This window comes from Paenibacillus whitsoniae (genome assembly GCF_003955665.1).
Taxonomy (GTDB): Bacteria; Bacillota; Bacilli; order Paenibacillales; family NBRC-103111; genus Paenibacillus_E; species Paenibacillus_E whitsoniae.
In genome coordinates this window covers 1-55,300 of sequence record NZ_RXHU01000023.1, presented here as the reverse complement: position 1 = coordinate 55,300, position 55,300 = coordinate 1, and the positions used below count along the sequence as shown (strand labels likewise).

At 51.3% G+C, this 55,300-nt stretch carries 60 protein-coding genes, 1 tRNA gene and 1 riboswitch; of the genes, 29 read left to right on the top strand and 32 right to left on the bottom strand.

The genetic code is table 11. From position 1 onward, the window contains the following. Positions 1-55: 55 nt before the first annotated feature. From EJQ19_RS09325 to EJQ19_RS09315, 3 genes are all read right to left on the bottom strand, one after another. The gene (locus tag EJQ19_RS09325) at positions 56-970 is read right to left on the bottom strand and encodes an exopolyphosphatase (RefSeq protein WP_126140939.1); all 915 of its coding nucleotides are present in this window, start codon (positions 968-970) and stop codon (positions 56-58) included. A gap of 104 nt (positions 971-1,074) precedes the next feature. Beyond that, positions 1,075-1,380 (bottom strand): hypothetical protein, encoded by a 306-nt coding sequence (locus EJQ19_RS09320; protein WP_126140938.1) that lies wholly within the window; start codon positions 1,378-1,380, stop codon positions 1,075-1,077. Between the two features lie 100 nt (positions 1,381-1,480). Further along, positions 1,481-1,573, bottom strand: a riboswitch (cyclic di-GMP riboswitch). 122 nt (positions 1,574-1,695) lie between these two features. Then, positions 1,696-2,919, bottom strand: a complete 1,224-nt coding sequence (locus tag EJQ19_RS09315; RefSeq protein ID WP_126140937.1) for an MDR family MFS transporter — start codon at positions 2,917-2,919, stop codon at positions 1,696-1,698. 184 nt (positions 2,920-3,103) lie between these two features. On the opposite strand from EJQ19_RS09315, the gene EJQ19_RS09310 reads away from it, so the two are divergent. Further along, positions 3,104-3,994, top strand: a complete 891-nt coding sequence (locus tag EJQ19_RS09310; RefSeq protein ID WP_126140936.1) for a TIGR01777 family oxidoreductase — start codon at positions 3,104-3,106, stop codon at positions 3,992-3,994. 66 nt (positions 3,995-4,060) lie between these two features. Then, complete coding sequence (locus EJQ19_RS09305; protein ID WP_126140935.1) at positions 4,061-4,558, top strand: glutathione peroxidase; 498 nt, start codon at positions 4,061-4,063, stop codon at positions 4,556-4,558. 44 nt (positions 4,559-4,602) lie between these two features. Here EJQ19_RS09305 and EJQ19_RS09300 read toward each other — a convergent pair whose 3' ends face one another. Together EJQ19_RS09300 and EJQ19_RS09295 are read right to left on the bottom strand one after the other, a co-directional pair. Beyond that, positions 4,603-4,827, bottom strand: a complete 225-nt coding sequence (locus tag EJQ19_RS09300; RefSeq protein WP_126140934.1) for a YuzB family protein — start codon at positions 4,825-4,827, stop codon at positions 4,603-4,605. After that, a complete protein-coding gene (locus EJQ19_RS09295; RefSeq protein WP_126140933.1) occupies positions 4,827-5,129 on the bottom strand; it encodes an iron-sulfur cluster assembly accessory protein in 303 nt (100 codons plus the stop codon). The genes EJQ19_RS09300 and EJQ19_RS09295 overlap by 1 nt, the downstream gene beginning before the upstream one ends. Positions 5,130-5,345: 216 nt before the next feature. Between EJQ19_RS09295 and EJQ19_RS09290 the strand changes: the two genes are divergently transcribed. The 5 genes from EJQ19_RS09290 to EJQ19_RS09270 all read left to right on the top strand — a co-directional run bounded on the left by EJQ19_RS09290 (position 5,346) and on the right by EJQ19_RS09270 (position 11,489). Continuing rightward, positions 5,346-5,705 carry a winged helix-turn-helix transcriptional regulator gene (locus EJQ19_RS09290; RefSeq protein WP_241242808.1) on the top strand — a complete coding sequence of 120 codons (360 nt, stop codon included), beginning with the start codon at positions 5,346-5,348 and terminating at the stop codon, positions 5,703-5,705. Between the two features lie 38 nt (positions 5,706-5,743). Further along, positions 5,744-6,493 (top strand): type I methionyl aminopeptidase, encoded by a 750-nt coding sequence (map, locus tag EJQ19_RS09285; protein WP_126140932.1) that lies wholly within the window; start codon positions 5,744-5,746, stop codon positions 6,491-6,493. 14 nt (positions 6,494-6,507) lie between these two features. After that, positions 6,508-7,620: a sporulation integral membrane protein YtvI gene (ytvI, locus tag EJQ19_RS09280; protein ID WP_126140931.1), complete on the top strand. Its 1,113-nt coding sequence runs from the start codon at positions 6,508-6,510 to the stop codon at positions 7,618-7,620. Positions 7,621-7,810: 190 nt separating this feature from the next. Next, positions 7,811-10,057, top strand: coding sequence for an FAD-dependent oxidoreductase (locus EJQ19_RS09275; RefSeq protein ID WP_126140930.1), 2,247 nt, complete (start codon positions 7,811-7,813; stop codon positions 10,055-10,057). A 1,252-nt stretch (positions 10,058-11,309) separates the two neighbouring features. Beyond that, positions 11,310-11,489: a hypothetical protein gene (locus EJQ19_RS09270; protein ID WP_126140929.1), complete on the top strand. Its 180-nt coding sequence runs from the start codon at positions 11,310-11,312 to the stop codon at positions 11,487-11,489. A 154-nt stretch (positions 11,490-11,643) separates the two neighbouring features. On the opposite strand, the gene EJQ19_RS09265 is transcribed toward EJQ19_RS09270, so the two are convergent. The 7 genes from EJQ19_RS09265 to EJQ19_RS09235 all read right to left on the bottom strand — a co-directional run bounded on the left by EJQ19_RS09265 (position 11,644) and on the right by EJQ19_RS09235 (position 17,510). Further along, a complete protein-coding gene (locus EJQ19_RS09265) occupies positions 11,644-11,859 on the bottom strand; it encodes a hypothetical protein (protein ID WP_126140928.1) in 216 nt (71 codons plus the stop codon). Positions 11,860-11,971: 112 nt separating this feature from the next. Next, a complete protein-coding gene (locus EJQ19_RS09260; RefSeq protein WP_126140927.1) occupies positions 11,972-12,847 on the bottom strand; it encodes a M14 family metallopeptidase in 876 nt (291 codons plus the stop codon). After that, complete coding sequence (locus EJQ19_RS09255; protein WP_126140926.1) at positions 12,820-12,999, bottom strand: hypothetical protein; 180 nt, start codon at positions 12,997-12,999, stop codon at positions 12,820-12,822. Before EJQ19_RS09255 ends, EJQ19_RS09260 begins: the two co-directional genes overlap by 28 nt. A gap of 22 nt (positions 13,000-13,021) precedes the next feature. Further along, the gene (gene racE / locus EJQ19_RS09250) at positions 13,022-13,831 is read right to left on the bottom strand and encodes a glutamate racemase (protein WP_126140925.1); all 810 of its coding nucleotides are present in this window, start codon (positions 13,829-13,831) and stop codon (positions 13,022-13,024) included. 107 nt (positions 13,832-13,938) lie between these two features. Continuing rightward, positions 13,939-14,919 (bottom strand): polysaccharide deacetylase family protein, encoded by a 981-nt coding sequence (locus EJQ19_RS09245; protein ID WP_126140924.1) that lies wholly within the window; start codon positions 14,917-14,919, stop codon positions 13,939-13,941. Positions 14,920-15,007: 88 nt separating this feature from the next. Continuing rightward, a complete protein-coding gene (locus EJQ19_RS09240) occupies positions 15,008-15,427 on the bottom strand; it encodes a disulfide oxidoreductase (protein WP_126140923.1) in 420 nt (139 codons plus the stop codon). A gap of 52 nt (positions 15,428-15,479) precedes the next feature. Continuing rightward, positions 15,480-17,510 (bottom strand): glycoside hydrolase family 15 protein, encoded by a 2,031-nt coding sequence (locus tag EJQ19_RS09235; protein ID WP_126140922.1) that lies wholly within the window; start codon positions 17,508-17,510, stop codon positions 15,480-15,482. Between the two features lie 172 nt (positions 17,511-17,682). On the opposite strand from EJQ19_RS09235, the gene EJQ19_RS09230 reads away from it, so the two are divergent. Beyond that, positions 17,683-18,357, top strand: coding sequence for a helix-turn-helix domain-containing protein (locus tag EJQ19_RS09230; protein ID WP_164716417.1), 675 nt, complete (start codon positions 17,683-17,685; stop codon positions 18,355-18,357). 202 nt (positions 18,358-18,559) lie between these two features. Continuing rightward, positions 18,560-19,690: a phosphodiester glycosidase family protein gene (locus EJQ19_RS09225; protein WP_126140920.1), complete on the top strand. Its 1,131-nt coding sequence runs from the start codon at positions 18,560-18,562 to the stop codon at positions 19,688-19,690. Between the two features lie 78 nt (positions 19,691-19,768). Here EJQ19_RS09225 and EJQ19_RS09220 read toward each other — a convergent pair whose 3' ends face one another. Beyond that, positions 19,769-20,104, bottom strand: coding sequence for a YtxH domain-containing protein (locus tag EJQ19_RS09220; protein ID WP_126140919.1), 336 nt, complete (start codon positions 20,102-20,104; stop codon positions 19,769-19,771). Positions 20,105-20,111: 7 nt separating this feature from the next. Further along, positions 20,112-20,564, bottom strand: a complete 453-nt coding sequence (locus EJQ19_RS09215) for a DUF948 domain-containing protein (RefSeq protein ID WP_126140918.1) — start codon at positions 20,562-20,564, stop codon at positions 20,112-20,114. A gap of 329 nt (positions 20,565-20,893) precedes the next feature. Here EJQ19_RS09215 and EJQ19_RS09210 point away from each other — a divergent pair, with 329 nt between their 5' ends. Continuing rightward, the gene (locus EJQ19_RS09210) at positions 20,894-21,529 is read left to right on the top strand and encodes a bifunctional 4-hydroxy-2-oxoglutarate aldolase/2-dehydro-3-deoxy-phosphogluconate aldolase (protein ID WP_126140952.1); all 636 of its coding nucleotides are present in this window, start codon (positions 20,894-20,896) and stop codon (positions 21,527-21,529) included. 392 nt (positions 21,530-21,921) lie between these two features. On the opposite strand, the gene EJQ19_RS09205 is transcribed toward EJQ19_RS09210, so the two are convergent. Together EJQ19_RS09205 and EJQ19_RS09200 are read right to left on the bottom strand one after the other, a co-directional pair. Beyond that, the gene (locus tag EJQ19_RS09205; protein ID WP_126140917.1) at positions 21,922-22,554 is read right to left on the bottom strand and encodes a helix-turn-helix transcriptional regulator; all 633 of its coding nucleotides are present in this window, start codon (positions 22,552-22,554) and stop codon (positions 21,922-21,924) included. Positions 22,555-22,735: 181 nt separating this feature from the next. Further along, entirely contained in the window at positions 22,736-23,167 is a 432-nt protein-coding gene (locus EJQ19_RS09200; RefSeq protein ID WP_126140916.1) for a DUF86 domain-containing protein, read from the bottom strand. Between the two features lie 312 nt (positions 23,168-23,479). Here EJQ19_RS09200 and EJQ19_RS09195 point away from each other — a divergent pair, with 312 nt between their 5' ends. After that, on the top strand, positions 23,480-24,535 hold the full coding sequence (locus EJQ19_RS09195; RefSeq protein ID WP_126140915.1) for an acyltransferase: 1,056 nt from the start codon (positions 23,480-23,482) through the stop codon (positions 24,533-24,535). Between the two features lie 20 nt (positions 24,536-24,555). On the opposite strand, the gene EJQ19_RS09190 is transcribed toward EJQ19_RS09195, so the two are convergent. Both EJQ19_RS09190 and EJQ19_RS09185 read right to left on the bottom strand, forming a co-directional pair. Further along, on the bottom strand, positions 24,556-26,571 hold the full coding sequence (locus EJQ19_RS09190) for a DNA/RNA non-specific endonuclease (protein WP_126140914.1): 2,016 nt from the start codon (positions 26,569-26,571) through the stop codon (positions 24,556-24,558). A 159-nt stretch (positions 26,572-26,730) separates the two neighbouring features. Continuing rightward, positions 26,731-27,396, bottom strand: coding sequence for a tetratricopeptide repeat protein (locus EJQ19_RS09185; protein ID WP_126140913.1), 666 nt, complete (start codon positions 27,394-27,396; stop codon positions 26,731-26,733). A 106-nt stretch (positions 27,397-27,502) separates the two neighbouring features. Here EJQ19_RS09185 and EJQ19_RS09180 point away from each other — a divergent pair, with 106 nt between their 5' ends. Further along, positions 27,503-27,766: a hypothetical protein gene (locus tag EJQ19_RS09180; RefSeq protein ID WP_126140912.1), complete on the top strand. Its 264-nt coding sequence runs from the start codon at positions 27,503-27,505 to the stop codon at positions 27,764-27,766. A 19-nt stretch (positions 27,767-27,785) separates the two neighbouring features. Here EJQ19_RS09180 and EJQ19_RS09175 read toward each other — a convergent pair whose 3' ends face one another. The 3 genes from EJQ19_RS09175 to EJQ19_RS09165 form a co-directional block, all read right to left on the bottom strand. Then, complete coding sequence (locus EJQ19_RS09175; RefSeq protein ID WP_126140911.1) at positions 27,786-29,609, bottom strand: ABC transporter substrate-binding protein; 1,824 nt, start codon at positions 29,607-29,609, stop codon at positions 27,786-27,788. Between the two features lie 241 nt (positions 29,610-29,850). After that, positions 29,851-30,366 (bottom strand): VanZ family protein, encoded by a 516-nt coding sequence (locus EJQ19_RS09170; RefSeq protein WP_126140910.1) that lies wholly within the window; start codon positions 30,364-30,366, stop codon positions 29,851-29,853. Positions 30,367-30,380: 14 nt separating this feature from the next. Beyond that, positions 30,381-30,668 carry a hypothetical protein gene (locus EJQ19_RS09165; protein WP_126140909.1) on the bottom strand — a complete coding sequence of 96 codons (288 nt, stop codon included), beginning with the start codon at positions 30,666-30,668 and terminating at the stop codon, positions 30,381-30,383. Positions 30,669-30,813: 145 nt separating this feature from the next. Between EJQ19_RS09165 and EJQ19_RS09160 the strand changes: the two genes are divergently transcribed. Together EJQ19_RS09160 and EJQ19_RS09155 are read left to right on the top strand one after the other, a co-directional pair. Then, positions 30,814-30,886: transfer RNA gene (locus tag EJQ19_RS09160), tRNA-Ala, on the top strand. Positions 30,887-31,193: 307 nt separating this feature from the next. Next, positions 31,194-32,261 carry an alpha/beta fold hydrolase gene (locus EJQ19_RS09155; RefSeq protein ID WP_126140908.1) on the top strand — a complete coding sequence of 356 codons (1,068 nt, stop codon included), beginning with the start codon at positions 31,194-31,196 and terminating at the stop codon, positions 32,259-32,261. A gap of 64 nt (positions 32,262-32,325) precedes the next feature. Here EJQ19_RS09155 and EJQ19_RS09150 read toward each other — a convergent pair whose 3' ends face one another. Continuing rightward, a complete protein-coding gene (locus tag EJQ19_RS09150) occupies positions 32,326-32,727 on the bottom strand; it encodes a VOC family protein (RefSeq protein WP_126140907.1) in 402 nt (133 codons plus the stop codon). Between the two features lie 113 nt (positions 32,728-32,840). On the opposite strand from EJQ19_RS09150, the gene EJQ19_RS09145 reads away from it, so the two are divergent. Both EJQ19_RS09145 and EJQ19_RS09140 read left to right on the top strand, forming a co-directional pair. After that, entirely contained in the window at positions 32,841-33,668 is an 828-nt protein-coding gene (locus tag EJQ19_RS09145; RefSeq protein ID WP_126140906.1) for a glycoside hydrolase family 16 protein, read from the top strand. A gap of 26 nt (positions 33,669-33,694) precedes the next feature. Beyond that, positions 33,695-34,264, top strand: coding sequence for an SF0329 family protein (locus tag EJQ19_RS09140; RefSeq protein ID WP_126140905.1), 570 nt, complete (start codon positions 33,695-33,697; stop codon positions 34,262-34,264). Between the two features lie 80 nt (positions 34,265-34,344). On the opposite strand, the gene EJQ19_RS09135 is transcribed toward EJQ19_RS09140, so the two are convergent. Next, positions 34,345-35,328, bottom strand: coding sequence for a toxin Cry1Ac domain D-VI-related protein (locus EJQ19_RS09135; protein ID WP_126140904.1), 984 nt, complete (start codon positions 35,326-35,328; stop codon positions 34,345-34,347). 219 nt (positions 35,329-35,547) lie between these two features. Between EJQ19_RS09135 and cysC the strand changes: the two genes are divergently transcribed. Together cysC and EJQ19_RS09125 are read left to right on the top strand one after the other, a co-directional pair. Next, on the top strand, positions 35,548-36,144 hold the full coding sequence (gene cysC / locus EJQ19_RS09130) for an adenylyl-sulfate kinase (protein ID WP_126140903.1): 597 nt from the start codon (positions 35,548-35,550) through the stop codon (positions 36,142-36,144). Positions 36,145-36,212: 68 nt separating this feature from the next. Next, positions 36,213-37,523 (top strand): glycosyltransferase family 2 protein, encoded by a 1,311-nt coding sequence (locus EJQ19_RS09125; protein WP_126140902.1) that lies wholly within the window; start codon positions 36,213-36,215, stop codon positions 37,521-37,523. Between the two features lie 18 nt (positions 37,524-37,541). Here the strand turns inward: EJQ19_RS09125 and EJQ19_RS09120 are convergent, their stop codons facing one another. The 6 genes from EJQ19_RS09120 to EJQ19_RS09090 form a co-directional block, all read right to left on the bottom strand. After that, positions 37,542-37,745, bottom strand: coding sequence for a hypothetical protein (locus EJQ19_RS09120; RefSeq protein ID WP_126140901.1), 204 nt, complete (start codon positions 37,743-37,745; stop codon positions 37,542-37,544). 12 nt (positions 37,746-37,757) lie between these two features. After that, positions 37,758-38,153, bottom strand: coding sequence for a hypothetical protein (locus EJQ19_RS09115; RefSeq protein WP_126140900.1), 396 nt, complete (start codon positions 38,151-38,153; stop codon positions 37,758-37,760). Between the two features lie 55 nt (positions 38,154-38,208). Continuing rightward, complete coding sequence (locus EJQ19_RS09110; RefSeq protein ID WP_126140899.1) at positions 38,209-38,865, bottom strand: superantigen-like protein SSL4; 657 nt, start codon at positions 38,863-38,865, stop codon at positions 38,209-38,211. A gap of 118 nt (positions 38,866-38,983) precedes the next feature. Next, positions 38,984-40,738 carry a glycosyltransferase gene (locus EJQ19_RS32475; RefSeq protein ID WP_241242807.1) on the bottom strand — a complete coding sequence of 585 codons (1,755 nt, stop codon included), beginning with the start codon at positions 40,736-40,738 and terminating at the stop codon, positions 38,984-38,986. Between the two features lie 24 nt (positions 40,739-40,762). Further along, positions 40,763-41,794 carry a glycosyltransferase family 4 protein gene (locus tag EJQ19_RS09095; RefSeq protein WP_164716415.1) on the bottom strand — a complete coding sequence of 344 codons (1,032 nt, stop codon included), beginning with the start codon at positions 41,792-41,794 and terminating at the stop codon, positions 40,763-40,765. Between the two features lie 22 nt (positions 41,795-41,816). After that, positions 41,817-42,569 (bottom strand): sulfotransferase domain-containing protein, encoded by a 753-nt coding sequence (locus EJQ19_RS09090; protein WP_126140897.1) that lies wholly within the window; start codon positions 42,567-42,569, stop codon positions 41,817-41,819. A gap of 196 nt (positions 42,570-42,765) precedes the next feature. On the opposite strand from EJQ19_RS09090, the gene EJQ19_RS09085 reads away from it, so the two are divergent. The 7 genes from EJQ19_RS09085 (at position 42,766) to EJQ19_RS09055 (ending at position 48,953) form a co-directional block, all read left to right on the top strand. After that, positions 42,766-43,176 (top strand): hypothetical protein, encoded by a 411-nt coding sequence (locus EJQ19_RS09085; RefSeq protein ID WP_126140896.1) that lies wholly within the window; start codon positions 42,766-42,768, stop codon positions 43,174-43,176. Between the two features lie 182 nt (positions 43,177-43,358). Continuing rightward, the gene (locus EJQ19_RS09080; RefSeq protein WP_126140895.1) at positions 43,359-44,345 is read left to right on the top strand and encodes an SDR family NAD(P)-dependent oxidoreductase; all 987 of its coding nucleotides are present in this window, start codon (positions 43,359-43,361) and stop codon (positions 44,343-44,345) included. Positions 44,346-44,357: 12 nt separating this feature from the next. Further along, positions 44,358-45,071, top strand: coding sequence for a sugar phosphate nucleotidyltransferase (locus EJQ19_RS09075; protein WP_126140894.1), 714 nt, complete (start codon positions 44,358-44,360; stop codon positions 45,069-45,071). Next, complete coding sequence (locus tag EJQ19_RS09070; RefSeq protein WP_126140893.1) at positions 45,068-46,030, top strand: GDP-mannose 4,6-dehydratase; 963 nt, start codon at positions 45,068-45,070, stop codon at positions 46,028-46,030. The genes EJQ19_RS09075 and EJQ19_RS09070 overlap by 4 nt, the downstream gene beginning before the upstream one ends. A 16-nt stretch (positions 46,031-46,046) precedes the next feature. Continuing rightward, positions 46,047-47,141: a non-hydrolyzing UDP-N-acetylglucosamine 2-epimerase gene (gene wecB, locus EJQ19_RS09065; RefSeq protein ID WP_126140892.1), complete on the top strand. Its 1,095-nt coding sequence runs from the start codon at positions 46,047-46,049 to the stop codon at positions 47,139-47,141. Beyond that, positions 47,131-48,120 (top strand): polysaccharide biosynthesis protein, encoded by a 990-nt coding sequence (locus tag EJQ19_RS09060; protein WP_126140891.1) that lies wholly within the window; start codon positions 47,131-47,133, stop codon positions 48,118-48,120. The genes wecB and EJQ19_RS09060 overlap by 11 nt, the downstream gene beginning before the upstream one ends. Beyond that, positions 48,117-48,953 carry a dTDP-4-dehydrorhamnose reductase family protein gene (locus tag EJQ19_RS09055; protein WP_126140890.1) on the top strand — a complete coding sequence of 279 codons (837 nt, stop codon included), beginning with the start codon at positions 48,117-48,119 and terminating at the stop codon, positions 48,951-48,953. The genes EJQ19_RS09060 and EJQ19_RS09055 overlap by 4 nt, the downstream gene beginning before the upstream one ends. Positions 48,954-49,035: 82 nt before the next feature. On the opposite strand, the gene EJQ19_RS09050 is transcribed toward EJQ19_RS09055, so the two are convergent. Together EJQ19_RS09050 and gdhA are read right to left on the bottom strand one after the other, a co-directional pair. Then, positions 49,036-49,929 carry a VOC family protein gene (locus tag EJQ19_RS09050; RefSeq protein ID WP_126140950.1) on the bottom strand — a complete coding sequence of 298 codons (894 nt, stop codon included), beginning with the start codon at positions 49,927-49,929 and terminating at the stop codon, positions 49,036-49,038. A 184-nt stretch (positions 49,930-50,113) separates the two neighbouring features. Further along, the gene (gene gdhA / locus EJQ19_RS09045) at positions 50,114-51,496 is read right to left on the bottom strand and encodes an NADP-specific glutamate dehydrogenase (protein ID WP_126140889.1); all 1,383 of its coding nucleotides are present in this window, start codon (positions 51,494-51,496) and stop codon (positions 50,114-50,116) included. Positions 51,497-51,644: 148 nt separating this feature from the next. Between gdhA and gltC the strand changes: the two genes are divergently transcribed. Together gltC and EJQ19_RS09035 are read left to right on the top strand one after the other, a co-directional pair. After that, positions 51,645-52,544 (top strand): glutamate biosynthesis transcriptional regulator GltC, encoded by a 900-nt coding sequence (gene gltC / locus EJQ19_RS09040; RefSeq protein ID WP_126140888.1) that lies wholly within the window; start codon positions 51,645-51,647, stop codon positions 52,542-52,544. 21 nt (positions 52,545-52,565) lie between these two features. Further along, positions 52,566-52,928 carry a DUF1304 domain-containing protein gene (locus EJQ19_RS09035; RefSeq protein WP_126140887.1) on the top strand — a complete coding sequence of 121 codons (363 nt, stop codon included), beginning with the start codon at positions 52,566-52,568 and terminating at the stop codon, positions 52,926-52,928. 52 nt (positions 52,929-52,980) lie between these two features. On the opposite strand, the gene EJQ19_RS09030 is transcribed toward EJQ19_RS09035, so the two are convergent. Continuing rightward, complete coding sequence (locus EJQ19_RS09030; protein WP_126140886.1) at positions 52,981-53,892, bottom strand: SDR family oxidoreductase; 912 nt, start codon at positions 53,890-53,892, stop codon at positions 52,981-52,983. Positions 53,893-53,986: 94 nt separating this feature from the next. On the opposite strand from EJQ19_RS09030, the gene EJQ19_RS09025 reads away from it, so the two are divergent. Both EJQ19_RS09025 and EJQ19_RS09020 read left to right on the top strand, forming a co-directional pair. Beyond that, positions 53,987-54,949: a helix-turn-helix transcriptional regulator gene (locus tag EJQ19_RS09025; protein ID WP_126140885.1), complete on the top strand. Its 963-nt coding sequence runs from the start codon at positions 53,987-53,989 to the stop codon at positions 54,947-54,949. Positions 54,950-55,039: 90 nt separating this feature from the next. Then, the coding region (locus EJQ19_RS09020) for a VOC family protein (protein WP_338143325.1) at positions 55,040-55,300 on the top strand (261 nt) is incomplete at its 3' end.

The following is a 55,300-nucleotide window of genomic DNA, read 5'->3' as shown; positions in this document are numbered from 1 at the left end:
TCAATAGAAAAGCCGCAATCCGGCGCAATCCCGACTGCGGCTTCTTTGTTCTATTTTAGCCTGCTTGCTGCATCGTTTCAACGATATTCTTCAGAACCTCTTCCGCGCGCTCGTAGTCGACCTGGCACGTCCCCGCTGCCTCATGGCCACCGCCGCCGTGCTTCAGCATCAAATCGCCGATATTCGTCTTCGCCGTCCGATTGACGATGCTGTGTCCGCAGGCGAACACGCAGTTTTGTTTATTGCGTCCGTCGACGATCCAGATCGATGTGTTTTGCTCCGGATATAGGGCATACACCATGAAACGGTTGCCCGGATAAATCGTTTCCACGTCGCGCAGGTCCGTAATAATGACGTTGCCTTCCGTCCGCGTGTGCGTCTGCAGCATATCGCGATACAGGCTGTCCAGTTCAAAATACCGCTTTACCCGCTCCTGCACATCCGGCAGCTGCATGATCTCGTCCACCGACTTCGTCGCGCAGTGGGCCACAAGCTCCTCCATCAGCTGATAGTTGCTGATCCGGTAATCGCGATAACGCCCAAGGCCTGTACGGGCATCCATAATGAAGGAGAGCAAATCCCACCCGCTCGGGTTCAAAATATCGTCCCGAGAAAATTGCGCGGAATCCGCTTTGTCCACACCCGCCATAATGTCGACAATATCGCCAAACGTCTCGCGGCCGCCGTAGTAGTCGTACACGACCCGCGCAGCGCTCGGCGCGATCCGCGTCTCGCCTTTAAATACGACAGCCTCCCCCATCCGCTTAAGCTCACTGGAATGATGGTCGAACCAAAGTCCGCAACCTGGGACGTACGGCACGTTCGCCAAAATGTCGTTCTCATTCACTTCAATCAAGCCATCTTGCATATCCTTGGGATGTACAAACTTCATTTCGTCGACCATGTTCAGCTTCTTGAACAACATTGCGCAAACCAGCCCGTCAAAATCGGAACGTGTAATTAATCTCATGCCCCTGCATCCCCTCACGTAGTCCTTTCGAACTATATTTTCATGTGAACAATTATAACAGGTTATGTCGAATGGTGACAATGAGAAAAAAAGAACAGCCCGCCTTATACCGGCCGGACTGCTCTCATTTTAGGGGACATGCATTGGTACAGCTTCGTCAAGAATCCTTCGATCTGCGACATCGGAGGCATTTTCACCGACAGCTTGACTTCGCCTTTCCAGTAGAAAATCAGGATACTGTTCGTTCTCCCGTGGAACATTTCGATATCCCAACACGCTTCTTTGAGCGAGTATTCGTCCCGGTCGATCATAAGTTTCGGTCCGTCCGTCGACGGTACCAACCGGGCCACATGGTTCCCGCAGAGGGATGTCACTTTTTGTTCTTCTTGCAACGTGCCTTTCGCTTCCATGAAGCTAAACCTCCCATTCTTCATCTTATGTCCGCTTATAAACCGAAAAACCCCACCGTAATGAACCGATTGGAGGGTTCTGCATGTGGTTGTCCAATCGTTCGGCGGCTGGCTGGCTGTCCTCCCCAGGAAGGAGAATGAAGCCCCTGTAGCTTTGCGTCGCTGGCTTTCGCCAGTTTTGCCTTTGTCGCGACTTTCATGTGAATCAAGCAAAAAAAATAATAAAAAATTAATGCTGTTTTCATCTACATTTAAGGATAAGGGATGTGGATTTGAAATCGAATAGTTCAGTGGAACTATTTTTTACTTATTCTATCATAAAAACTCTAATTTCGACGCTATTTTTGTTTTTCTTTGTCGTTTGGTGCCTAGATAGTAGAAAAAACTGCCGCTTAATGTCAGGATCGTCATGATGAGGAACAAACTCTTTCCTCCGTACGCTACGAGCAGAAAGCCGCCTAGCCATGGACCCAAAAAATGGCCGAGGTTGTTCAGTGTTTGAGCCCCGTAATACGTGCCGCGCATATGTTCCGGCGCTAATTGGTCAATGAGCATATTGCCGGCCGGATAGTTCAGGATTTCTCCGAACGTAAACACGACCATGGAGAGACCGAGCCAAATCAAGCTGTGCGAGAAAGCAAAACCGACGTCTCCAAGTGCAAACATCATATTGCCGACCACGACCGCGGTAAGCGGCGAATATTTCTCCGCCCATCTACCCAGCGGAATTTGCAGCGCAATGACAGCGATCGCGTTGACGCTCATCAGTACAGCGAACGTTTGAACGCCATTAGCAAAGTCCCGTTCCAAGTACTGCGACAACGTCACCATGACCTGCGAATAGCCGATTGCCCCAATAATCCCTCCGATAATATAGTAGCGGAACGTCACATCTTTGCGAATGACCCCCCAAGCGGAGCGGAATGTCACCGTCGCTTTTTTCTCACCTTCGATTTGCTTGATGCCGAATTTGATCAACAGCATATACAGCGTAACCGCATAAACGAAATACGTGATACCGGTTAAGAGGAAAGGAAGCGCACCGTTCATCGTCGCAAAAAACGCACCTAACAGCGGTCCGACCGCAACGCCGACATTAATCGCCATATAGCGAAGAGAGAACACCTGGCGCCTTTTCTCCGGCTCCGTCAAATCGGCCATAAGCGCCTGCGAAACCGGCTCGTAAAATGAGCGGCACAAACCGTTCAGCATGTTGAGCAGCATAAACAGCACAGGATTCGTTACCAATCCGAAGCCCAGGAAAACGACCGCCCAGCCGAACAGCGCCGCCAGCATGATGACCCTCCGACCGAAGCGATCGGACAACGTGCCGCCGATAAAGCCGCCCAGCGTGCCTGCGAGCGCGCCCATCCCGATAACAATGCCGATCATGCCGGCGCTCATCGTCGAGTGCTTGCCCAAATAAATAGCCAGAAAAGGCAAGCTCATGGAAGAAGCAGCCCGTGCCATGACCGTACCGAGAATCAAGGTATGTACAATGGGATGATAAGATTTTATAAAAAGCCGTACACGATCCATTACGCTGACTCCTCTCGCCGCCTTAAATTACCTTCGGTCAATTAATGAACACCGAAGTCCAATTATACACGAAAATGCGCAGAACGTGTCCTATTTTTTATGGCAGACGATTTCAAAAAATGTTCCCTTTTGCGAATGGAAATGTCTGGTGCATTGCATTATGATGGCCATAGGAGGTGTTGGCATGAAAATCGCCATTACAGGAGGCAGCGGTTTTATCGGCGGCCGGCTTATCACGTATCTTCAAGAGCAAGGCCATGAAGTTTGGAACATTTCTCGCTCGGCTTCAGCAGTCGCCCCAGGTGTGCAGACGGTAACTTGGGACGAGCTGGCACACTCTGCAGCGGCTCTTGGAGGCGTAGACGCCATTGTCAATCTCGCCGGCGAGTCGATTAACCAGCGTTGGACGGCCGCCGCCAAGGAGCGTATCTTACAGTCTCGCCTGCAAGCTGCGGCGCAGATCGCCACGCTTGTCGAGCGCTTGGACCCGAAGCCAAAGGTCGTCGTGAACGCCTCCGGCATGTCCATATATGGCACATCGGAGACGCATTCTTTTGACGAGAGCAGTCCGCACCAAGAAACAGATTTCCTAGCGCGCGTCGTTCAGGCATGGGAAGAAGCGGCGGACCACATTCAAGGCACACGTGTCGTCAAGGTGCGCGTCGGACTCGTGCTGGATCGAACCGAAGGCGCACTTCCCAAAATGCTGCTTCCCTACAAGCTTGGTGTCGGCGGACCCATCGGCAGCGGCAGGCAGTGGATGTCCTGGATTCACATAACGGATATGGTTCGTTTAATTGCCCATTGTATAGAAGATGAAACCATCGCGGGTCCCGTTAACGCCACCGCACCGGAACCTGTGACGAACCGCGATTTCAGCCGCGCTCTGGCCAAAGCGCTGCACAGACCGAATGCCTTTCCGCTGCCCGCGTTTGTAATGAAGCTGGCGTTCGGCGAGCTGTCCGTCCTTCTCCTGGAAGGGCAACGTGTGCTCCCCAAAGTGCTGCTCGAACATGGCTTCCGTTTCAACTACACGACCATTGACGCCGCGTTCGCTGATATTTTCAAAAAATAGCTTCCTTTTTCCATTAATATTGTGTACAATTAAATCACACGAAATTAATAAAAAGGATGTGTATTTATGAGTGTTCACCAATTTAAAGTGACAACGATTCGCGGAGAAGAGAAATCGCTTGCCGATTACGATAACCAGGTACTGCTCATTGTAAATACCGCTACCAAGTGCGGGTTCGCTCCACAATTCAAAGGCTTGCAGGAGCTGCATGACGGCTACCAGGCGCAAGGTTTCTCCGTGCTTGGCTTCCCTTGCAACCAGTTCAAGGAGCAGGAGCCGGGCAGCGATGCTCAAGTCGAGCAGGCTTGCCAGCTGAATTTTGGCGTTAATTTCCCGCTGTTTTCCAAAATCGACGTAAACGGACCAGACGCGCATCCGCTCTACAAGTATTTGAAGCAGCAAGCTTCCGGCCTCTTTGGCTCCGGGATCAAATGGAACTTCACGAAGTTTCTCGTGGATGGCGAGGGCCGTGTGATCAAGCGCTTCTCACCTACGACGCCGCCGCGCAAAATCGAAGCGCACATTCGCAAATTGCTGGCGAAGAACGCGGTTCACGCCAAATAAAAAAAGCTGTCCCCGCAGTAACCACCGTTACCTGGGACAGCTTTTTATTTTTTCACATATTTCTTCGCTTTCTCAATCGCTTCGTCTTCCGTTGCGCCGGTCACGTAGCGGCCGTTAATAAAAATAAATGCATATCTCTGGCAAGGCCCGCAATACGATTTACAGCCAACTTTGACTTCCGTCCCCGGCGCAATAGCCGCCAGCTTGGACAGCGTCGTTTTCACCTTGGTGTGCTTACACTTGTCGCAAATCCGTATGTCATTGCGCATTAGTGATCCCCGTGGTTCCCCTTGCTTGGGTTCGTAATCATGAAGCCTTCTTCCGGCATATAGAAGTAATCGATGCGAATGCCATCCAACAGCGGCTCGCCTGACTCCAGCAAAACGTCGATTCCTTTATCCGTGCTTACGACAACGTCATTATCCGTTTTATCGTCAAGCCCAAGACCATAGTGCGCATGATCGCCGTGTTTGTGCGTCACTTGCACACGAACCAGCAGGCCTTTGTTTTCTTCTTTGTCGAGCTCCATTTGAAGTACTTTCGCTGCATTGCGAGAAATTTTGACATTCATAGTACACATCTCCTGAGAACGATAAATTTTATTTTCTATTGTAAATAATCCGAAGGCCGAAATCAACTCTTGTCGATCTATGGGATTGCATTGCTAAATCAAGGATCAAACTATAAAATACATAGTAGTACGACAAACCCAAATTAAGTTCAGATTGGTAACTTACTTACCTTGGCGTAAGTGCCTTGCCTCTCGAATAGAAAGGAAGCGATTTCCTTGTCAACCCTTGAAAATGAGAAAGTAGCGCCGCTGAGCAATTATGTGCCCAAAATTCCAAAAGAAATCGAATGCTCCATTGAACGCACACTCGAAGTCATCGGCGGCAAATGGGCTTTCTTAGTATTGCGCGAACTGTTCTGCGGCACGAGACGATTCGGTGAGCTGCAGCGGCAAATTGCCGGCATTTCGCCAAAGTCGCTGACTGACATTCTCCGCCACCTGGAAGAGCATGGAGTATTGGAGCGTACAGCCTTCCCAACCGTACCTGTAACGGTCGAATATACGTTGACACCAAAGGGGCAGGATTTGCATCAAATTATTAAAGAGATGAAGCTATGGTCCGCCAAATGGACATAATGAGCTTTTAAGGACTTATCTACAAGGAGTTGGACTTCATGATTACGATTAAAACGAAAGAACAAATTGCCGCGATGGGAAAAGCCGGCCGCATTCTGGCGGATTGCCATAAAGAAATCGCGAAAATGATCCGTCCAGGCATCACCTCCTGGGAAATCGATCAGTTCGTCGAAGGCTTCCTGGCCAAGCACGGCGCGACGCCTGAGCAGAAGGGCTATCACGGCTACCCGTATGCGACATGCGCATCGGTCAATGACGTCATCTGCCACGGCTTTCCGAAAAAAGAACCGCTGCAGGACGGCGACATCGTCACCATCGACATGGTCGTGCGCATCGACGGCTGGCTGGCGGACTCCGCATGGTCCTACGCGGTAGGTAACATCTCGCCGGTGGCGGAGAAGCTGCTGCGCGTGACCAAGGAATCGCTTTACAAAGGCATCGAGATGGCCGTTGTGGGCAACCGAATCGGCGACGTCTCTCACGCCATCCAAGTGTACGCAGAGTCGCAAGGGTTCTCCGTCGTCCGGGATTTTATCGGGCATGGCATCGGCTCGGAGATGCATGAAGAGCCGCAGGTGCCGCACTACGGCCCCGCCGGCAAAGGCCCTCGCCTCAAGGAAGGCATGGTGTTCACCATCGAACCGATGCTGAATGTCGGCAAATATCATGCCAAAGTGGACGCGGACGGCTGGACTGCCCGCACGGTCGACGGTTCCTTGTCGGCGCAATATGAACACACGATCGCCATTACAAGCAATGGTCCGGTCATTTTAACTGAACAATCCTAAATGGAGGCACATGGATGATTTCTTTTTACAAGAAATATTGGCGAACGGTATTTGACATTGCGCTCATCGTTCTCACGGTCTATCTTTTTATGCTGCTATTCAGCTACTTGTACGCCATTGCGACGCCGATCTTTTTGGCTCTGGTCATCTATATGATGATCGAGCCTTTGGCTCGGTTCCTGCATCGGAAAGGAATGCGCAAGTCCATCGCTTCGGCGATATCGACGCTCCTTTTCGTTCTCATCATTCTCGGCGCTGTCGCCGGCGCTGCGGTTATTTTTACAAGCCAAATCCTGAGCCTAGCGAACAAGATCAACGAATATCAGGCTATTTTCAATGAACAATTCGTACATAGACTAAGTGAACTCAATGAGCAGTTCCAGACGCTTCCGCCGGATGTGATCGCCAAAACCAAGGATTACGCGGGGCAGCTTGCCGGGAAAGCTTCGCAGCTGATTATCGCCTTCCTGTCGGGCCTGGTTGCTTCGCTGACATCGTTCTCCACATTCATGTTCAACTTCATTGTCGGCATCATTCTGGCTTACTTCTTAAGCATCGAGATTGAGTCCTGGAAAAAATTAGCGAGTGATAAAACGCCCAACACCTTTAAAGCGGCTTTCTTTTTCCTTAAGGAAAACGTGGTCAAAGGCATTGTTTCCTATATTAAGGCCCAGGCCAAGCTGATCTCGCTGACGTTCATCGTCATTTTCATCGCGTTGCTCGTGCTGAACGTCAATAATGCGTTCTCAATTTCCCTGCTAGCCGCGATTTTCGACGTTCTGCCGCTCCTCGGAGTCTCGACGCTGTTCATCCCTTGGATCATCTACCTGTTCATCGTCGGCAACACGACGTTGGCGATTTGGCTGAGCGCGGTGCTGCTCGTCGTCATTCTCGTACGGCAAATTATGGAGCCGAAAATTACAGGCGAATCGCTCGGCGTGTCGGCTTTTACAACGTTGGCGTTCATGATCATCTCGCTGTCGCTCTTCGGCGTAGCCGGCGTTATTCTGTCCCCTGTGCTGATCATCCTGATTAAGGCGCTCTATACGCAAGGCTATTTGCAGCGTTGGATCCGGAAGCCGGAGAATGAATATACACCAGGCAAGCTGCCGTATACAGGACCTTAATACTTCTAATTTAAGCTCTTGATTTATTTGCCTTTGGGCAAAGAGGTCAGAGTTTTTTTTGTTGCTCACTATGTTTGAAGTAAGTGAAATTAAGTATATGCCACTTGTAACTTACTGCATGTTAAAAGAAAAACTTCTCCTCTACAATGAAAGTATAGATATCTACTATTTCATTCCCGAGGTGCTGAACATGCGAAACGAAACCGTTGTATCCGATATTACTGTCATTGGCGGAGGCCTTGCCGGTGTATGCGCAGCCATTGCAGCTGCACGATTAGGCCAAACCGTCTCCCTTGTGCAAAACCGCCCTGTCCTCGGCGGCAACGCCTCCAGCGAAGTGCGCGTCTGGGTGTGCGGCGCAACGTCGCACGGCGTGCACCGCAACGCGCGGGAAACCGGGATCATGGGCGAGTTATTCGTCGAGAACCAATATCGGAACATTGACGGGAATCCTTACTTCTGGGATCTCGTCGTCTTGGAAAAGGTGAAAGCGGAGCCCAATATCACGCTTTTCCTCAACACGGACGTCCATGAAGTGGATGCCTCCGGCGATGAAGACAACCGCACCATTCATGCGGTCACCGGCTGGATGATGGGCTCCGAGCGCCGTATCCGTTTCGAAAGCCGGATGTTCCTCGACTGCACTGGTGACGGGCTCGTCGGTTTCCTGGCCGGCGCGAAATACCGGATCGGGCGCGAAGCGCAGTCCGAATTCAATGAAGAATGGGCGCCGCTTGTCCCGGACGACATCACGCTCGGCAGCACGCTGCTGTTCTACACCAAAGATGTCGGCCGCCCGGTCAAATACATCCCGCCCAGCTTCGCCAAAGACATTACGCAGACGACGATTCCGATGCGCCGTGTGATTCGCAGCGGCGACAACGGCTGCGCTTACTGGTGGATCGAATGGGGCGGCGAACTCGATACCGTGCATGACAATGAGCGCATTCGCGACGAGCTCTCCTCCGTGATTTACGGCATTTGGGATTACATCAAAAACTCCGGCCAATTCGACGCCGAGAACTTGACCCTGGAATGGATCGGTTCCATCCCGGGCAAACGGGAATACCGCCGCTTTGTCGGCGACTACGTGCTCAATCAGAACGATGTGATTGCGCAGCGTGAATTCGAAGACCGCGTCGCCTTCGGCGGCTGGTCGATCGACCTGCACCCGCCGCAAGGCATGTACGCCACAGAGAGCGGCTCCAAACATATGCATATGGACGGCAGCTACCATATTCCGTTCCGTTCACTCTACTCCGTCAACGTGAACAACATGTTGATGGCAGGCCGCAACATCTCCGCCTCGCACGTGGCGTTTGGCACGACGCGGGTCATGGCGACCTGCGCAGTCATCGGCGAAGCCGCCGGCACGGGTGCAGCCCTCGCCGCGGCGAAGGGCATCACGCCGCGTGAGCTGTACAGCTCGCATCTTGGCGAACTGCAGCAGACGTTGCTGCGCCAGGACGCTTCGGTCCTCGGCGTGCGCAATCAAGACGAAGCCGACCTCGTGCTTCGTGCGGAACTGAGCGCGTCGAGCGCGCTGACGCGGCTTGCGCTCGAAAACTCGGCGGGCACGCTCCCGCTCGAGAAGCACGTCGGCCTCGTCGTGCCGGCAGACCCGGCGATCGACGGCCTTGAGCTGCTGCTTGACGCAGCGCAGGCGACGACGTTGACCGTCGAGCTGTGGAGCACCGGCAAGCCGCAAAACTATGTGCCGCATACGCGAATCGCGGCAGTGGATATTGCCATTGAGGCCGGTTCCGGCAAATGGGTGAAGGCCGATCTCCAGTGGCAGCCGGAGGTGCCGCAGAACGCCTTTATTATTGTGCGCAGCAACGCATATGTGGTTTTACACGTCTCCGACAGGCCGCAGTCGGGCGTGCTGCTCTTCCAATACAGCGCCGCGGGCGACACCGCCGATTTTGGCGATATGCACCATACACAGCCCGTCATCGATTGGACGCAGCGCGGACTTGTTCGGAAGCCGATCTGCTTCCGGCTTGCGTCGCCGACATCTGCTTTCCTTCCGAGCAAAGCAGCAGACGGCTTTAAACGCCCATTTGGTGGCCCGCACCTCTGGTCTTCGGCAACCTTCGGGGACCGGGGCGAAGAGTGGCTGGAAGCGAGCTGGAGCGCGCCACAAACGATTCGTACAGTGCACTTAACGTTCAACGATGACGTCAATGAAGATTTGATCAACCTGCATCACCATCGCACTGAGTTTGAGGCGATTCCGGAGCTGGTGCAAAGCTATGCCGTTCAAGCATTGACAGACTCCGAGTGGCAGACGCTTGTGGAAGTGAACGGCAACCATACGCGCCACCATGTGCATGAACTGCCTCAAGCCGTTGCGGCCAGCAAGCTGCGCATCGTCGTCTCGGCGACAAATGGCGCGCCGCAGGCCGAGATTGTCGAATTGCGCTGCTACGCCTAAGCAAGATTATAAGCGGGTGGGGCTCCCGCCAATGTTGTCCGGTTAAGCTGCGCGCTAAGCTGAATAAGCACTCGGGGAGTGCTTATTCAGCCATTAAGCGCCGGATTTCGGCCAATAAGCACTCGCGGAGTGCTTATTCAGCTGCTGGAGCGCCATATCTCGTTCATAAGCACTCGAAGAGTGCATATTTCAACGACTGTAAGCCCATACTTGCAACACTCAGGTTCGTTTTGGATTCGGTTGCTTACCAGCTTCCCTGTTTGTCACTAGCTAGTTCTGGATTCCCTTCCCACCCTCAATAAATAGTTTTCGCTAACCTGCCAACATCCCGCTCACAAAACTTGCCGCTCTACCCAGTCTTCCTCGGGTGGCGGCAAGCTTTTTTGGCGTTCATGCCCAGCAATTCGGAAAAATTATCACAGTAGCGCTCCCCCACATACATGACTTTGCTCGACCTTCTGACTTCTCTGTGCTCGACGCCACTCTTGCCCCCGCTCGACCCTCTGGCTTCTCCTTCCTCGACACTCTACCTGCCTCTCGACCCTCAGTCCCTTCGTGCTCGCCTCTTCCATCCTACTCCACCAGCTACCTTCCCTTCGTGCTCGACTCTTCCATCCTGCTCCACCAGCTACCCTTCCCTTCGCGCTCGACTCTTCCATCCTACTCCACCAGCTACCCTTTCCTTCCCTTCCCTCCACACCACGCCGCACCTCAATGAACTGGAATTTCTCCATTACATTTTCGCATTTTCGACCAAATCGAGGGACTGAACTGGAATTCCTCCATTACATTTGCCCGTTTATCTGCCTTTCACCGAAAACGGCTTAAATCAACTGGAGTTTTTCCAGTTCAGCTGGCATCGAAGCCGTTTCCAGACGAAATGAACTGGAGCTTTTCCAGTCCATTACCAGCCCAGCCGCTTATTTGGCTTGATACCGACTGGCTCACCTGTTGTCGGCAGTTTGTGACACAGACTAACGCCTTAATCTGACCACATTGCTCCTTCTTATGATTGCACAAGCTCCTAAGCATATTCTTTCTCAACTTGCCTACCGTCAGCAAGCATGTATAAACCGTCGACTTTAACACCACAATAAAAAGGAGAACTTGTCTGTTCTTGCTAGAAAATAATTAGAGCAAACGTCAAAAATAGGCACGTATTTCTCTTGCATAACCTTACATGATGTGTTATATTAAAAGTGCGTAAAATCAAGGTTTTCACTTCAAAAAGTTGACATAGGAGTGATGAAAAATGGCTAATAGCAACGTTCAAATTCCTCACGGCGAAGAAATTATTCACGTGGAAATGACGGTTAAGGAAGCGCTTGCATTGACAGGTGCCAAATTTAATGCCAACCACAAGCTCGAGACCGACGCGATCAAGAAACTGAAACAATCCATTGCCGATAAATTAATTGCCCCTAACCATTAATTGTTCGATTGTTCGATTTGTTGAACAGCGGACTCGAGCAGCACATTAACGGAAGCACCGTTCCAGACACTGGACTCGGGGCTTCTTTTTTATTTACGGATACACGGATATGCCAAAAAATCCGCTCCCTCGGCCAAGGTGCGGATCTTCCGTCTCAGTTAACCTGTTTTCGCGTCAAAATGCAAGGAACGCCTTTGCCCACGGCGCCGGGCTCCGACATCTTTTCTAAATACCTCATGCCTCTTGCACAAGGCGTCTTACAGACTGCGCACGTCGCAGACTCCACAATACGCATCGTATACTGTATCCGGCTTGAAGGTTCCTTTTTCTTCTTCGCCGCCGATTTGCCTTTCCCTTTCGGTGGTGCCATCGCCTACGCCTCCCTCTCTGCTTCCTTCTCCAGTATATGAAGGCCAGGCTGAACGGTTCATCAGGCTGAGGCGCAACTTGCTGCATCTTGTCTTGGGCGGCGCTGCCGCGTTCTATATCTCCATTGCCGTCAGCAGGATCGGCGCCAGCTCATCGTACAGCTTGGAAAACGTCTCGATCGGCAGCGGATTGACGCCGAAACCGATCTCCACCGTGAAGCCGGGCCGCCGGAATTGCTCGATGAACCAATCCTTATAGCCCGCGTCGCTGCCGGTCAATTTCACCGCCTCATATCCGCTGGCCAGCGCGAGCCGATCCGCCATACATTCCGACTCCGCCGGCTCATAATCGCGGTAGTTCCAATAGATTTCCCGGCCCTGCGTATGCAGCGCGATGACAAAGTCAAAGCTTTGACTGCTCGTAAAAGCGGCCAAAGCGGCCGCCTCCGGCTCACTAAGAGGCGCCTCTCCGCCGTAATCGCGCGGTCCCGGACGGTCGTGCTCCCGCCGCGCTTTCTCCTCCTCCCAGTGCGCCGGAAACTGATCGTTCAGGTCCACGCCGCGAATGTTCGCCTTCCAATGTATAACATCCGCAGAGCCTCCGTTCCACTCCAGCAGCTGCTCATAATAAGGATGCTCCGGCGTAAGCCCTTGCAGCACGAGCTCCACACCGTCAGGGTTCACCATTGGAACGACCCAAAGGGTGTTGTCGGCCAGCAACCGCCGGATGTTGCTGCCCCGCAGCGCAGTTCCCCGCGCATAAGCGCAAGCTGTCTCTTCAACGAACTGCATCAGCAGCGGCGTCGTGATCCATTCGTTGGCATGCATGCCGGCATTCACATGAATGCACCTTGCCCCGTATCCGATCCGGAGAACGTAAATCTCCCGGCCCATGACGCTTTTGCCGATCGTTGCGATTTGAACGAATGGATATATTTTATTCAACCGACCGAGCTCGTTGCTCAACCGCTCATATCCGTATCCCAGCATTCGGACCACCTCACAGGCTTTCTTTTGGTAAAGTTATGCATATGCCCCAGCGCTGGAAAACATGCGGTGACGCCTGTGAAAAACAGGTGGTCGCAAATGAAAATAGACCCTTCCGGGTCTATTTCATCCAATTCAACATCGATGTCGGCCATGCTGCTATCTCCAACCCCGCTATTACAGGAACTGTGGAACCTGCCAGACGAACGGCATCAGCGCCATTTCCTCACGCAGCCAGTTTTGGGCGATTTCCTTGAATACAGTCGGTTCCCCGCTGCAGAAAAACTGATGCACAGGCAGATGATTGGCGGGCGCAAGCATGTTTCTCTGCTGCAGAATCAATTGAATATCCCGCACCGTTTCATCCGCTGATGAAATCAGCGTCACCTCCGGTCCCATCACATATGAGATGGAGTCGGACAGAAACGGATAATGCGTACAGCCCAAGATCAGACAATCGATCGGTTTATCTCTCAGTTGAAACAAGGATTGCTCTACGATCGAACGCGCATTGCCCTCGCTGAAAAGCCCTTGCTCCACAAAAGGCGCAAGCAGCGGGCACGCTTCGCTGTAGACTTCAACCTCCGGCGAAATCGATCTGAGCGCTTTTTCGTACGCTTTGCTGCGGATCGTGCCATCCGTTCCAATGACGCCGACGATGCCGCTTCGCGTCGATTTGATCGCAGCTCTGGCCCCCGGCGAGATCACGCCGATGACGGGGATGGAGACACGCGCGCGAATATCCTCAATAGCGACGGCCGTCGCCGTGTTGCAGGCAATGACAATCATTTTAGGCTGGAATTGCAGTAAATAATCGACGATTTGCCTGGTGAACATGCGAACCTCGCCTGCTTCTCGCGGACCATATGGACTTCTAGCCGTATCGCCAAAATAGATGACTTTTTCATGGGGCAGCTGTTTCAACACTTCTTTGACTACAGTTAATCCTCCGACTCCGGAGTCCAGTACGGCTATCGCTTGCTGCACACCTATCCGCTTCCTTTGCCGGTTATATTAGTTAACCACATGGTTAGAATATGTGCGGCCAAGCTGAAAGGTACCACGGGTAATTCACCAGATTTGCGCGTCAAGCGTCATGATTTTGGCTGAAGCTCGCTGACGACGCCGAACTCGTACCCTCGTTTTTTGATCTCTTTGCAGATCCGGTCAAGCGCCTGCATGTTCTCCTCAGAGCCTTGATGCATCAGAATGACGTTGCCGTCGTGCAGGTTGTTCATAATGTCGTTAAACGGATCGTCAGGTCCGTTCGCGCGAGGTTCCCAGTCTCTCATCGCGGTGGACCAGAAGACAGACGTATAGCCCATGCCCGAGACGAGATCCAGCACATGTCGGTTGTACTTCCCGAACGGAAAGCGGAAATATTTCTGCAAGTTCTGTCCCGTAATTTGATGATACAAGGTTTCAAAATCGGTAATTTCCTTGCGGATCTGATCGTCGGACATTTCATTAAAATCCGTATGCGTCATCGTATGATTCGCCACAAAATGGCCGTCGGCTACGATTCGTTTCAAATAATCGGGATTTTTCTTAATGTTATTGCCGGTGATAAAAAAATTCGCCTTCACATTGTTCTCTTTGAGCGACTTGAGCATGAGATCGACCTCGATGAGCGGCCCGCCTGCGTCAATTGTCAGATAGACTTTTTTGCCTGTTCCGACCCACACGGCTTTCTGATCGGCGGTAAACGTCTTCGTTTCATGCGGAAAATCCGGCACTTGGCCCGTTTTTTTCTTCATATAGTACCAAGAGAGCGGTTCGCGATCCGCGGAGACCGTTTTTGGCTTGGCCGATGCAGGCGGTGCCGTCGGTTTCGGCGTTGCTGGGGTTGGCGTTGGCGTTGGTGTTGGCGTCGCAGTCGGCTGAGGCGTTGCGGTTGGCAGCGGCGTCGGCGTGGAAGCCTTAGGCGTAACTTGCGGCGTCTGAGCAACCGGTGTTGGTACAGGACTGGAGGAAGGAGTCTCTGCGTTCGGTAAAGTCATGGAGATGTCTGCACAGCCGACCAGCGTTAGGCTTAACGCGATCAGCAGTGCAGCTTGTTTGGCCAGGTTGGTCATAAATGGCAGCACCTCTCGATAAGATCTGTGCCATTACTTTCGACAGCGCCTGACATTTTCCCTGCCTATTCGTGGAAATCGGCTTGTTTTACTTCGCGGCGCGATACGTGAGGATTTGCAAAATAATAATGAGCATAAAAGCAGTGCCCGCCAGCATCGGAATCGTGATCCAGCCAAGCCAGTTCAGATAGTCGGTGTCGCAGGCGATCGGTCCGCAGCCCGTGCCGGTTTCATGGAAGACGCCTTCCTGCAGCAGCACATGATAAATCGAGATGCAGGCGCCCCAAATCGCCAGTGGCAGCACGTAAATGGCAATTTTGAAATCTTTGCGCACGGCGGCGATCCCGAGAATAATGGCAAGCGGGTACATCAAAATGCGTTGGTACCAACACAACTTGCAAGGTGCCAAGTGCATAATTTCAGAAAAATACAAGCTTCCGAGCATCGCAACGAGCGCGACCAGCCAGGATAGGTGCAGCCCGTTGCTGCGCAGCCAATTTTTCGACATGAATCATCGTCCTCCTCGTCCCTTTCATTATAAAAGTATAGGGAAGAGAAGTCTACGTCCGTAGCACGGCATCCTCGCTCGCATCCGTCATCGCATCCCCCGCCTCCGCGCCTTCAAGCCGCTTTAGCGCCGCCAAATATTCCTGCGTCACTTTGACGAATGACGCATGCGACCACGTGAGCGGCGACACAGACAACGGTGCGCCTGAGAACGGATGAACCTGCTCCGCCAGGATGCCCGTCGGCAGCGCATGCTTCATCGCCCAGCGCATCAGCGCTTCCGCTTCTTCCAGCATCTGCGGCGTCGCTGCGCAGGCGATGATCCACTCCGCATACCAGAGCGTGCAGATGAACCAGGGATTGCCCGGCACCTGCCCGGTATCCTGCGTCACCTGATGGTAATAATCGTTCTCGTAGCGGGCGATCCCGCCGATAGGCGTTTGCACCCACAGCTTCTCACGCAGAAGCTCCATCGTAGCGCTCATCCGCGGATCTTCCCGATCCACGAGGCCAAAATCGAACAGCCCGTACATGCTCATATCGAGCGTGTAATCCGGCTCGTACGTTTGCCGCTCGTAGTTCCAGTACAGCGCGCGCACAAACCTTCCTTGCGTGCCGTCGTACAGATACGCGTCTGCCGCCTTTCTCACCTGCGCGGCAACATCGCCATAGTACAGCGCGCGGACGCTGTCGCCGTGATAATCGGCGAATTGCGCGGCTGCTTTGAGTCCTGCATACACCGCGGACACCGTAAACGCCATCACGCCGTAACGCTCTTCCCAGAGGTCGTAGGACGGCAGCGGCAAGCCCGAAGCATCCCGGTAATGCGCGAGAAAATCCCCAGCCGGCTTCACAAACGCCTCGTAATCGTGCGCCGATTGTGCAAGCGTGCCTGCCATGCGATGGTGGTGCCACAGCGTATACAGGACGAGCGCGGTTTCGTCCTCCTGAATCGCCAATTGCTTTTTCCCCTGACCGTCGACCCACGGGTGCCAGCTGGAGCCCGCCGAGCCGTCCGGATTGTACTTGTGCATCAAGTAGCCTTCGGGCGTCACCGCCTTCACGCAAAAGTCAAAAAACGTCCGGGATAGCTCATGAACCCCCGCGCGGTCCAGCGCATGCGACACCAACGCGCCGTCCCTCGGCCACATATAGGAATACGTGTCGCGGGCGAATTTTAAAATATCGGAGTCGTTGGCGGCGACGATCGCCCCGCGGTTATCGATATTCGTGCGGATCGTCAGCAAGCAGCGTTTGTAAAAAGCCGCAAGTTCCGGTGCAAGCCGCGACAGCTCATGCGCATCCCGGTTGGCCCAGCCGACCCAATAGAGGCGCGTCTCTTCCAAGATCCGGCCCGGTGTGCGGTCACGTACCAGCTGCTCGGAACTGCCGATGTCTTCGCGGGATGCGCCGAAGCAAATCCAGAACCAGCCCTCCGCTGTGCCATTCGGCGGCAGTGTCACCGTCAGCTCGATCACGCCGTCGACCGATCCTTGCGCGATCGAATTGCCCTCGAGCCTGCCGTCCTCGGCATCCCGCCACGTGCCCTCCAGGCCGTGAATCCGCTTTTGCCCCGTCGCATAGCCGCTCGGTGCCGCCTGCTTCGCGCCTCCGCTCTGGCAGGACAATGACAGATAACGGTGTCCTTTATAGAAAATCAGCGAGCGCAGCTCCGGATCATAGTAGATCGTATCCCCGACGCCGTTCCCATACAGCTGCAGGTCGAGATGAAAGTATAAGCGCAGCTCCCGCTCCTTGTCGAGGCTGTTCTCCAGCATAATTTTCCGCACAAAGATATCGTCGCTATGCCCTACCCCATCCTGAATGACAAACTGGAGTCCGTAACGTTTGTGGGCGCAAGTAACCCGGGTAACCAGAGAATCTTCCTCATAAGCCGGCGTTGTGAAGACCTCCGGATCGTCGATCCAGAAGAAGCCTTCCGCACTCCATACACCAAAATGTGAAATTTGATCGCTGGATTGATTCTCCTGCCCTACTAAAGGATAATAGATGTCACGAATATTATAAACGTTATCGAAATTCATCAGCACATTGCCGTTGCCGATCGGTAAATCTCTTGCCATAGGACCGCCCCTTCTTTTCCATCTGCGTACACTTAATGTCTCATCGGACTTATGGAAATATGCACTAATGAGGGGAACCGCCGGCAAACGAGGAAAGTGCCGCCATTCATCAAAGCAACCGTTTCTATTTTTCTGAATTTCTATTACAATACTGATATACGGAGGGATAATGATGAAGCAATTTGAAGGATTCGGAAAATTTTTAGAAAGCTTGCGGGGGAAAATGTCCTTGCGCGAGGCCGCGAATAAAAGCGGACTTTCACACGCCTACATCAGAGACTTGGAGCTGGAGCGCAATCGTTCAACAAATGAAAAAATTAAACCTTCACCCGTTACTTTAAAAAAACTGTCTGAAGCCTATAAATTTTCCTACACCGAGCTGATGGAAAAGGCAGGCTACCTTGAGCATACAGAGCTGTCGGATACACCGACCAACGAAAAACTCGACCATATTCCGCTTTCGGATATCGTTTATATTGAAATCAGCCCAACGGAGTTGAAGTTTCATACCCGGCTTGGGCATCAAGTGGTCAATATGAAGTCGCTGCTGGATTTTGTGCATTTTCTGGACAAGCTTGAAGAGCACGGGTTTAAGAAGATGGATACGGATTTATTCGTCAACTTGACGCAGGTTCAGAAGTATGTGGAAAAGGAAGGCAAGCTGTACTTCGATCCGCTCGGCATTCACAAAAGCGTAACGATTGCAGCCTCCCGCCAAAAAAAATACCATGACCTTCTCGTTCGCAGCGTTGCCGTTAACACAGGCGGAGCCATTCCCCTGCCGAACGATCGTGGTACCTTAGACACGTTTTTCCAATCGTCGTCCCGTAATCTGTCGCAAAATTAACTGAGGGCTAGTCGTTCGCCCTGGGTCGCCCTGGTCGTCAGCTCCGCTGACTGCTCGGGTATGCGTCCTACCTAAAGGCGACTGCCGCCCATGCATCCCAGAAGGAGGAAAATTCAGTCAAAAACTGAAACTTTCCTCCTTCTTTTCCGTCTAGTATAGGAAAGGCGCAGTTATTTTTTGAATGAGAGGAACGATTGGATACATGGCAGTACAACAAACAACCGCCCGGCAAGCCTCGCTGCCCGCAAGAGGTCGGCCTAAGCGTTCCAAAGGCCTGCTCTTTTTCATGTATACGCTGATCACCTTGACGGTGATAGGCATTGCCGGGTTGGGGTGGTTTTTTCTAAGCTCGTCAGGCTCGAACGTTCGATATATGATGGCGGATACGCTGATCACGACACAGCACCGCGACTGGGCCAAATATTTAATCGGCTCCGATGAGCTGCAGAAGCGCGTTGAGGCGTACTGGAAAAGATTTGATGAAATGGGCGTGGAAAAGGATAAAGGGCTCGTAAAGCTCGAAACGGATCCTCCCGTTTCGGCGGTTTCGACGGTAGAACATCCGCCCAAGAAAGAACTGGTGACGATCGAGCCGATTTCCGGCCCCAATTTTAAAGGCCAGCTGGTCACGATCTCCGACCCGAAGAAGCTCCGCATCGCCGTTCCGGATAAAGCCGGCAAAGGCGAGAAAGTGTCCTCCATGGTCAAACGAACCGGTGCCATTCTCGGCGTGAACGGCGGCGGCTTCATCGACCCGAACTGGGAGGGCAATGGCTTTCAGCCGGAGGGCGTTGTCATGTCCGGCGGCAAAATCTTCTATAACGACCGGGGCATGAACGGCACCGTGAACGTGGTCGGTATCGACAAGGAAGGCCGCATGATCGCCGGCAAGTACAAAGTTTCCGAACTCGTCAAGATGGGCGTGCAGGAAGCCGTCTCCTTCTCTCCGCGCTTCATCGTCAACGGTGTCGGTCAGATCAAGAACCAGGCCGACGGTTGGGGCATCGCACCGCGCACTTGCATGGCGCAGACGGAGGACGGTTCGATCCTGTTCGCCGTGATCGACGGCAGGCAGAAGCACAGTATCGGGGCGACACTCTACGATATCCAGGAGATTTTCCTCGCACACGGCGCGATTACGGCTGCGAACCTGGACGGCGGTTCCTCGACGGTGCTCGTCCACAATAACGAGATCATCAACAAACCATCCAGCGAGTACGGCGAGCGTTACTTACCGACCGCATGGCTGCTGTTCGATCATCCGGAGACCGCTCCAATCAAGAACGTGTGGGAAGGGCTGGACATCTCCAAGATTGACCCGTCCAAATGGTAAAAAGCTGAGAAAAGGGAAGTCCGTGCAAGCCTGAGCGCTGCATGCGGACTTCCCTTTTTTGTGTGTTTAAGGGGCCCATTAACGCCCCAGAATAACCAAATCCTCCGCTGCCTCAGACGCCTCGATGTCATCGATTTCTTCCGCTTCTTCCGTGGAGGCGCCTCTCCATGAACGAACAGTTTCCACAACGTTAACCGCCGTATCTTTCGCTTTGCCGACCAAATCGACGGTTGTCGTGGAGACGGCCTTCGCCGTAGCTTGCGTTTTTTGGCTGACAGATTGAGCGCCTTCCGCAATATCGCTGCGGAGCTCGCGCCCCGATTTTGGCGCAAACAGCAAGGCCGCTGCCGCTCCGAGTACCCCGCCTACAACTGCGCCGATCAGAAGCTCTTTACCTTTTTTCTCAGTGGACATGTGAGATTCACTCCTTAGTGTCGTTTTTCGCATTCCGATAGCTTTGCCACCTCTGCCACAGCTCGTAGCCGGTCGTTGCCCATTCCATCGCGTCTTGAATCCGCCGTTGGTGGTCGCTGACGACTCTCTCCGCCCCCCCAATCGACGTTCGGAGCTTCTTCGCCGTATACCCCAGTGCAGCAGCCATGTCGCCCATCGCCTGCCCTGCTTTCTCCGTGGCCTTTACCGCCGGTTCTATGGCCTGTAACTGCCGATCGACGTCCTGCGCCAGTTTGCCGACCTGCTGCATCAACTGTTCGGCTTGTGCGGTCGCAGCGGTTACGGACGTTTGAACGTTATCCGCTGTACGGCCTAAGTGCTGCAACGTGCTCCTTGCCGTAATAAGCAGGCGAACCGCGAACACCGCAAGCACGATAAACGCAGCAGCCACACTGACCACACTGAACTCGATCCAAGACATGACAGACACCTCCTGCAAGCTGTGAATGATGAGGGCCACGAAAAGTCGGATTGTCAGCACCGAGAAGGTTGCGAGAACCTGGAGAAAGCGGAGCGGAGTGTAGGCAAAACCTACATGGCTACCTTCCTTCGCAGGTGAACGCAAGATTCGACGCTTGATCACAAGACGACCTTTTTGAACAATAGCTTCTAGACGAATGCCTATGAATTACTACAGTATAGGTAAGAGTAGCTTGTTTTGACACAACCGAATTGGAAAAAATTCAGGAACCTGTCATAATAGACGAAGGACAATCTGACACAAGCATGGGGGAATGCACAATGGCAACAATGCAGCGCGAGCAAGGAATCAAAGAAATCGAACGTACGCGAATCATCGCGATTGTACGGGGCGTTAAGGAGCAGCACATTGTGGGCGTAGCGGATGCCCTGTTTGAAGGCGGCGTCACCGTCATGGAGGTTACCCTGAATACACCTGGGGCGCTAGACATGATTGCAGGCTTGCAATCCCACTGCGGGGAGCGAATGTACATCGGCGCCGGCACGGTGCTCGATCTGGACGACGCCAAGAGAGCGGTTGCCGCAGGCGCTTCCTTCATCGTGACGCCGAATCTCGACGAAGAAGTCATTCGCTGGTGCAAAGCAGAGGAGATTCCGATTTTTCCAGGTGCGATGACGCCGACCGAAATCGTGAAAGCCTGGAAAGCTGGCGCCACTGCGGTCAAAGTATTCCCAAGCGCAAGCCTCGGGCTGCCGTATATCAAAGAATTGATGGGGCCGCTGGACCACATTCCGATGATGGCAGTCGGCGGTGTGACGGAAGGCAACATCAAGCAGTTTCTGGACATCGGCTGCTACGGCCTTGGCATCGGCGGCTCATTAATCAACCTCAAAGAGATCGAAGCCGGAAACTTCGCCTGGGTCAAGGAGAAGGCGGCGAGTTTGCTTGGAGCTGCGAGGGGTTAGGTTGCGGGAAGATGTATTTCCTACATCAAATTCGGAAAAATCAGGCGTTTTTGCGAAGAATCCTGTATTTTATACAGGAAAATCTCCGCTTGGCTCCTGATTTTCACCGATTATGGGTCCAGAACTAAAATTTCATGTAAGTTTTACATGTTTTTTGCATATATGGACCCATTTAATGAAAATTAGCTGTATGTCGTGCAGGAAAGTGGATCGTGGCGTCTAAGAGTGACACGGCGCTGCTTCGAGAAATACTTTCCTTTCCGCCACACAAAGATAAACGCTGCCATCCTTTCAAGGACGGTAGCGTTTATTTGATGGAACATAGCCACTTCGAGGATTTACATGCTGATACGCTGAATAAAGACCATCCTCCGCATGACGGAAGATGGTCTTTATGAATTAGGGCGAATAATGTAGACGCATTTATTAGCGCCCTTGGCCAGACAGGACGTCCGCTCAACGGAGGCGTCTAGCAAATTTTGAAACAAGGACAGTTCGCATTGACACGCTTGCTGAAACGAACCAGCCACTTTGGAAATCGGGCAATTATGCTCATTAAACTCGAACGTTTCGTCCTCTCGCTTCGACCACTCGACCATATAACCGTTCTCGTTCTGGATAGCAGCCAATTCCTCCACTCGCTCATCGAGCGACTTCCCGGACATACGGGGGAGATAACGCGCCTCCAGCTTCCCTTGACGGCCTTCGAACAGCCTTTCGATTTTATCGTGTCCTTCTCCCTCAAGCAGCTCATCCAGTAAATCCAGCGTAAGCTGCAAGTATTTCTTGGGAAATAAATCATCCGCCTGCGGGGCGAGCGTGTACACATTCGTCGGACGTCCCATCGCTTGACGAATCAGCTTCGCTTCAAGTAAGTCGTCTTTTTCCAGTGCATGAATGTGCCGCCTGACCGCCATTTCAGTAATTCCGAGCTGCTTGGCAAGCTCCTGGACGCTTAATGAGCCTTGCGTTTTGAGCATGGAGAGAATCATTTGGCGCGTAGACATTTCTAATGTTTCACTCATGCTCTCACCTGCCTCGGAATTTGTGTTGGTCTCATTTTACCGTATCGCGCGGGATATGTAAATCGAGGATCACTGGGAACGATAGCTGGTGAAGAAATAGCCGGGTTCCATTGAACCCGGCCACTGACAGGCGCTTGCCGCGCCAGCGTATATTTTCACAATTCGTATCCGTTCTGTTTCGCTACGCCAATTCACTCTTAATAAACGCAGCTACACTTGCTTTAAACTCTTCAAATGCGCCCGGCAGCACCGCCATTAACGGATGAAGCTCCCCGCGCTCCAGGTCCACGAAGTCTTGCACCAGCGGCTTTCTCAGCTTCACCAACTGCAACAGCGTAGCGGTCAACGACTCCGAGTATGCCCCTTCGCCGTGGACGATTTCCACAATATCTTCATACGAGCTCGCATCCCGTAAAATAAACGCGTCGATCAGCAGGCTGCCGACATCCGTTACCGTCTCGATGGCCAAATGAAGCACGCGCTCCTGAGCCATCTGCCAAGCCAGACTAGGCGTGCCTTGCTGCCATTGGGCGACGATCTCGCGGCTTGTCTCCGCCAGTACGTTCAAAAAAGCGAGCCGATCATTAATTTGTTCATGGTTAATAAAATACATGGCCTATCTCCGTCCTCTTTTCCGCCATTTCGTCCATACCATCATCGCAAAAAATGTCACAATGACTAAAAATATGAGTAAAATCGCTTGCATGACATATTCATAGCTCATTTTGCATTCACCTTGACTCTCTCCATATTCTTTTCTCAGTTTAGCGTGGGCGGCTGGGAGCGTCAAGTTCACTCCGGCAATCTTCAGCACTTTCCGGCGTTGTTCTGTTCACAGGTTCGTGATACATTTTTAAGAGATTGCTAGAAACGACTCGACTGCACAGCTTGTCTGCCGAAGTTGTACAAAAGGAGATTGCCCTGCATGGCTGCCAAGCCGAAACTGACTGAAATCGATTATTTGCGCGCACTCGCGATTGTCGCTGTGCTTGTCATTCACGGCACCGCTGCCGCAACGCTGCTTCCCACAGGAAGCGTACCCCAGGCTGTATTTTTCATGATCAACAAAGCGTCCTTGTTCACTGTACCTCTCTTTATCTGGATTAGCGGGTTGGTGTTGTTTTATACGTATGGCGACCGCTGGAAGCCAGGTATGGCGCGTGAATTCTGGTGGAAGCGGCTGCGCAAAATCGCGGTTCCGTACGTCCTGTGGTCGCTGTTTTACTATCTGTGGAATCAGTGGCTCTACCATGGTACGGTCCGGTTCGATCCGTGGTATTTCGTCAAGCTGCTGCTCTCGGGAAACGCCAGCTATCATTTGTACTACATGGTGATCATCCTTCAGTTCTATCTCGTCTTCCCGCTGCTGATCAGCCTTGTCAAGGCCTATCCCTGGGTGCAAAAAGCTTTGATCCCGCTTGGCCTCGGGATTCAAGCTGCCGCTTACGGCTGCCACCATTGGGTGCATCCGCTGCCTGAGTACGACTCGCTGCTGCTCGGCTACAGCGCGTATTTTTGCTTCGGCGCCTATGCGGGCCTCCGCTATGGCGCGGTGGCCGCCTGGGCGAAGCGGCGGCACGTGTGGGTGCGCGCCGCGGCCGTGCTCGCGGGCGTCCTGTTCGCCGGCGGGCTGCTGCTCCAGCAGCTCGGCCGGGTTGCTCTATCAAGCGCGTGGTACGAGCTTGATCTCGTGCTGTACGCCATGGCCGTGCCGATGGCGTGCCTGCCGGCTGCGCGCGCGCTCGCGGCGTGCACAGGGTTTGTCGCCAAGGGCGGGGCGGCGCTCGGCGCCGCGTCCTTTGGCGTGTACTTGGCGCACCCGGCGATCCTCACCCTGTGGGATCGCCTGGCGCCGGAGCCGGACGCGCAGCGCTGGCTCTACAGCGCGCACACCGCGGCCGCGATTCTCGTCGGCCTGGCGGGTGCGTATGCGCTCGCGCGTGGCTACGCGAGCGCGATGCGCAAAGCAGCCCGGCGCTAGAAGGGCTGCACCATGCCGCTTTACCCTTTGATCACATCATGCATGTGACGATAAATTTCTTTATATTTTTTTCCGTTGTCTGCATAGTTGTCTGAAATTATCCCGCAAGCCGTTCCAAATTTCCCCCAGTCGCTGTCGCGCTTCGCTTCAACCATATCGATAATCGGCTGGACAACCGTATCGCCCATAGCGAATTTTAAAATTCTTAGCTGAACCAAGGCATTTTGATGATCCTGATACTCAGACAACAATTGAATAATCTTCTTATCGTAATTCGACGCAGACATTTTACTAAACTTTTCAACGCGCGGTCCGTATTCCTTCATAAACCTGCTGCTTTTATACTTCTTCTGATTTTCACGCAGATGCTTATGAACGGTAAGCTTGCCGCGGGTTTTAAAATCTTTGTACTCCGTCTCGCTTCGCATCTCTTCTTCCATCACTTCCTGCCGATACGGAGTCATAGGCATGTTCTCATAATAATCAAAGTCAGTATGATTGAACATTTCCGTACTCTGCAGCTGCTCCATCGATTTGCCGTATGGCTGATCCGTGGGAAGCGGCTCCAGACCGAAGGCACTGCGTTCGTTATTTGCAAAACCAATGGAACTCTGCAGCGCTCGATCCCGCTCCTCCCGTGCTATGATGACCAGCTTCAGCAAATGCCTCGCTGTTTCCTCAACCGCTTGCCGCTGTTGGTGTTCTTTCTTAAGCGATTCATTAACATCGGACAATAAATTGGCCGCAGCGGGTGCCTGATGAATCAGTTCGAATAATTTTTGAGCCTCTGCGAAAATACCGAGTAACCGGAGATGACGCTCTTTCGGAGCGTTCTCCAGTGCCCAGTCCAAATCCTTGGCAATGACATAATCAGCTAACTGATTCTTTGTATTGAGATCTTTCAGTATTGCGCTTTCCGTCTTAATCACTTCATTCGCTTTCTTTTCATTGTCGCTCACGCTGGCCGACTTCATAATCGAAACAAGACTCTTGGACAATTGATCCTGCGGTACATCCAAAATCGTATCGGAGATCCCCATTTTATCCAATACCGCTTGAATTGGCTTCATCACGGCTGCTGCAGAGCTGAGGTCGTCGGTGTTGGTCAGCACCACCTCTTTACGGGCAACTTTGGACCAGGCGGCCGCGTGGTCGCGGTCCCATCTGTCGACGCCTTTTCCGGATTTGTCAGGAGCATTCTGCAAACTGTCATTGCCCGATTTAAAGTAGGAGGGAGGCGGGATGTCAATATCCACATGACCATGCGTCCCCGGCACCTTCCCTTTGGTTTTGGGATCCAACTGGTACCAATCACATTCAAACGCGGACGTATACCATAAATTTCTGGAGCTTGCGTCCTGTGCCTGTTTGGTTTTCACCTCGTATCGCACCCAGCCATGCTGATTGTTGACGATATCTTTTATTTTTTCCTCCACTTCATCGGAATGTTTCTTGTTAGCGACCTGGGGAATGGCGGCTAAGTTGCGAACATCATTTCCCGGTCCTCCCAAATTTTCGTTTAGCAAATGGCCGGCCACGTAATCCATCTTACCTGAATTGCGCTCCATCTTTTTCCGCTTATCCGCCCACTTGCCCTTCGCTCCTGGTGTGCTTCCGAGCGGATGATCGGGGCCAAGCGGATCCGCTACCATCTTTACACCGTCGTCATGGTCGGCGGCGTCCCATTCCACCTTCGTTTGCCACTTGCCGCCAGCCCCCTCAACTTTTGCTTCATGCCCAAATGCCTCGTTGTCGCCATCAATCTCGGTTTTAAGCGGCATCCACCGCCGGTGGGTTTCGGGCGGCAAGATTTCGTCATACTTGACGAGGTCCCGCTGAATGACCGGCTTGTTGGCTTGCAGCAGCTGCCCCACCGCCCGATTGCCAATGGTTCGTTGCAGGTACATACCGCTTTGAGCAGAAAGGGTTCGGCCGCTGCGTTCCGCGAAAGGGCTTGTCAAAGACTCCCCCGATTTGCACTCCTCTTCTTGCTTACGACCTGTTAGCTTTCTAGAACTCTCAGCATGTCCGATCACGTAAGAACCTCCATTTTACCGGTCGCACACATGCACAGCTCGCGACATCCTTTTCCCTCTATCGTACTGGATATTTCTGGATATGTAAATCATAGGAAAAGCCGGCAACCCTATTCGTTTGCCGGCTTCTTCGCCTTGTGCATGTGTCGTATAGCTATGCTATTTAAGTCGCGCGAGCCAGGCCCAGCGGCGCTGCTGGCGGCGGCTGTAGCGTGGCAAGCCGCGATAAATCTCAAGCGCTTCGCCGAAGGCGCGCTTCGCGTCATCCTGACGGCCGAGCTGTTGGTACAGCTGCCCGAGCCGGTAGTACGCCTCGACGGACGAGGAGTGCACGTCGCGGAACTGCTCGAGCAACCGCACAGCCCGCTCCGGCGCTTGCTTCGCCAGCGCCTCGCCAAGCTGGAGATAGGCTTCGCCGTATTTGACGCGCGGATTCAGGTTGACCGCTTCCAGCATGTAGGTCTCGCCTTGCGCGAGATCGCCTGTTTTGAGCAGGCACAGCCCGATTTCATAATGGACATCCGCGGAGTCCTGCATCATCGGCAGCGCGTCCTGCAAGTACGGGAGCGCTTCCTGATATTTTTTGCGTTCAATCAGAATTCTTGCCAGCTCCAGCTTCGCCGAAGTGTTATGCGGATTGGCATGCAGATCCGCTCTCAGCCTCGCAGCACGGCGGCTTAACTGAAAAGGTTTCGTGAGATTCGGCGTCAGTCCAACGTATCTTCGATCCAGAAAGTACAGAATCACGAGAAGAATCAAAAGGGCAAGAAACGGATTCCCGACGATGCGCCAGAGCAAGCCGAATAGTAAAACTTTGAGCAGCATTGACAATTCCTCCTTTCAACTTCCTAATACTACCATATTATTCGGGTGATGTTCATCTTTCTTGCGGAGTGCTATAATAGAAAGAAAAAAAGGGAGTCTTCACCACATGAAAGAATCACACAAGGACATTTGGCTAAAAAGAAAACAGCTAGGCAGATCCAGATATTTGGTCCTTTTCGGGCTACTGCCTTGGGGCCTTGGGCTAACCGTGATTACAAGCCTCATTGAACTCATCAGCTTTCAACAAATTAATCCCGTCTGGGTGCCGGCGCGTTTGGTCTTGTTCTTCTTTATCGGCTTTTTTGTCGCCAACGCCCGCTGGCAAGCCATGGAAAACCGTTTTGAATCCGATTCGCAACAACGACCTTAGGGTCGTTTTTTTGTACATATCAGCTTGTCGGCATAAACCAAATTTTCCGAAAATCCACCCATCCCAAATCGTTAATGCTGAGCCCTTTGATCGAATCGTGGTACGTCGTTTGCTGCGAGCGGTGCAGGACAAAAAGGAACGATTTGTTCGCCTGAAGCTCCTCTACCAGCTCGTGCAGCAGCACAATGCGCTTTTCCTCGTCAGGGATTGCCATTATGCGGTCGATCGCCTCATCCACCCGCTTCTTCTCCGCTGGATCTAAATGTGCGCGCACGTAACTGTTCGCTTCTTTGAGCGTTTGGATGATATGCAAGTCATAATGGCTCTCCATACAAATGTGGTAAAAGATCATATCTGCTTCGTTCACCACGTCCAATTTCATCATCTCTTCTTCGCTGCGAACCACGATGTCGACGGGAATCCCTGCTTTGCCGCATTGCCGGCCGATCCATGCCGCATCCTCCGTGTTATTCCCATATACATACATCCGGAGTCGTTCTCCTTCGTAACCGATCTCAGCTAGCAACTGCTTCGCCCGTTCAACATCCGTCCGTAGGGCAGTCCCGAAACCCATGTTCCGATCAGGCAAAAAGCTTCTCGCCGGCGCCTCCCGAAAGCCGCCCAGCTCTTGAATCATCCCTTCCCGATCCAAAATCAGATCGATCGCTTGACGGAATGCCAATTGCCGCTGCAGCCCTGGCCGATTCTGATTAAAGGTGAGCAGACTGCAGCCCATAATCGACTGTTTGATCTGATGCCACTCCGCGTCTTTGCCGACGGCTCCGACAGGCTTCTGATTCGTATCCATATTGACCAGCACCTGCACGGGCTCCCAGCTTTGCTGCGCCTCGGATAACTCCATGGGGAGCCGCCAGAGCTCAATTTGATCAATCTGCGGCCTGACGCCAAAATAGCTGTCGAATGCGCTCAGCTTACAGATGTAGTCGTCGTTGCGCTCCAGGCGGAACGGTCCTGTCCCGATCGGCATGCGCCCGAAAATGTCCACATGATCTTTGTAAATCTCCTCAGGGACAACCGCCATGGAGGAATGCGCCAATTGCTGCAAAAACAGCTCATTGGGCTGCTTCAGCTCAATGGTGAGCGCATACCGATTCAGCATTGTCAGGGACTCGATCCCTGCCGTCATCCAGCCTTGGCAAGCGGCTTCGCCCATTTTCTGCAAACGCTCCAGCGAGTACAGCACGTCCTGTGCCGTCATTTCCCGGCCATGATGAAACAGTACCCCTTTGCGTAAGTAAAACGTGTAATGCAGGCCATCCCTGCTAACTTGCCAATAATGCGCCAAATGGGGCTCGATCACTTTCTTTTGCGAGTTGTATTGCACTAATGTATCGAAGATTTGGTTCATCATATGAAAATCAAACGCATAGAAACACTGCGCCGGGTCCAGCGTCACGATCCATTTGTATACGGGAAAACGCAGTGTGTCCTTGAGTCTCGTCTCATGCTCTACCGTTTTATAGCCGAAAAAGCCGAACAACCACTCCACAAAGGAATCCTGCAATGCCTCTCCCTTGCCGAGTTGGTGGATCAGCTCGATCGATCCTTTATAGTCGCCGCTCCCGGCCAATTCCATCGCTTGCTTGGCAATCATATCTTCTGCGGATACGAGGAACGTCAGCTCCGACACATTGCCCCTCCCGCGTCCGGGTTTCCAGGAAATCCATTGCATCTCACACATTTTTTTCAGTACAAGCTTCACATTGCGTGTAGAACAATACAATCTGGCTGCGATTTCTTCCAGCGTAATGGCCTGCGGTTTGTGCTCGATGCCATGTTCAAATCCCGCTCTCAGCTCAAGAAAATGATTCAGTATTTGCATCGCTCAGCCTCCTGACTAAAAGGGGAAATCATTGAAGTGAATTATACACTTTTTGTTCCCCTTATTCTAGTTGTAAACTAAACACATCAGGAAATGAAAGGAAGTTGAGATCGCATGCAACCAACAGATCTTTATGTATCGGAAAAATTAATGGAGTGGCAGCAGCAGGATTTGGCGAGCACAGCCGCCGAGCACTGGAAATGGAAAGCCGTCCGCAAAAGAAAAGTATACGTCCTCTTAGCTAGCCTTTTCTTTTGGTTATAAGCCTTGTTTTGTGGCGCATGACAAGCCACACGATGACAACCGCCAGGAGAATGCCCACCGCATCCACCGCGACATCGATCGGGTGCCCCGTTCGATCTTTTACGAACGTCTGATGCCACTCATCCGTCGCCGCATAGACGATAGAGATTAGAAAGGAGGTGCCTAACGCCATGTTCAGTCTCATCGGCTTCGCCAGCCAGGCAATGGACCACAGCAGGGCCAGAAGCGCATATTCGCTGACATGCCCTGCTTTTCTTATGATAAATTCAATCGCGTTGATCGGATCCTGCCAGGAAATCCATTGGCCGTCATAATAAAAAGACAGATGAGGAAAATGTTGGAGCTGCTGCTCGGAGAGCTTGGATTCGAGGAAAGGCCGAAGGCTTTGCTGCTGGTACGTTTCCGCAGACTTCATATAAATAAACGCCATCCATAAGAGCGCGGCTGCCAGAAACACATAGAACACCGCTTTGGATCCGACTTTCTTCGTCATGTTCGTACCTCCATCTAGCTGTTCAATTTCTTGCGAATGCTGAACAGCGCGAAAAACTCAATCACCATCACATTCACCGCTGATACCCCATAGAACGCCATCCCGAACATCATTTGGAACTTGTCCGTCGTCACCGACTTCCACCAGAACGCCGCCGCCAACGTCAGTACAATATTCAAGGCTGTCGTCACCCAAAAGGAGAAGCCCAGCCGATTCGTTTTACGCATGAGGCCCACGCCCAATACGAACGGAACTACGAAAGCGATCCCCAAGAAAACCCAGTACCACACTGCATTTGACACCTTATCTTCACTCCTACGAAAACGATAGTTTATGTTACTAGGTTAGCATGAATCGGCGCCGGAAAACAACGTCTGCAAAAACAGACTTGACTTGTCTTCAAGCGTGCCTGTATAATACAAAAAGTCGGCATCACGACAACGATACGGGGCCTTAGCTCAGCTGGGAGAGCGCATCGCTGGCAGCGATGAGGTCAGGGGTTCGATCCCCCTAGGCTCCATACAAACTTAAACCACGATCCTTCGAGATCGTGGTTTTTTGTATGGATCATGGGGTGAGAACCCCTGGAGGGTTCGCCCGCGCGGACGGAGCCGTAGGCGAAGGAGCACGGCGTCTGAATCTACCGCTAAAAGTCCTCGTCGACTTCACTTCGTCAGCCATTAAATCAGGATTCGGACATCCCGCTAGGCTCCATATCGAGGCGGGTGAATATTTTGCTGCCGATATTCTGGAAGGATAACTGGCGCTGGAAGTAACAGGAATGATACAGTTTGTTTTGGATATACATTGGAAAGCGGGAAATTAATATGAGAATTTTAAAAATATGTAGACGTAGTTTGATGATCATTATTTTGATTATTGCTGTCAAAATGTTTATGCCCACATGGACGCCTCACATTAAAAGTGAGAATAGCATTAGCGAGCTTGGACAAGTAGAGCTCAATGGGGCAGGACACGAGGTCATGATCAGGGGAGCAGATCGGAACAATCCGATCATCATCTTTGTTCATGGCGGGCCAGGCTGCTCTGAGATTCCATACGTGAGAAAATACCAGAAAGAGCTGGAACGGAAATTTACTATTGTTCACTACGATCAACGCGGAAGCGGGAAATCTTATCATTTTTTTAATAATTATTCAAACTTGACCTCGGATTTGTTGGTGGAGGATTTGTTGGAATTAACCGATTACGTAACAAAGAAACTAAATCAAGATAAGGTTTTGCTGATTGGTCATTCGTTCGGAACGTATATTGGGATAAAGGCTGCGGCTAAGGCACCGGAAAAATATGATGCTTACGTTGGGATTGGACAAGTGGCTAATACGGTTCAGAGCGAATTAGATAGTTTGGTATACATTGTCGAACAGGCGAAACAAGCAGGGAATTGGGATGACGCGGAAAAATTAGATTCTCTCCAAAAGTCGATTGAACGAGGCGAGGATACTACACCCAGAAGTCTTGTTCGTAAGTACGGAGGAGCAGCTAGACTTATCAATGAAAACAAGGATTATTTTTTAGGATTTTTAGTTAGTCCTGAATACAATGGTCTGGATGCGATTCGTTATTTCAGAGGGGTTTCGGTTTCGCAGAATGTTTTGTTGGAAGAGGAGCGTAAAAATAATATTCCTCGCATCGTTGACCATTTGGATATTCCTGTCTACTTTGTTATGGGGGAATACGATTATATGACTTCATTGAAAGCGGCGAAAACATATTTTGAGGCAATAGAGGCGCCAGAAAAGCACTTCATTAGGTTTGAAAAGTCCGCTCACTATCCACAGTTCGAAGAAAAAGAACAATTCATGAAATGGATGAATCTAAATTTCGGCAATATCAATAACGTCAAATCTTTGCAGAGTCGTTTACAGCAGTGAAATTGCTAATAGTGCGAAAGCGCATCGCTGCCAGCGATGCGCTCAGGGCTCACCCCCGTACCAATCATGCAGGATTCACCGCAAAAATAGAATGAACATTTCCTTCCGGATCGCCGAAGAAGCCAGTCGTATGACCCCAAGGCTTGATTTGAGGAGCTGTCACGGCAATGGCTCCCTCCGAAACGAACTCATTGTACAAGGCGTATACTTGATCGGGTGAATCACATTGGAAGTTCAGCTCGAACGCTTGTCCTTTGCGACTTTCCGTAAAAGAAGTGTAGCCATTAGTATTGTCCGCCATTAATGATTTGGAGCAAATGGCCAATCTCACACCAGCATTGTTAAATTCAACATAATGTTCCTCTTCGATAACAATTTCAAATCCTAAGACTTCTTGATAAAACTGGGCCAATCGAGAAACATCATCAGCTAATAATGTAAGACCTTCCAGCTTGACTATTTTCATTGCTTACCACTCCTCCAGCCGTTTCCAATAATTATAGAACATTTGTTCCCTTTCCTTCAATAGGCATGATATAATATTTTAAAGAACAGATGGATGAGTTGGAGGCATGATCGATGAGCAGTTATGATTTTCCAAGAAACGATCTAGAAAAGGTTGGCTATAACTTAGTGTTTCATGATGATTTTGATACGGACGAACTCGACCGAACGAAGTGGCTGTCTTGCTATTTGCCTCAGTGGAGCAATCGAAAGCGTTCAGCAGCCAACTATACAATAAAAGATAGTCGACTCATTCTTCAAATAACGGAAGACCAACTACCGTGGTGCCCTGAATTCGACGGAGATGTGAAAGCAAGCAGCCTCCAAACCGGTGTTTTTTCTGGGCCCTTAGGTAGTAGGCATGGTCAGCACAGATTCTCAAATGACTGTCTTGTTCGAGAAGAACAACCCGTTATACAGTTATTTACTCCGCAGTATGGGTATTTTGAATTACGGGCAAAAGGTGTTGGGAACCCTAATAATGTTTGCGCGTTTTGGATGATCGGTTTTGAGGATCTTCCGAATCGATCTGGTGAAATCTGTCCATTTGAATTAAAGGGCTGGCATGTTGAAAATGGCACGTGTACGCTAGGCTTTGGCATCCATCCATTCGGCGATCCGATGTTGGAAGAAGAGTTTTTCGAAAAACCGTTTGATATCGATCCGACAAAATATCATATATATGCTGTCGATTGGACAGATCACGGCGTAGATTTTTATATCGATAACAAACTCATTCATCGTTCCAAGCAATCACCGCAATATCCGATGCAATTGATGCTGAACATTTATGAGATTCCCTCATCGAAAAGTGGTTCGAGTACTGCGCCCGTATATCCTAGTGAGTTTGAGATCGATTATATTCGTTGTTATGAGAAAATTGGTTTGAGAAATAGACAATAAGGGTTATTAAACAATAGGAGATTATCATGTCCTGGAGCAAGTTGAAGCAGCAATTGGAGGGCTTTCTCAGTCCTGCGTTACAAGGGAAAGTGGAATACCGTGCAACCGGCTATCGTTATTTACCCGATAAAGCAGGGATCTGCTATATCGCGGTGGATAAAAAAAATATACTGAATATGAGTGATGCGACCACTCTCATCAAATGGTATCAGTCGGAGCAAGAAATAAAAAATGACTCAAGTATCGACATTCCGATCAGCCCTCAACAAATCGAAGCTGTAAGAATGAATACGGAGGGGAAGATTCCGGAAGATCGTTTAATCGTAATTGCGCGAAGCCGAGTAATCTCCGATTTGGCCAAGGAGCTCTTAGCAGCACAAGCTTCCCTCAGCAAATCCAATTTTACGGCTGCTGCAACTAAATTTTTATCCTCATCGATTGAGGAGAGCCTGGAAAGCAAGGATATATTGTTGAATATTTTGGCATTAATGGACAGGCGAGTTGGAAGAAAGCGGATTGTAAGTATGTCCGAAAAAATCAAGCTAAAGCATCCGGCCGTGCAATATTTTTTTGAGCTACGGCTTCGTAAGGGTTAAAGACAATATTCTCAGTAATGATCTTCAATCAAAAAACAACCATCAAATGCGATGGTTGTTTTTACATGAGCCTATGTTTATTATTTTGAAATTTCTATAACCTTCACCACGTTTTCATTGGAGATCATATCTACCAAATCTGGAGATGCATAATACTTGCCATTATATTTAATGACGTCACCTGATGCCAAGTATTTCAACAATGTCGCTGGATCCCCTGTGTTATAGGGTACCCAACCTGTTAAATCCGGAGTGCCGTTAGATTTATTGGCGGATGCAGTAGATTGATTACTTTTTGCTTTATTTGCATCAGCTACAGCCTTTGCTTTTGCATCCGCCTCAGCCTTCGCTTTGGCTTCAGCAACAGCCTTTGCCTCAGCTTCCGCTTTGATTTTTGATTCTAAGAACGCATCCGTTGTTTGTATAGAGGTCAGCAAGCTTTCTTTTGCTTTGTCTTGTTTAATCTCGTTTACTTTTGCTTTTGCTTCATCAATTTCTGCACGAGTAATGTTCTCTTTTACCGTAGACTTTTCCGAAGATGTAAATAAACCTTCGACCAACTTAGTTGCAGTTGAAATTTTTTCCTTTTGTGCTTCGGCATCATTAAGTTTGACCATCATATCACTTACAAAAGCTGGCTTATCTGTCTTTAGCGCCTCTAACTGGTCTTTGAAAGGCTTTAGATCAGCCGATTCAACCAACGCACCATTTTTATCGAAAAGCTTTTCGATATTCTGTTTTAAGGCGAACATGTTCACCGCGGTATTCAGATCTAGAGATGCTTGCTTGAACAAAGCTGCAGCTTTTGCGGAAAGTCCTTCCTCACTCAGTTGAGCCACTACGTCTTGTGAGTTTTTTATCATCTCATTGTTGATCGAATCGGCAAGATTTAGTTTCTGGTTGTCCTTGTAAAGGGCGTTTACTTTTTCTTGAATGGTTGCAATGGTGGCTAACGCAGCCAGTTCTTTTTTGGCTTTATCATCTTTCACCTTCCAAACGATGATCCCCGTGATGCATGCGACTAGTAATAAAGATACAATTGCAATAACAGCAGTTTTTTTCATTTTCGACTCCTTAGTTATATTTACCTATTAAATTGTAAAATATCCCAGTAATTTTTTCAAGGTTTATCGAACCTTTTTAACAAAAATCGACAAACACAGAAAAAACGCACAAAATCTAGCACCTTTATCTACTAATCCAAGATCATAGGGAAATCTGACCAGAACCTCATATTCCTATCAAACATATAATGAACTAAAACAAGCTAAGGGGGAAACCTCTTGTCCAACAAACATATTAAGTGGCAGCCTTCCAAACTTTCTAAGCAGGAAAGGCAAGGGCTGAACGCGCACGGAAGCTGTGTGCTGTGGCTGACGGGGCTTTCCGCCTCAGGCAAATCCACGCTCGCCTATGAAGTGGAACGCATGCTATTTTCCCGAAATGTGCGTGCTTACGTACTGGACGGGGATAATCTTCGTCATGGCTTGAACAGCAACTTAGGATTTTCTCCCGAAGATCGCAGCGAGAATATTCGGAGAACGGCAGAAGCGGCTAAGCTCCTTGTCGAGGCGGGGATTATCGCCATCGTTGCCTTGATTTCGCCATACCGGGCCGATCGGGATCGAGCACGCGCCTTGTTCGCCCCCGGCGAATTCATCGAAATTTTTGTCGACTGCCCTCTGCAAATTTGCGAAGAACGCGATCCGAAAGGATTGTACCTGAAAGCCAGGACCGGCGCGATCGAGAGCTTTACCGGCGTTACAGCGCCTTACGAGGAGCCGCTTAAGCCGGAGTTGACGATTCCCTCCTCCAGGCAATCCCTGCAAGAATCCATCTCCCAGATCCAACGCTTTCTAATCGAGCATCAATTGATCTAACGCAGGCACCAGTCCCTCATCATTCGCATAGTATACCAATATCATTGTGGAGGGTGGGGGCTGGGTCTATGCTCGTGTTTGTATTCGAATCTTCCGATCTGGCCCGTGCCCATGCGACGAAAGCCAATCTTGCGTATGTCGCACCGGAATGGAACGTCCAATTCGTGGCGGCCGGAAATGCTGAAGCTTTGAATGAGCATCTGCGCGACTATGATCTTCCTTTTTGTATTACGCTGCAGGCTGGGGATTTGCTTCATGAATCGTTCCTCCCGGAGCTTGCCGAACGCCTCGAAGCGCTGCCTGAAGACAGTGCCGGCTTAATCTATGAACGCGGGAACCCCGAATTCCCTGACGCACCGCTCGTTTGGCGAACGCGCGCTGTACAATCGATGGGCTTCCCCTTTTTCCCTGCAAGCGATCGATTACCTTTTGATACCTACATGCTGCACGATGCAATGTTTGCACTGAGAACTCGCTGGACCTGGCAGTCCGTCTCCAGCTCATGGTGGAAGCCGCATATCCCCTATGTGCCGAAATGGCAGAAGAAGCAGGAAGAATGGGAATTAGTCAGACCGATTCTGGAGACTTCACTCTCCTCTAACGATTTGGTCGAGCCCCAGAAAAAAGCACAAACTTCACCCCAAATCAGTATTGCACTATGTACGTATAATAATGCGGATTATTTACTTTGGTCGGTTCGAAGCATTCTTGCGCAAACAGCCGACGATTGGGAGCTTATTCTTATTGATGATGCATCCACAGATCTCACGCAGACCAAATTAACAGACTTGCGGCAAGATCCACGCATTCGCATATTTACGAATCCCGTGAATCTTGGCAAGTCTCATTGCTTAAACCTTGCGCTGTCCGTCTGCCGGGCTCCATGGCTTGTGGAGCTTGACGCCGACGATTGGCTACCACCGGAGGGGGTCCGGGCTCTGCTTGACAGCGCGCAGCAGGCAGCACCGGAAACGTCGCTTCTCTATGGCGACTACTATGAGTGGACGGAACGAGCCCGCAAAGGGCTCATCTTCGGAGGAATCCGCAAAGCGCCGGCGACCATCGAGGCGAACGATTTGCTGCGCAGAGCCCTTCCTGTCGCTCCCCGCTGCTACCGCGTTGCGACGCTTCAGAAGATCGGCGGTTGGCTCGTGGACGCGCCTTACGAGGGTAGACTATATGAGGATTTTGAAATCATTATCCGGCTTTCCCAATCTTCCGCCTTTCGCTACGTTGCCCAACCACTCTACCATCGAAGGATTCGCGCATCGAGCATTACGCATCTGCATGCGGAGAAGTATGCCGATTGGATGAAATGGATGGCGCTTGGCGCCGCCAATCGTCAGGGGGACAGAGGAGACGTACCGCCGTCCTCCTGATCCTATCCCTTGATTTGCTTACGCAATGATACGCACAAATGCTATCTCTTCCTCTACGATCGTTACCGTCACCGGCGGGCTGTAATAGTACGTGTTGTTGATTTGTATTGTAAAAATACAACCATCTACTGACATTAATTGCCCCACAATCGGAGGATTCATTGCAAAATAAATTTCAACCGTTCGACCGATAAAACTCGCCAGTAAATCTGCGAATGACATGGTTTCTCCTCCTTATATCACCGTCTGGATACTGTGTGCCGGAATGAGGAGGATATCTCCTGACGGCTCTAGAAGCTCAACGACATCGGAACCGATAAGAAGTACCAACCCGCTTACAGTGCCCGCACTTGTCTGGATCGTTACCTGCGTGTTCAACCGCCCATCTAATGCAGCCAAAGGATGGCATCCGCCATCGTCTGCTGAACCGCGGATAAGAAAATAAGTTGTCACGTTCGAGTTCCCTTCGTAATCCCTAACATGGAATCCCGCTTCCATCAAGGACGCCAGAACCGGTGTCAGCTTGGCTCCAACTTCAAGTCCAGGGAACTCCATCGTCGCGTCATAACAGTTAATGACAGCGCAACGCGTAGCATAGCTGTTGCCAGCTATAATGACTACAATATCCATCTAGTATTGCCTCCTTCTAACCTTCTACAAGGTTGATGTCATGATTCAAGACTACCTACACCACTGGTTCAACAGGTAGGAAAGGTCTAAAGCCGATAAGGTGGCAAATCGAGTAAATGGCAACTTGACCCTCTGCATTCCCTGTTGTCGGACGCAAAGTCAATGTCGTTTCACCGACTCTCTCCACGATGCCAATTCGGTTAGCCGGAGATCCCCCTGAGTCACCGCTTGATGTGAACAATTCAACTTCATTCCCTCTGAACTCCAGAAGCATTTCTTTCAGCTCTTCGACACAATTGTCATCGGGAAATTCGACTTTCACCTTAACTTCCGCTTTAGGCGCTTCCACTTTGACATGAACATCAGGTGCAGGTGTCTCTACGTTAACGATAGGTGCAGGTGTTTCTACGTTGACGATAGGCGGAGGTGTTGTAACGTGGACATCCGGTGCAGGCGTTGTAACGTGCACTTCCGGTGCAGGCGTTGTAACGTGGACATCTGGCGGATTGGTTTGAACATTGACAGTTGGAGGAGGAGTGGTTACAAAAACATCGGGAGCTTTCTGCGGCTTGCAAATGACTTTAACCGTTCTTCTTATTCTTTTCTTCACAACTTTACAATGCTTTCTTTTGCCTCTCTTCTTTGGAAAGCAAACCTCTTTACAACTGACGCGAGTTTTCTTTACCTCGCAGCCTTTTCCTGAACGAGACATAGCGCACCTCCAAGTTTTTCCATTTCACCATTATAATTGGTTTAGACTACATAGCTATACTACTCATAGGGGTAGACCCTCGTCCTAGACGCTCACCTAAAAATATAAAACTGGGTTTCTATCGCGATGATCGGATCTCGTTAATAGCTTTTTCAAAGGCGTTTACACTGCGCTCCCACGTCCATTTCGCAGCCTCCGCTTCCCCTGCAGCAGCCAATCGGCGTCTAAGCTCCCCGTCTTCAATCAACCTGCCAACATCCGACGCCAAGCGATTCTCATACCGGTAAGACATCAAGCCGTTCTGCTCGTGACGGCAGTAATCCATATTGCCGCCGTTATACGTGGTAACAAGCGCAGCACCGCAGCGCATCGCCTCGAGTCCCGGCAGAGAAGCCGAATCATAGGTCGAGGAATTGACGAATATATCCGTTTCGTTGTAATGATAGGCCATAGCCCCATCATGACCAGGGGTCAAATACCGGAAGTTCGGATGGCTCGCTTTAATCTCCTGCAGCATAGGCGAACTCTGAAACTCCTCAGGTGGAGACATCAGCGAGATCCGTACATGCGGATATCGAGCTTGCACAAGCTCCAACTGCTGAATCAAATAGTCTTGCTCCCTGTGCCAGGAATAGCCGCCTTCCGGCCTGCGCAGAATGGCAGCAATTTGCAATTGCCCCTGTGCGCCTCGAATATGCATGTTTCTAAACGCCGCACCGACACCTACCGGCACAATGTGTGCCTGATGCCCGTGATTCAGCGCAATCAGCTGCTTCTGCCATTCGGAGAGCACCACAATATGCTTGGAAATATGGTAAGTCGGAAAGGAGATATGGTTCTCAGGCAAAAAGGAAGGTTCATAGCACAGGCTTAAGCGGACATGCACGCCTTTCCCGTTTAAGCTGGCTTGATGCGCGGAGGGGACAATCGTATAAAAGTTGGAAACAATGACGTCAGCTTTGGGATAATCGCTTTCTTGGACGGCATAAGGCTGTTTGGTGCGAATAATTTGAGCATTGACGCTGTAGCTCAAAGTGCCGGTCGGAGGCATCAAAACAATGACGTTATGCCCTTTGGCCGAAAGTCCGTTAACCATCTCTGCCAGCATGCGCTGAGCCCCGCCAATACTAAGTGTGATAATCGGGAAAGTGATAGTCAGTTTCTCTTTATTAATCAAAGCGTCCAGATCCCTCCGATAGGTAGACTGCACAAGATGAATTTCTTTGACGATTTCACTTTCATGCTTGCGCGTGCCCATTTCCTGATGAACTCGATAGCGGACGAGACTTTCGTCCAAATAGTGAAAATCAAAAATTTTCATCACTCGCATCCATAGGTCATAATCCTGCGTATATTTGCGGGACTCATTGAAATAGCCCACTTTTCGAAAAACACTCATGTGCAGCATAACCGTACAGCCGTTAATAATGCAGCCTTTTTGCATCGTTGAGAAAAATTCCAACTTCGTGGGGCAGCCGATGCCGGAAGGACCGCCAAAAATATGCCCCTGCTCATCCATATGCACATACGACGTATAGCTGACTTTAGCCCCTCTCTCCTGCATAAAAGCCAGTTGTCTCTCCACTTTACGCGGTTCGAACATGTCATCGGAGCTCAGCCAAGCAAAATAGTCGCCAGTGGCACGTTTGATGCCGGCATTCAGCGCACTGGCTGTACCGCCATTTCCTTTTTCAACATAACGGATTCGCCCCATGTATGGATCCAGCTTCTCCACATACTTGGTTGAGCCGTCATTGACAACGATGATCTCAATGTTGGGATACGTCTGTCCAAGTGCGCTTTCAATGGCTTTGTCGACATAAGCGCAGTTGTAGAAAGGAATGACAATAGAGACCTTCGCAGTTGTATTCATTCTTCGAACACCTCCTTTGGTAGGTTAACCCGCAGTGTGACGCTTCTTCACGATTTCCTCCAGGGCATTCACCATATTTCTTTCAAAAAGGGCTTTCGTTAATCGTGCCGCACTCACGCTGCCTCCTCGAGCAAGCTTATTTGCAAGCGGCGGATCCGATAAAATGGCGCATATGCCTTGGGCAAGCCCGCGGGCATCTTTCGGCGCTGTCACATAGGCGCTTTCCATATGCGCGCAAAAGTCCATAACACCGCCGGAATTCGTTGTCACGACAGGTGTGCCGCAAGCCATCGCCTCCAGCGGAGGCAGGGAGAATGCTTCGAACCACGAGGAAGCGACGAACACATCCGCCGTGCGATACAGCTTCGCCATCTCGAACTCATCTTTTGGATGGAAAATGCGTTCGGGAATATCAAGCTGACTCAGCGACATCCTGCCGTCCGGACAAATCAGATAGACGACATAGTCTCCTTGATATTCATTCTTGATAATTTCCATAGCTCCGAAGAAATCGCTGAAGCCTTTTAATGCGTAATCGTTCGCATCCCTTGCAATGTACAAGATCACTTTAGATGATGACTTGTCAGGGAGCGGTGCAATCTTTGGCCCGCGCGGACGGAACACTTGGGGGTCCACGCCAAGCGAAACGACGGTGCTGCGGCGGCCAGAGTGTTCATAAATTAATTGGTCCATCCAGTTGGAAATCGTGATGACCGGCACACCTTGGCAATACGTCCATAAAGCCGCTTGACGGTCGGGTGCCCAGAGCGGCTCGAATCCGAGGCTTAATCGAACCGTTTGCTCCGGCCAAGCTTCGAAAGCCGGTTGGAACGTCGTATAGAAATTCGTCAACACAATATCACCATAAGGGATATATGCCCTGTCCAATTTCGGAACAATCGTCAGCTTGCAGGGAATGTTGTACTTTACGGTGGCGGTTTGCGGAATGACAATCTCGACTTCATGCCCTTTGCTCGTCAGCGCACCGGCAATGTCAATCAATACTTTACAACCACCGCCAATATGAAGATCTGCAGCAAGGATTACGACTTTCATGTCCAACCTCCACTTCTGCCGGTTATGACCAATCCATATTTTTTTCATAACCCGTTTGAATTAATACCTCGCCGGCCACGCGTTTGAAAGCCGCCGTCACTTCGTCATCGAATTCATCTCTCCAGCCTCCAACAAGTCCTTTGCGGAACGTAAATGAGCGATCGCTGCTTATGTTTGCTTCCATTTGAAGCGCGAGCTGGTCGAGCGGCAGCGGCGGTACGCGGTCCTTCCATAGAAATGCGGCGATGCCAGCGATCTTTTCCTTTCTGAGCTCTTGTGAAGTCATTAATTCTTCGTACGTGACTGTATGCACACCCGATTCATACAACCAGCCCTGGAATACACGGAACCAATTCCGGATGTTTGGATACTGGCCATAACCGTGAATAAGCAGCAAATAGCGCTCCTTCTGACTCTTGAGCGCACGCAACTGCTCATACAGTGGATAATGCGGCAGCTTCTCGAGAATGAAATACGTCAGCGACACGAGCACATCCCGTAAGTCTCTGCTCATAAAAATCGTCTTCAATCCGGATTGGCGCAGCAGCGAAGCCCATTCTGCCGAGTAGTACACATGCCCCATATACAGTTCGCCCGGAGCTGCCTTGCTCAATATGGCGGCATGCGCAGGCAAATCCTGAGCTAATCCTTCATAGAATACGTAGGGATTCATGCTAGTTCCCGGCAATCCTAACAACAACTGATTGAGGAGATTCGTTCCGCTCTTCGGAACTGTGTTCAGAAAGATCGTAGGACTGGCATTGTGTATGTCCATGCAGGGCGGTACCTCCCAGTATTTATTTAAAAATAGATTATGTGCCGCTGTACCAATTTGACCCCTCAATGTGTCTATTTCCCATCAAGAAATTGGGAAAACCATCCATTTACTTCGCCCCTTTTTCAGAAAAAACAGCTCCCACACAAGCGAAAATTTCATATTTTAATAGCATGTAGCAAAAGGAGGTGATTCTATGACACAGATTTTTAGTATTGGGACAAGCGTTCCGGGTACAACAAGCGGTTCACTTTCCCGGACGGTTACAACATCGCCTATCACACTTGCCCAATTCGGTCTGGCGATTCCGCAAGGTGCCAACCGAGTTATCCTTAACGCCACAGTAGGCGTGACCTCCACGTTATTGGCACCCGTCTTGTTGTTTAACGTACTGCGCGGCAATGCCGTTATTTTCTCGTGCAGAGAGGAAGTCCTCTTAAATGCAGGGCAAGAGCTTACGGTCTCCTTTCAAGCGATTGATATGAACGTTCCCGCAACATCCAACCAAGGCTACACATTAAATGTTCAGTTGGAAGCGGGGCTGTTGACCGGCGCAACAGTTACAGGTCCAATCACTTTCTCCGGCGTTTCCTACACGTACCCATAGCCAATTGTGTCATTCAACCGGCTGCCCCGAAAGATTCATTGAGATCTTTAGAGGCAGCCTTTTCAAGTACATAATGATTACCTATTTTCAACGATTACAATTCCTGAGTGGGGGATAGTCCACTACTTCCCAATTCTTCGAGAATAGACTGTAACCATATGTTGGAAGGAGTGATTATTTTCATGATGCAAGGAAAGCAGGTTCTAGTTACAGGCGCTGCCGGATTTATAGGCAGTCATCTCGTTCATCAACTGGTTGCGGAGGGAGCAAGCGTCAAAGCGTTCATCCGATATAATTCAACGAATACTCGCGGATTTCTCGATCAACTGCCTGCAGATGTACAGCAAGAAATCGAGGTCATTAAAGGTGATTTGCGAGATCCGCATGGCGTCCACCGTGCGGTTAAAGGGACCGATACTGTCTTCCATCTAGGCGCATTGATTGCGATTCCCTACTCATATCAGCATCCGACAGATGTCGTTCAGACTAATGTGATCGGCACGCTGAATGTAGCCCAAGCCGTCCTCGAATTAGGCATCCCACGATTGATCCACACCTCCACCAGCGAGGTATATGGCAGCGCGCGCTATGTGCCGATGGATGAAACACATCCTCTGCAAGGGCAATCCCCTTATTCGGCCAGCAAGATCGGTGCAGATAAAATCATAGAAAGTTTCTACTGCTCCTATTCGCTGCCGGTCGTCACCGTCAGACCCTTTAATGCTTATGGTCCCCGCCAATCCATGCGCGCCGTCATCCCTACTATTATTAATCAAGCGCTGCACCAGCCTGAAATTGCGCTTGGCAACCTCACTGCGACCCGCGATTTCACATTCGTGGAAGATACCGCCCGGGCTTTTATTTGCGCAGCTTCACATGAGGCCGCCATCGGTCAGACGATTAACGCCGGGTCCGGCGCCGAAATTTCCATTGGCGAGCTTGCTCAGAAGATTAAACACATCATTGGCAGAGATATCCCCGTGCGGCTTGCGAGCGAGCGGGTACGGCCGGAGAAAAGCGAAGTGGATCGACTCTTCTCGGACAGCAGCAAGGCCGCTGCTTTAATTGGATGGCAACCTTCCATTTCGCTGTCGCAAGGATTAGAGCGGACGATTGCGTGGATGAAAGATCACCCTGAGCTGTATCGTCCGAATGAATATGTTGTATAAGGAGTGGATTCTGTGGAAGCCGTAATTATGACGGGAGGCAAGGGAATGCGCATGGCACCTTATACAAAGGTGCTTCCAAAAGGGCTATTGCCCGTCGGTGAACAGCCCATTCTCGAAATTATTGTCAAGCAGCTCCGAAATTATGGGTTTACGTCAATCACCATGGCATGTGGTTATTTATCTGGGCTCATCCAGACGTATTTCGGGGACGGCAGCTCTCGTGGTATTTCTATCTCTTATTATGTAGAAAAAGAACCTCTCGGCACCGTAGGGCCCATTCGATTGATCCAACGAAGATCCGGCCCCTTTCTGCTCATTAATTGCGATGTCTTAACGACGCTGGATTTTGCCGGGTTCCGGGATTTTCACATGACGGGAGGCAGCATACTTACCATCGCATCGCAGAAAAGAGGCATTCCCATTGAGCTTGGCGTGCTGGAAACCCAGGAGGAATATGTCACCAATTTCATAGAAAAGCCAACCCGCTCCGCTTATGTCAGTATGGGTATTTATATGATGAACCCGGAAATCGCCGATTATATTCCGGCAGGCAGCTATTTTGACATCCCAGATTTGATTCATAAGCTGTTAGCTGCGGGTGAAAAGGTGCGCCATTACGAAAACAATGACTTCTGGCTCGATATTGGCCGTCCATCGGACTATACACGAGCGAACGAAGAGTTCGGCAAGTTGAAGAGCCTCCTGCTGCCCGGTGAATCGGTATGACGCAAGCTTCCCCGCTCGTCCTCCTCACGGGGGTTAACGGGTTCGTTGGACAGCATATGGCCGCCTGCTTGCTCGAACACGGCATGGATGTGGTAGGCATCGGACGCCGGGCTTTCTGCGGGCTGCAGCATCCGCGCCTTGCCTACATCTCAGGGGATATGGCGCAAGAAAGCTTTATCAAGCAGTTGATTTCTGCGCATTCGTTTACGTATATCATTCATTTGGCCGGGGCCAACGATGTAAGTACTTCGTACAAAGATCCTGTTTCCGTGATGGAAGCGAACGCATGGAGTACCCTGCAGCTGTTGGAGGCGGTACGAACAGACTCCGCTGCCGGACTGAAAGGATTTCTGGCCATAGGGACCGCCTATGAGTATGACTTGGAAGCTGTGCCTGCTGCTCCGCTCGCGGAAACAGCGCCGTTGCTGCCCGGCAGCCCGTATGCCTGGAGCAAGCTGGTCATGGGCGCCGTTGTCCAGATGTACGGCCGTGTGTATGGCATTCCCGCGCTGCTGGCGCGAACGTTTAATTTAATCGGGCCCGGCCCTGCGACCGGGGTCTGCGCTGTCCTTGCCAAACAGGTGGCGCAGATGGAAAAGGGGCTCCTCCCCCCCAAATTGCATGTCGGCAATACGACTGTTCGACGGGATTTTCTCGACGTACGGGATGCGGTGGAAGCCTACCTTACCCTGCTACCATTAGCCTCGTCCGCCCCCGGCAGCGTCTACAACGTTTGCAGCGGCAAGGCTGTTCCTATCAGCGCCATCATCGAGTTGCTCAAACGCTGCGCAAACGTTCCGTTTGAAGTAACCATCGACAAACGTTTGATCCGCCCTTCGGAAGCAGCGATCGTTCAAGGCGATTATTCAAAACTGCGCCAAGCGACAACTTGGCAGCCTGGCATCCCGCTCGCCCAGACGGTGCTCGATACGTTGAACTACTACCGAAGCTTGGTATGAAAAGGAGTTTTACGCCATGAAGATCATGACGGTTCTTGGAACGCGTCCCGAAATTATCCGGCTAAGCTTAGTTATTGCCAAACTGGACCTTTTGGCCGATTCCCATATTCTCGTTCACTCCGGTCAAAATTATGACCGATCGCTCAGCGACGTTTTCTTCGATGAGATGGGTATACGCCCTCCGGATGTTCACATCCGCCTGAATGCGAATACGATCGGTGAGCAAATCGCTCAAATGTTCGTTGAAGTCGAGAAGGTTATCCTGCGCGAGAAACCGGATCGCATGCTCGTGCTCGGCGATACCAACAGCGCTCTGACCGCCCTGATCGGCGAACGGCACGGAATTCCCGTCTATCATATGGAGGCCGGAAACCGCTGCTACGATACTCGCGTGCCGGAAGAAATTAACCGTAAAGCTATCGATGCGATCTCGACGTGCAACATGCCCTATACGCCGGGCGCGCGTGAGAACTTGCTGCGCGATGGCGTTCCCGCTCAGCGAATATGGATGACCGGCAATCCGATCTATGAAGTGATGGAGCATTATAAGGGGCAAGCTTTAGCGAGCCGCATCTTGGATGAACTCGGCCTGCAGGCCAAAGACTATATTCTCGTCACTACGCACCGGGCCGAGAATGTCGATCATGAAGGCCGGTTGCAGCAAATTATTGAGGGTCTAGGGCTCGTTGCCCAGCATACAGGGCTCCCAATCATCTGCAGCACGCATCCCCGCACGAAAGATCGTCTGAAGAAGCTTGGCATCGCAGCCGCCGATCCGCTTATCCGCTTCCTGCCCCCTTTCGGATTTTTCGACTTTCTGAAGCTGCAGCAGGAAGCCGCCTGCGTCATTACCGACAGCGGTACCGTGCAGGAAGAAAGCTGCATTCTCGGCGTGCCGGCCGTGACGATCCGTCAAAGCACTGAACGGCCCGAGACGCTGCTGTGCGGCAGCAACCTGCTCTCAGGTCTGGAACCGCAGCGCATTGCTGCCTGCGTGAAACTGATGATGCAGTCTCAGCACAAATGGACGCATCCCGAAGGTTATCTGGATCCCCATGTATCCAGCAAAGTGGTCAAAATTGTATTAGGAGGTCAGAGTTATGTTTCATAACCAAACCATTCTCATTACGGGAGGAACAGGTTCTTGGGGGCAGGAGCTAACCCGCAGCCTCCTGCTGGAGGAACCGAAGGAAATCCGTATATTTTCACGGAATGAATATGCGCAAGTCAAAATGCAGCGGGACTTTGGTTTCCATCCGGCGCTTACCTTTCTCATCGGCGATGTCCGGGATCTGCAAGCCCTTGAAGATGCGTGCCGAGACGTCGATTACGTCTTCCATTTGGCCGCCTTGAAGCACGTCCCGATCTGTGAAGCCCAACCGGACGAAGCGCTCAAAACGAATGTGCAAGGAACGGAAAATGTCATCCGCGCCAGCATTCGCAGCGGCGTCAAGAAAGTGATAGATGTCTCTACGGATAAAGCCGTCGATCCGATCAACTTCTACGGCATGACGAAGGCGCTAGGCGAGAAGCTGATGGTCAGAGCCAACGATCTCAGCCAGACGACCCGGTTCGTTTGCATTCGAGGCGGCAACGTGTTAGGCACCAACGGAAGCGTAGTGCCTTTCTTTAAAAGCCGCATCCTGCAAGGCGAGGACATTCCCCTCACCCATATGGAGATGACCCGCTTCTTCCTTACGCTTTCAGAGGCCATCGGCTTGCTTCTGCGCGCTGCCAAAGCGGCGATCGGCGGCGAAACGTTCGTCATGAAAATGAACGCCTGCGGCATCCTCGACTTGGCCGAAGTGTTGATGGAACAGCTGTCCGACGGTCCGTTCACAGTCAGGGACGTCGGCATCCGCCCCGGCGAGAAGCTGCATGAGGTACTTATTTCCGCCCACGAAGTCCCCTTCACGTATCAATATAATGAAACGTATTATGTCATCCTCCCTGCCAATGCAGCCCACACGCTCACCCGCCATTACAGCCATCTGCCCAAAGCCGACTTCACGCAGTATGCCTCTAACGATTCCTTAATGACGAAATCCGACATTCTGGAAATGCTTCAAAAAGGAGGATTTCTCTCTTGAAATTGCTTATCATCGGGAGCCAGGGCATGGCTGGACATATGCTCAAAGACTACTTCTCCCGTCAAGCCGGCTATGAACTATGGTCGACGGCACGGACTTCCGATCCGTTCGACCCTCGCTCGGTATCCCTCGACGTCCGGGACGACGCCCATCTGAAGCAGCTGCTTGGCCAGATCCAGCCCGATACGGTCATTAACGCGGTCGGCCTGCTGAATGACGAAGCCAGAAGCCGGCAGACCGAGGGCATTTATGTCAACAGCTTGCTTCCTCATCTGCTGGCCGAATATGGGCAGCTGTTCGGATTTCGTCTCATCCACATTTCAACGGACTGCGTCTTCTCGGGCTCGCGCGGAGATTACACGGAATGGGATATTGCTGACGCTTTATCCGTCTACGGGAAAACCAAAAGCCTCGGGGAAGTAACCGCCCCCCATGCGCTTACCATCCGCACCTCCATCATCGGGCCTGAGCTCAAGACCGGCGGCATCGGCCTTTTTCACTGGTTCATGCAGCAAAAAGGCGATATTCAAGGGTACAGCCAGGTGTTCTGGAACGGCGTCACGACACTGGAGCTAGCCAAAGCGATCGCATGGTGCTTGGAGCGCCCCATTCACGGCCTCGTCCATCTGGCCGGCCAGCCGAAGCTGTCCAAACACGAGCTGCTGCTTCTCCTGCAGAAGCAGTTCCAGCACGATGCGGTTACCATTCACGAAAGCTCCGATATAAAGTCAGACAAGTGCCTTGTCTCCACCCGCACTGACTTTACTTATCCTGTTGCGCCATATCCGCAAATGATTGCCGAACTGCATGCTTGGATGAATCAGGCGCGCTAGCCTTCCGCCTCAAGTCTCTCGATCAGCGCTCACAAAAGAAAGCCTAGCGAGTCCTGTTCGCTAGGCTTCTTTCGCGTTATGATCAATTTCCCAGATACACCTTTTGCAATTCCGCGATGTCGAACTTCTTCATCTTCAAGAACGCTTCCGTGACGCGGGCACGCTGTTCTTGGGAACCTTCCGTCAACATCTTGTCCATGGCGACATGAGAAATCTGCCAGGAAACGCCGAACTGATCTTTGACCCAGCCGCATTGCTCCGCCTCTGGCACGTGGGAGAGCTTGTCCCAATAGTAGTCAATCTCCTCCTGCGTCTCACATTGAACGAGAAGCGAAACCGCTTCGTTGAATTGAAACTTGTGTTCGTACGCGCTGTCCATTGCCGTAAACCAAGTATGCTCCAGCATGAAGTCGGAGAACATCACCGTTCCTTCTTGATCCGGTCCCGAACCAGGGCCATACCGCAGGAGAGTGCCAGGCTTGGAAATCCGGAAAACCGACAGATAGAACTCACGGGCCGACTCGGCTTTTCCACAGTTGCTGCCCACAAACAGCATGGAAGGAATGATTGCGGGGCGAGGCTCTCCTTCCGGATTCGTCAGCATCAGCTGCCAGGAGACACCGTATTTGTCCTGAATCCAGCCGTACTTTTTGCTGAACGGATACTCGCCAAGCGGCATCAGAGCGAACCCGCCATCGGACAGCTTGTTCCATACTTCATCGAGCATTTCCGCCGCATGGCTGTCCCGAGACGGATCGAAATTGACGATAAAGGAGATTGTTGGATTGATTTTGAAGTGCGGACCGGCAGAGATCGCCATAAACGGCTGACCCCAGACTTCGAACGCTACCAAGTCACACTCCCCCGAAGGTGTCTCATACAAAACCGTCTGGCTGATGATGTGGGAATTCGGAAAAACATTGCAATAGAACTCCGCGGCTTCCTTCGCTTCTTTGTCAAACCACAGGTGCGGCATGATCGCCGGCTTGCCATGTTGGACTTCAGTCGTCAAAACAGTTCCTCCTTTGGAATTAAATTTCTTCCTTATTTTAACATAGAATCGAACGAATACAAACAAACGTTCCTTTTATGCAAAAAAACCGCCTCAATATGTCATTGTTCTTGTGAACAAGGGCATATCAAAGCGGTATAGGTAAGTCTTAAATTCCCTGTGCGATCATCGCATCCGCAACACGGACAAAGCCGGCAATGTTGGCGCCGACAACCAGGTTGCCGGGAATGCCGTATTTTTCAGAGGCTTCGACACACTCCCGATAAATATTGTGCATAATCGTATGCAGCTTCGCATCGACTTCTTCCATCGTCCAGGACAGCCGTGCGCTGTTTTGTGCCATTTCCAAAGCGGAGACGGCTACACCGCCGGCATTGGCCGCTTTCGCAGGAGCAAACAGCACCTGATTTTCCAGGAAAATATCGATCGCTTCTAAAGTTGAAGGCATGTTAGCTCCCTCGCCTACAGCTTTTACGCCATTGCGGACAAGCAGTTCAGCGGAAGCTTTATCGATCTCGTTTTGGGTTGCGCATGGCAGCGCAATATCGCAAGGAATTGTCCAGATCCCGGAACAACCTGCCGTATAGACGGCATCCGGATGTTCAAGCACATAATCGCTGCAGCGTTTGTTTTCAACTTCTTTCAAACGTTTCAGCGTTTCCAGATTAATGCCGGATTTGTGATAAATATAGCCGCTGGAATCGCTGCAAGCCACGACTTTAGCGCCAAGCTGCTGCGCTTTTTCAATCGCATAGATCGATACGTTGCCGGAGCCGGATACGACGACCGTGCTGCCTTCAAAACCGCGGTGCCCTGCGTTCTTGAGCATTTCTTCAACAAAATAAACGGCGCCATAGCCCGTTGCCTCTTTACGGCCCAAGCTTCCGCCATATCCGATGCCTTTTCCGGTCAGAACGCCTGCTTCATGGGCGCCGACCATCTTTTTATACTGTCCGAACATAAAGCCGATTTCTCTGGCCCCGACACCAATATCGCCGGCAGGAACGTCAGTATCCGGTCCAATGTGCTTGCTGAGCTCTGTCATAAAGCTTTGGCAAAACCGCATGATTTCCAGGTCTGATTTGCCTTTCGGATCAAAATCGGAACCGCCTTTTCCGCCGCCGATCGCCTGTCCGGTCAATGAATTTTTAAGGATTTGTTCGAATCCTAGAAATTTAACAATACTCGCGTTAACCGAAGGATGGAATCTTAAGCCGCCTTTGTATGGACCGATCGCGTTGCTAAATTGAACACGAAACCCACGATTGACTCTAACCTTTCCTTGATCATCCGTCCATGGAACCCGGAACGAGATGATGCGGTCTGGCTCGACCAAACGATCGAGAATGGCGTGCTGAATGTACTTAGGATTTTGGGCAAGTGCAGGAACCAGCGAGATGAATACTTCTTGAACGGCTTGATGAAACTCAATTTCATGGGGGTTGCGCTTTTTGACTGTCTCAAACAAGTCATTGACGTACTTCTGTGCATCTTCCGCGTGCGTTTGTTCGATTTCTTGTAGTAGACTCATGGGTAGACTCCTTTATATGTTAAAATTGCGAATAACCATTTCTCTTTTTCTGCCTAATAGTTTAATATTATTATTTAATAATTGATCGCTTCAATATTCAGATAAGATAAAGTTAATGCGTTTTACGCATGAATAGGAGGTGAGTCCCTTGGAAATTAGGCAAATGCGGTACTTTTTGGAGGTTGCGAAGCGGGAACATGTGACGGAAGCCGCCAACGCCTTGCATGTCGCACAGTCGTCAGTGAGTCGGCAATTGTTCAATTTGGAAAGTGAGCTGGGGGTCGATCTTTTTATTCGCGAAGGACGGAGGGTCAAATTAACGCCAATCGGAAGGGTATTTCTAGCACGGGTCGAACAAGTGTTGAAGATGATCAACGAGGCTGAGATCGAAGTGAAGGAATATTTGGAGCCGGAAAAAGGCGTCGTCCGCATTGCGTTTCCCATCAGCCTGGCTGCCCACGTGCTGCCGACGGCGATCTACGCCTTTCGTAAAAAATATCCGGAAGCCAAATTCCAGATGAGGCAAGCCTCCTATCGGGATTTGATTGATGGGGTGATCAACGGTGAATTCAATCTTGCGATGATCGCTCCCTTACCTCCGGACGAAAGGAAAATTAAGCAAAAGTTATTGTTCACCGAAAATATTGTCGCGCTGCTGCCCCAGCATCATCCGCTTGCCGGGCGCACCAGCATCCAGCTGCAAGAGCTCAAAGAGGATTCGTTTGTTACACTGCCTGAGGGGACGATTTTTCGGGAAATCGTGCTTAATGCTTGCAAGGCACTTGGGATTTCACCGCACATCGCTTTCGAAGGCGACGATATTGACGCTTTGAAAGGGTTGGTTTCAGCGGGACTTGGCGTAGCGCTCATGCCCGAGGTCACCTTGGTGGATAACATTCCGCACTCGACGGTGAAAATACCGATCGTTGATCCCGCCGTGACGAGAACGATCGGCATCATCTGCCCGACGCAGCGCAAGCTGCTCCCTACGGAGCAACTGTTTTTCCAGTTTTTGTCCGGTTTTTATAAGGAGTCGTTAAAAAAGTAAACGAAGAGAGGTGGCCATCGCATGATCGCGGTTTACATCGGGGCTGGATTAATTGGCTTGCTGCACATTTATATTTTGTGCTTGGAGATGTTTTTGTGGACCACACCGAGAGGTCTCAAAGCGTTCGGTTTGACGCCGGAATTCGCAAAGGCTTCCCGTTCTTTAGCGGGCAATCAAGGCCTGTACAACGGGTTTCTGGCTGCAGGGATATTCTGGGGGCTGCTGTACCCCGATCCGACAGTCAGCAAACATATTCTCATCTTCTTCTTGCTATGCGTGCTAGTTGCAGGCCTGTATGGAAGCTTCACGGCTAAAAGGTCCATTCTGTTCATACAAGCAGTCCCTGCTCTTGTGGTACTTGCGATTGTCTGGCTGGCGATGTAACGCGGCGTACACAGAAAGCCCGCAGGGAGACATCCCGCGGGCTCGTCTTTTATCACTTGTACCCGCGAACGTCCGCAGGTTTGTCCGCCTCGACAACCTCGACCAGATACCGCATGCAATCCGGCCGAGAGCCGTCGACATCCGTGAAGCCGTATACCTGTGCAAGCCCGCCGCTGGACAGAGATTGGCCGTTCCAGCGCCCGACTTCCGGATCCCCGGCAAGTGCGGCGACGGCGCGACCGACAAAACGCGGCGTCTCCGAGATCACGAAATGCGGCTCATCGGCCGTCGCATCCCGCCAAGTGGCCTCCGTCACCTTGAAGTGCTCGAGCATGATCTCCGAGCGCATCCATCCCGGCGTTAAGGCAACCGCCGTGCAGCCATGAGGCTGCACTTCTTGGGCCAAGGCCCAGGCCATGCGCGTAATGGACGTTTTCGCTTGATCGTAGAACACCGAAATCCGGTAATGCGTCTGATTGTACTCGGCGGTGCCGTCCGTCATTTCGACGATGAGCCCGTTCTTGTTCTTGATGAGCAGCGGCAGCGCATAGTGGCTTGTGATGATATGCGTATCAATAGCCAGTCTCAGCATGCGCAAGCCCTTCTCCAGCGAGTGCTCCCAAATCGGGACGTTCCACTCCGCCAAATACTCTGCCCCCCAAATATCGTTGACGAGAACGTCGAGTCGCCCCTGCTCCTGCTCGATCCGCTTCACCAAAGCTTCCACCTGCTCTGGCACCAGATGGTCGACCTGAACGGCAACCCCTTGCCCGCCCGCTTGCGTAACAAGCTCTGCGGTCTCTTCAATCGTCTCCGGCCGATTGTACTCGGAGCGCGCCTCGCGTGTCGTCCTTCCCGTGACATAGACCGTTGCCCCGGCTGCTCCCAGTTCGATGGCAATGCCTCGTCCGGCTCCCCGCGTCGCGCCTGCAACCAAAGCGATTTTCCCCTGTAGTGGTTTCATTCCATTAACGCCTCCTCTTTTGAATCTTATCTCATTGTACGCTATAATGACGTCATCTTTTGTCATATATGAAATGAGTGAAAAGGTGATCCTTATGAGAGCTGATCGGCTCGTTCGCATCATGGTACTGCTTCAGAATAACGGGCGAATGACAACACGGGAGCTGTCTCGCACGCTGGAAGTGTCCCATCGGACGATTCTGCGCGATATGGATGCGCTCAGCTTGTCGGGCATTCCTGTCGTAGCCGACCGCGGCAAAACTGGCGGATGGCGGTTGATGGACCATTTTCGAAGTCAACTGAGCGGTCTGAAGCTGGACGAGATGAAAACCTTGTTCATTCTCCCTTCGGAGAGCATGCTGGAGGATCTCGGCGTTCGAACCTTCGGTACGGACACCCGGCAGAAGCTGCTGGCCGCCTTGCCGAGTGCAACAAAGTCGGAAGCACGCCATTTTTTAGAAAAAATTTATATCGATACCGGTACATGGAAGCCCGTCGCAGATAAAAACAAAGCTTTAACCATCATCCAGGAAGCGCTATGGGCAGACCGCAAGCTCAAGCTTGTCTACCAGAAAGCCGACGGCACCTCTTCCTCCATCACCGTATGCCCGCTCGGGTTAGTCGTGAAAGGGAGCGTGTGGTACCTCGTCGCGCTGAATGAACAAGAAGCATATCGCAATTATCGTTTATCGCGAATTGTTCAGGCTGAACCTGCGGGCGAAGGTTTTACAAGGCCGAAAGACTTTCATCTGGCTGAATATTGGAAGAGGAGCAAGCTCGCTTTTTCGGAATCGCTGCCTGCCTTCCAAGTGAAAGTTGCAGCCGCCCCCGAAGTCGTCAGCCGGATGACGTTTACCGATAAGTTCGTCGTGAAGGTTGCGGAACAGGCTAGGCCGGACGACGGGATGCTGGACATCACGTTGAACTTCAATACGGAGCAGGAAGCCGTCCAATATGTACTTGGTTTTGGAGGGGCCGTGAAACTGATAGAACCCGAGCGATTAATTGCTCTCCTCGTTCAACAAGCCCATGCGGTGATCGGCATGTATCCCTCCTAGATTCACGGGTGCAGGAGGCTTTCTTCTTGGCGGAATTTTGGCCCTTATGCTAGAATGGTAAAAAATAGAAACGTAGGAGGCGTACGTTTGATGAAACCACGTATCACCGTGCTTACGCTAGGTGTGGACGATTTGGAGCGGTCGCTCCGCTTCTACCGCGATGGGCTTGGACTGCCCACGGAAGGCATTATCGGTCAGGAATTCGAGCATGGCGCCGTTGTCTTTTTTGATCTGCAGCCGGGTCTGAAGCTGGCACTTTGGAACCGCCGCGATCTCGCTCACGAAGCGAAAGTGCCTTTATCTGCGCCAAGCGCAACAGAGATGACGATCGGCCATAACGTCGGCAGCAAA

What these genes read in the sequence shown, in the direction of transcription:
- EJQ19_RS09315 (WP_126140937.1), bottom strand. Translation starts at nt 2,919, where the DNA reads ATGGATCGTGTACGGCTTTTTATAAAATCTTATCATCCCATTGTACAT.
- EJQ19_RS09195 (WP_126140915.1), top strand. Translation starts at nt 23,480, where the DNA reads ATGGCTGCCAAGCCGAAACTGACTGAAATCGATTATTTGCGCGCACTC.
- EJQ19_RS09090 (WP_126140897.1), bottom strand. Translation starts at nt 42,569, where the DNA reads ATGGACATACACAATGCCAGTCCTACGATCTTTCTGAACACAGTTCCG.
- EJQ19_RS09140 (WP_126140905.1), top strand. Translation starts at nt 33,695, where the DNA reads ATGTCCTGGAGCAAGTTGAAGCAGCAATTGGAGGGCTTTCTCAGTCCT.
- EJQ19_RS09225 (WP_126140920.1), top strand. Translation starts at nt 18,560, where the DNA reads ATGGCAGTACAACAAACAACCGCCCGGCAAGCCTCGCTGCCCGCAAGA.
- EJQ19_RS09275 (WP_126140930.1), top strand. Translation starts at nt 7,811, where the DNA reads ATGCGAAACGAAACCGTTGTATCCGATATTACTGTCATTGGCGGAGGC.
- EJQ19_RS09120 (WP_126140901.1), bottom strand. Translation starts at nt 37,745, where the DNA reads ATGTCATTCGCAGATTTACTGGCGAGTTTTATCGGTCGAACGGTTGAA.
- EJQ19_RS09135 (WP_126140904.1), bottom strand. Translation starts at nt 35,328, where the DNA reads ATGAAAAAAACTGCTGTTATTGCAATTGTATCTTTATTACTAGTCGCA.
- EJQ19_RS09050 (WP_126140950.1), bottom strand. Translation starts at nt 49,929, where the DNA reads ATGCCGCACCTGTGGTTTGACAAAGAAGCGAAGGAAGCCGCGGAGTTC.
- EJQ19_RS09255 (WP_126140926.1), bottom strand. Translation starts at nt 12,999, where the DNA reads ATGGCCGACATCGATGTTGAATTGGATGAAATAGACCCGGAAGGGTCT.
- EJQ19_RS09310 (WP_126140936.1), top strand. Translation starts at nt 3,104, where the DNA reads ATGAAAATCGCCATTACAGGAGGCAGCGGTTTTATCGGCGGCCGGCTT.
- EJQ19_RS09295 (WP_126140933.1), bottom strand. Translation starts at nt 5,129, where the DNA reads ATGAATGTCAAAATTTCTCGCAATGCAGCGAAAGTACTTCAAATGGAG.
- EJQ19_RS09205 (WP_126140917.1), bottom strand. Translation starts at nt 22,554, where the DNA reads ATGAGTGAAACATTAGAAATGTCTACGCGCCAAATGATTCTCTCCATG.
- EJQ19_RS09300 (WP_126140934.1), bottom strand. Translation starts at nt 4,827, where the DNA reads ATGCGCAATGACATACGGATTTGCGACAAGTGTAAGCACACCAAGGTG.
- EJQ19_RS09320 (WP_126140938.1), bottom strand. Translation starts at nt 1,380, where the DNA reads ATGGAAGCGAAAGGCACGTTGCAAGAAGAACAAAAAGTGACATCCCTC.
- EJQ19_RS09210 (WP_126140952.1), top strand. Translation starts at nt 20,894, where the DNA reads ATGCAGCGCGAGCAAGGAATCAAAGAAATCGAACGTACGCGAATCATC.
- EJQ19_RS09060 (WP_126140891.1), top strand. Translation starts at nt 47,131, where the DNA reads ATGTTTCATAACCAAACCATTCTCATTACGGGAGGAACAGGTTCTTGG.
- EJQ19_RS09260 (WP_126140927.1), bottom strand. Translation starts at nt 12,847, where the DNA reads ATGCTGGGATACGGATATGAGCGGTTGAGCAACGAGCTCGGTCGGTTG.
- EJQ19_RS32475 (WP_241242807.1), bottom strand. Translation starts at nt 40,738, where the DNA reads ATGAATACAACTGCGAAGGTCTCTATTGTCATTCCTTTCTACAACTGC.
- EJQ19_RS09175 (WP_126140911.1), bottom strand. Translation starts at nt 29,609, where the DNA reads ATGCAAATACTGAATCATTTTCTTGAGCTGAGAGCGGGATTTGAACAT.
- EJQ19_RS09025 (WP_126140885.1), top strand. Translation starts at nt 53,987, where the DNA reads ATGAGAGCTGATCGGCTCGTTCGCATCATGGTACTGCTTCAGAATAAC.
- EJQ19_RS09095 (WP_164716415.1), bottom strand. Translation starts at nt 41,794, where the DNA reads ATGAAAGTCGTAATCCTTGCTGCAGATCTTCATATTGGCGGTGGTTGT.
- EJQ19_RS09325 (WP_126140939.1), bottom strand. Translation starts at nt 970, where the DNA reads ATGAGATTAATTACACGTTCCGATTTTGACGGGCTGGTTTGCGCAATG.
- wecB (WP_126140892.1), top strand. Translation starts at nt 46,047, where the DNA reads ATGAAGATCATGACGGTTCTTGGAACGCGTCCCGAAATTATCCGGCTA.
- EJQ19_RS09220 (WP_126140919.1), bottom strand. Translation starts at nt 20,104, where the DNA reads ATGTCCACTGAGAAAAAAGGTAAAGAGCTTCTGATCGGCGCAGTTGTA.
- EJQ19_RS09145 (WP_126140906.1), top strand. Translation starts at nt 32,841, where the DNA reads ATGAGCAGTTATGATTTTCCAAGAAACGATCTAGAAAAGGTTGGCTAT.
- EJQ19_RS09085 (WP_126140896.1), top strand. Translation starts at nt 42,766, where the DNA reads ATGACACAGATTTTTAGTATTGGGACAAGCGTTCCGGGTACAACAAGC.
- EJQ19_RS09200 (WP_126140916.1), bottom strand. Translation starts at nt 23,167, where the DNA reads ATGTATTTTATTAACCATGAACAAATTAATGATCGGCTCGCTTTTTTG.
- EJQ19_RS09180 (WP_126140912.1), top strand. Translation starts at nt 27,503, where the DNA reads ATGAAAGAATCACACAAGGACATTTGGCTAAAAAGAAAACAGCTAGGC.
- map (WP_126140932.1), top strand. Translation starts at nt 5,744, where the DNA reads ATGATTACGATTAAAACGAAAGAACAAATTGCCGCGATGGGAAAAGCC.
- EJQ19_RS09305 (WP_126140935.1), top strand. Translation starts at nt 4,061, where the DNA reads ATGAGTGTTCACCAATTTAAAGTGACAACGATTCGCGGAGAAGAGAAA.
- EJQ19_RS09150 (WP_126140907.1), bottom strand. Translation starts at nt 32,727, where the DNA reads ATGAAAATAGTCAAGCTGGAAGGTCTTACATTATTAGCTGATGATGTT.
- EJQ19_RS09035 (WP_126140887.1), top strand. Translation starts at nt 52,566, where the DNA reads ATGATCGCGGTTTACATCGGGGCTGGATTAATTGGCTTGCTGCACATT.
- gdhA (WP_126140889.1), bottom strand. Translation starts at nt 51,496, where the DNA reads ATGAGTCTACTACAAGAAATCGAACAAACGCACGCGGAAGATGCACAG.
- EJQ19_RS09230 (WP_164716417.1), top strand. Translation starts at nt 17,683, where the DNA reads ATGAAGCAATTTGAAGGATTCGGAAAATTTTTAGAAAGCTTGCGGGGG.
- EJQ19_RS09265 (WP_126140928.1), bottom strand. Translation starts at nt 11,859, where the DNA reads ATGGCACCACCGAAAGGGAAAGGCAAATCGGCGGCGAAGAAGAAAAAG.
- ytvI (WP_126140931.1), top strand. Translation starts at nt 6,508, where the DNA reads ATGATTTCTTTTTACAAGAAATATTGGCGAACGGTATTTGACATTGCG.
- EJQ19_RS09270 (WP_126140929.1), top strand. Translation starts at nt 11,310, where the DNA reads ATGGCTAATAGCAACGTTCAAATTCCTCACGGCGAAGAAATTATTCAC.
- EJQ19_RS09030 (WP_126140886.1), bottom strand. Translation starts at nt 53,892, where the DNA reads ATGAAACCACTACAGGGGAAAATCGCTTTGGTTGCAGGCGCGACGCGG.
- EJQ19_RS09080 (WP_126140895.1), top strand. Translation starts at nt 43,359, where the DNA reads ATGATGCAAGGAAAGCAGGTTCTAGTTACAGGCGCTGCCGGATTTATA.
- EJQ19_RS09110 (WP_126140899.1), bottom strand. Translation starts at nt 38,865, where the DNA reads ATGTCTCGTTCAGGAAAAGGCTGCGAGGTAAAGAAAACTCGCGTCAGT.
- EJQ19_RS09125 (WP_126140902.1), top strand. Translation starts at nt 36,213, where the DNA reads ATGCTCGTGTTTGTATTCGAATCTTCCGATCTGGCCCGTGCCCATGCG.
- EJQ19_RS09185 (WP_126140913.1), bottom strand. Translation starts at nt 27,396, where the DNA reads ATGCTGCTCAAAGTTTTACTATTCGGCTTGCTCTGGCGCATCGTCGGG.
- EJQ19_RS09155 (WP_126140908.1), top strand. Translation starts at nt 31,194, where the DNA reads ATGAGAATTTTAAAAATATGTAGACGTAGTTTGATGATCATTATTTTG.
- EJQ19_RS09215 (WP_126140918.1), bottom strand. Translation starts at nt 20,564, where the DNA reads ATGTCTTGGATCGAGTTCAGTGTGGTCAGTGTGGCTGCTGCGTTTATC.
- EJQ19_RS09170 (WP_126140910.1), bottom strand. Translation starts at nt 30,366, where the DNA reads ATGACGAAGAAAGTCGGATCCAAAGCGGTGTTCTATGTGTTTCTGGCA.
- EJQ19_RS09245 (WP_126140924.1), bottom strand. Translation starts at nt 14,919, where the DNA reads ATGACCAACCTGGCCAAACAAGCTGCACTGCTGATCGCGTTAAGCCTA.
- EJQ19_RS09070 (WP_126140893.1), top strand. Translation starts at nt 45,068, where the DNA reads ATGACGCAAGCTTCCCCGCTCGTCCTCCTCACGGGGGTTAACGGGTTC.
- EJQ19_RS09240 (WP_126140923.1), bottom strand. Translation starts at nt 15,427, where the DNA reads ATGTCGAAAAATTGGCTGCGCAGCAACGGGCTGCACCTATCCTGGCTG.
- EJQ19_RS09115 (WP_126140900.1), bottom strand. Translation starts at nt 38,153, where the DNA reads ATGGATATTGTAGTCATTATAGCTGGCAACAGCTATGCTACGCGTTGC.
- EJQ19_RS09235 (WP_126140922.1), bottom strand. Translation starts at nt 17,510, where the DNA reads ATGGCAAGAGATTTACCGATCGGCAACGGCAATGTGCTGATGAATTTC.